This window comes from Streptomyces olindensis (assembly GCF_040645895.1).
Classification (GTDB): Bacteria; Actinomycetota; Actinomycetes; order Streptomycetales; family Streptomycetaceae; genus Streptomyces; species Streptomyces olindensis.
Genome location: NZ_JBEYZD010000026.1, coordinates 56,090 through 109,529, shown reverse-complemented (window position 1 = coordinate 109,529; position 53,440 = coordinate 56,090). Strand labels below are relative to the sequence as shown.

At 72.5% G+C, this 53,440-nt stretch carries 55 protein-coding genes (1 of these 55 only partly in view); 30 read left to right on the top strand and 25 right to left on the bottom strand.

Annotated features, from left to right (window positions below; genetic code table 11):
• Positions 1 to 528 precede the first annotated feature (528 nt).
• Positions 529 to 1,455 carry a cyclase family protein gene (locus ABZ948_RS19100; RefSeq protein WP_359760976.1) on the bottom strand — a complete coding sequence of 309 codons (927 nt, stop codon included), beginning with the start codon at positions 1,453 to 1,455 and terminating at the stop codon, positions 529 to 531.
• Between the two features lie 105 nt (positions 1,456 to 1,560).
• Here ABZ948_RS19100 and ABZ948_RS19095 point away from each other — a divergent pair, with 105 nt between their 5' ends.
• The 3 genes from ABZ948_RS19095 to ABZ948_RS19085 all read left to right on the top strand — a co-directional run bounded on the left by ABZ948_RS19095 (position 1,561) and on the right by ABZ948_RS19085 (position 4,756).
• Entirely contained in the window at positions 1,561 to 2,475 is a 915-nt protein-coding gene (locus tag ABZ948_RS19095) for an SDR family oxidoreductase (RefSeq protein WP_359760974.1), read from the top strand.
• Positions 2,476 to 2,564: 89 nt separating this feature from the next.
• Complete coding sequence (locus ABZ948_RS19090) at positions 2,565 to 3,707, top strand: acyl-CoA dehydrogenase family protein (RefSeq protein WP_359760972.1); 1,143 nt, start codon at positions 2,565 to 2,567, stop codon at positions 3,705 to 3,707.
• Entirely contained in the window at positions 3,707 to 4,756 is a 1,050-nt protein-coding gene (locus ABZ948_RS19085) for a Zn-dependent alcohol dehydrogenase (protein WP_359760970.1), read from the top strand. Before ABZ948_RS19090 ends, ABZ948_RS19085 begins: the two co-directional genes overlap by 1 nt.
• A gap of 69 nt (positions 4,757 to 4,825) precedes the next feature.
• On the opposite strand, the gene ABZ948_RS19080 is transcribed toward ABZ948_RS19085, so the two are convergent.
• Positions 4,826 to 5,863 carry a GlxA family transcriptional regulator gene (locus tag ABZ948_RS19080; protein WP_359760969.1) on the bottom strand — a complete coding sequence of 346 codons (1,038 nt, stop codon included), beginning with the start codon at positions 5,861 to 5,863 and terminating at the stop codon, positions 4,826 to 4,828.
• A 71-nt stretch (positions 5,864 to 5,934) separates the two neighbouring features.
• Between ABZ948_RS19080 and ABZ948_RS19075 the strand changes: the two genes are divergently transcribed.
• Entirely contained in the window at positions 5,935 to 7,239 is a 1,305-nt protein-coding gene (locus ABZ948_RS19075) for an MFS transporter (protein WP_359760967.1), read from the top strand.
• Positions 7,240 to 7,273: 34 nt separating this feature from the next.
• Here ABZ948_RS19075 and ABZ948_RS19070 read toward each other — a convergent pair whose 3' ends face one another.
• The 3 genes from ABZ948_RS19070 to ABZ948_RS19060 all read right to left on the bottom strand — a co-directional run bounded on the left by ABZ948_RS19070 (position 7,274) and on the right by ABZ948_RS19060 (position 9,188).
• Positions 7,274 to 7,822 (bottom strand): hypothetical protein, encoded by a 549-nt coding sequence (locus ABZ948_RS19070; RefSeq protein WP_359760965.1) that lies wholly within the window; start codon positions 7,820 to 7,822, stop codon positions 7,274 to 7,276.
• Positions 7,819 to 8,658 (bottom strand): arginase family protein, encoded by an 840-nt coding sequence (locus ABZ948_RS19065; protein ID WP_359760963.1) that lies wholly within the window; start codon positions 8,656 to 8,658, stop codon positions 7,819 to 7,821. Before ABZ948_RS19065 ends, ABZ948_RS19070 begins: the two co-directional genes overlap by 4 nt.
• 74 nt (positions 8,659 to 8,732) lie before the next feature.
• Positions 8,733 to 9,188 carry a MarR family winged helix-turn-helix transcriptional regulator gene (locus ABZ948_RS19060; protein ID WP_359760961.1) on the bottom strand — a complete coding sequence of 152 codons (456 nt, stop codon included), beginning with the start codon at positions 9,186 to 9,188 and terminating at the stop codon, positions 8,733 to 8,735.
• Positions 9,189 to 9,569: 381 nt separating this feature from the next.
• Here ABZ948_RS19060 and ABZ948_RS19055 point away from each other — a divergent pair, with 381 nt between their 5' ends.
• Positions 9,570 to 11,069 (top strand): MFS transporter, encoded by a 1,500-nt coding sequence (locus tag ABZ948_RS19055; protein ID WP_359760960.1) that lies wholly within the window; start codon positions 9,570 to 9,572, stop codon positions 11,067 to 11,069.
• Positions 11,070 to 11,263: 194 nt separating this feature from the next.
• Here the strand turns inward: ABZ948_RS19055 and ABZ948_RS19050 are convergent, their stop codons facing one another.
• From ABZ948_RS19050 to ABZ948_RS19040, 3 genes are all read right to left on the bottom strand, one after another.
• On the bottom strand, positions 11,264 to 11,512 hold the full coding sequence (locus ABZ948_RS19050; protein WP_359760958.1) for a hypothetical protein: 249 nt from the start codon (positions 11,510 to 11,512) through the stop codon (positions 11,264 to 11,266).
• Positions 11,509 to 11,925, bottom strand: coding sequence for a hypothetical protein (locus tag ABZ948_RS19045; protein ID WP_359760956.1), 417 nt, complete (start codon positions 11,923 to 11,925; stop codon positions 11,509 to 11,511). The genes ABZ948_RS19050 and ABZ948_RS19045 overlap by 4 nt, the downstream gene beginning before the upstream one ends.
• A gap of 274 nt (positions 11,926 to 12,199) precedes the next feature.
• Positions 12,200 to 13,402 carry a helix-turn-helix domain-containing protein gene (locus tag ABZ948_RS19040; RefSeq protein ID WP_359760954.1) on the bottom strand — a complete coding sequence of 401 codons (1,203 nt, stop codon included), beginning with the start codon at positions 13,400 to 13,402 and terminating at the stop codon, positions 12,200 to 12,202.
• An 80-nt stretch (positions 13,403 to 13,482) separates the two neighbouring features.
• Between ABZ948_RS19040 and ABZ948_RS19035 the strand changes: the two genes are divergently transcribed.
• The 3 genes from ABZ948_RS19035 to ABZ948_RS19025 all read left to right on the top strand — a co-directional run bounded on the left by ABZ948_RS19035 (position 13,483) and on the right by ABZ948_RS19025 (position 16,369).
• Positions 13,483 to 14,151, top strand: a complete 669-nt coding sequence (locus ABZ948_RS19035) for an HAD family hydrolase (RefSeq protein WP_359760952.1) — start codon at positions 13,483 to 13,485, stop codon at positions 14,149 to 14,151.
• A 171-nt stretch (positions 14,152 to 14,322) separates the two neighbouring features.
• Positions 14,323 to 14,868: a flavoprotein gene (locus tag ABZ948_RS19030; RefSeq protein WP_359760950.1), complete on the top strand. Its 546-nt coding sequence runs from the start codon at positions 14,323 to 14,325 to the stop codon at positions 14,866 to 14,868.
• Positions 14,869 to 15,127: 259 nt separating this feature from the next.
• Entirely contained in the window at positions 15,128 to 16,369 is a 1,242-nt protein-coding gene (locus ABZ948_RS19025; RefSeq protein ID WP_359760949.1) for a methyltransferase, read from the top strand.
• 21 nt (positions 16,370 to 16,390) lie between these two features.
• Here the strand turns inward: ABZ948_RS19025 and ABZ948_RS19020 are convergent, their stop codons facing one another.
• Genes ABZ948_RS19020 through ABZ948_RS19010 form a run of 3 tightly spaced genes read right to left on the bottom strand, consistent with a single transcriptional unit; the run spans position 16,391 to position 20,193 of the window.
• Entirely contained in the window at positions 16,391 to 17,011 is a 621-nt protein-coding gene (locus ABZ948_RS19020) for a flavin reductase family protein (protein ID WP_359760947.1), read from the bottom strand.
• A 57-nt stretch (positions 17,012 to 17,068) separates the two neighbouring features.
• Positions 17,069 to 17,968 (bottom strand): enoyl-CoA hydratase/isomerase family protein, encoded by a 900-nt coding sequence (locus tag ABZ948_RS19015; protein ID WP_359760945.1) that lies wholly within the window; start codon positions 17,966 to 17,968, stop codon positions 17,069 to 17,071.
• Positions 17,965 to 20,193, bottom strand: coding sequence for an acetate--CoA ligase family protein (locus ABZ948_RS19010; RefSeq protein WP_359760943.1), 2,229 nt, complete (start codon positions 20,191 to 20,193; stop codon positions 17,965 to 17,967). Before ABZ948_RS19010 ends, ABZ948_RS19015 begins: the two co-directional genes overlap by 4 nt.
• 115 nt (positions 20,194 to 20,308) lie before the next feature.
• Between ABZ948_RS19010 and ABZ948_RS19005 the strand changes: the two genes are divergently transcribed.
• The gene (locus ABZ948_RS19005; RefSeq protein ID WP_359760941.1) at positions 20,309 to 21,157 is read left to right on the top strand and encodes an endonuclease/exonuclease/phosphatase family protein; all 849 of its coding nucleotides are present in this window, start codon (positions 20,309 to 20,311) and stop codon (positions 21,155 to 21,157) included.
• Between the two features lie 52 nt (positions 21,158 to 21,209).
• Here the strand turns inward: ABZ948_RS19005 and ABZ948_RS19000 are convergent, their stop codons facing one another.
• Positions 21,210 to 22,415 (bottom strand): flavin-containing monooxygenase, encoded by a 1,206-nt coding sequence (locus ABZ948_RS19000; protein ID WP_359760939.1) that lies wholly within the window; start codon positions 22,413 to 22,415, stop codon positions 21,210 to 21,212.
• Between the two features lie 277 nt (positions 22,416 to 22,692).
• On the opposite strand from ABZ948_RS19000, the gene ABZ948_RS18995 reads away from it, so the two are divergent.
• From ABZ948_RS18995 to ABZ948_RS18975, 5 genes are all read left to right on the top strand, one after another.
• Complete coding sequence (locus tag ABZ948_RS18995) at positions 22,693 to 23,142, top strand: DoxX family protein (protein ID WP_359760937.1); 450 nt, start codon at positions 22,693 to 22,695, stop codon at positions 23,140 to 23,142.
• Positions 23,143 to 23,181: 39 nt separating this feature from the next.
• Positions 23,182 to 23,619, top strand: a complete 438-nt coding sequence (locus tag ABZ948_RS18990) for a Zn-ribbon domain-containing OB-fold protein (protein WP_359760935.1) — start codon at positions 23,182 to 23,184, stop codon at positions 23,617 to 23,619.
• Positions 23,620 to 23,668: 49 nt separating this feature from the next.
• Entirely contained in the window at positions 23,669 to 24,271 is a 603-nt protein-coding gene (locus ABZ948_RS18985) for a GNAT family N-acetyltransferase (RefSeq protein WP_359760933.1), read from the top strand.
• A 109-nt stretch (positions 24,272 to 24,380) separates the two neighbouring features.
• Entirely contained in the window at positions 24,381 to 24,593 is a 213-nt protein-coding gene (locus ABZ948_RS18980) for a DUF4287 domain-containing protein (protein ID WP_359760931.1), read from the top strand.
• Between the two features lie 60 nt (positions 24,594 to 24,653).
• Positions 24,654 to 25,511, top strand: a complete 858-nt coding sequence (locus ABZ948_RS18975) for a GNAT family N-acetyltransferase (RefSeq protein ID WP_359760929.1) — start codon at positions 24,654 to 24,656, stop codon at positions 25,509 to 25,511.
• Between the two features lie 31 nt (positions 25,512 to 25,542).
• Here the strand turns inward: ABZ948_RS18975 and ABZ948_RS18970 are convergent, their stop codons facing one another.
• From ABZ948_RS18970 to ABZ948_RS18950, 5 genes are all read right to left on the bottom strand, one after another.
• The gene (locus tag ABZ948_RS18970; protein WP_359760928.1) at positions 25,543 to 26,169 is read right to left on the bottom strand and encodes an NADPH-dependent F420 reductase; all 627 of its coding nucleotides are present in this window, start codon (positions 26,167 to 26,169) and stop codon (positions 25,543 to 25,545) included.
• 111 nt (positions 26,170 to 26,280) lie between these two features.
• Entirely contained in the window at positions 26,281 to 26,946 is a 666-nt protein-coding gene (locus ABZ948_RS18965) for a pyridoxine/pyridoxamine 5'-phosphate oxidase (protein ID WP_359760926.1), read from the bottom strand.
• A gap of 37 nt (positions 26,947 to 26,983) precedes the next feature.
• Positions 26,984 to 27,409, bottom strand: a complete 426-nt coding sequence (locus ABZ948_RS18960; RefSeq protein WP_359760924.1) for a pyridoxamine 5'-phosphate oxidase family protein — start codon at positions 27,407 to 27,409, stop codon at positions 26,984 to 26,986.
• Positions 27,410 to 27,493: 84 nt separating this feature from the next.
• Positions 27,494 to 28,366 carry an MBL fold metallo-hydrolase gene (locus ABZ948_RS18955; protein WP_359760923.1) on the bottom strand — a complete coding sequence of 291 codons (873 nt, stop codon included), beginning with the start codon at positions 28,364 to 28,366 and terminating at the stop codon, positions 27,494 to 27,496.
• 172 nt (positions 28,367 to 28,538) lie between these two features.
• The gene (locus ABZ948_RS18950; protein WP_359760922.1) at positions 28,539 to 29,708 is read right to left on the bottom strand and encodes a thiolase C-terminal domain-containing protein; all 1,170 of its coding nucleotides are present in this window, start codon (positions 29,706 to 29,708) and stop codon (positions 28,539 to 28,541) included.
• Positions 29,709 to 29,813: 105 nt separating this feature from the next.
• On the opposite strand from ABZ948_RS18950, the gene ABZ948_RS18945 reads away from it, so the two are divergent.
• Complete coding sequence (locus ABZ948_RS18945) at positions 29,814 to 30,995, top strand: acyl-CoA dehydrogenase family protein (RefSeq protein ID WP_359760920.1); 1,182 nt, start codon at positions 29,814 to 29,816, stop codon at positions 30,993 to 30,995.
• On the top strand, positions 30,992 to 31,462 hold the full coding sequence (locus ABZ948_RS18940; protein WP_359760918.1) for a nitroreductase family deazaflavin-dependent oxidoreductase: 471 nt from the start codon (positions 30,992 to 30,994) through the stop codon (positions 31,460 to 31,462). Before ABZ948_RS18945 ends, ABZ948_RS18940 begins: the two co-directional genes overlap by 4 nt.
• Positions 31,463 to 31,546: 84 nt before the next feature.
• Here the strand turns inward: ABZ948_RS18940 and ABZ948_RS18935 are convergent, their stop codons facing one another.
• Positions 31,547 to 32,194, bottom strand: coding sequence for a TetR family transcriptional regulator (locus ABZ948_RS18935; protein ID WP_010035683.1), 648 nt, complete (start codon positions 32,192 to 32,194; stop codon positions 31,547 to 31,549).
• 122 nt (positions 32,195 to 32,316) lie between these two features.
• On the opposite strand from ABZ948_RS18935, the gene kbpA reads away from it, so the two are divergent.
• Together kbpA and afsK are read left to right on the top strand one after the other, a co-directional pair.
• Positions 32,317 to 33,039, top strand: coding sequence for an AfsK-binding protein KbpA (kbpA, locus tag ABZ948_RS18930; protein WP_359760915.1), 723 nt, complete (start codon positions 32,317 to 32,319; stop codon positions 33,037 to 33,039).
• 202 nt (positions 33,040 to 33,241) lie between these two features.
• On the top strand, positions 33,242 to 35,626 hold the full coding sequence (afsK, locus tag ABZ948_RS18925; protein WP_359760913.1) for a protein serine/threonine kinase AfsK: 2,385 nt from the start codon (positions 33,242 to 33,244) through the stop codon (positions 35,624 to 35,626).
• 165 nt (positions 35,627 to 35,791) lie between these two features.
• On the opposite strand, the gene ABZ948_RS18920 is transcribed toward afsK, so the two are convergent.
• The 4 genes from ABZ948_RS18920 to ABZ948_RS18905 are packed head-to-tail and all read right to left on the bottom strand — an operon-like array spanning position 35,792 to position 39,138.
• Entirely contained in the window at positions 35,792 to 36,742 is a 951-nt protein-coding gene (locus ABZ948_RS18920; RefSeq protein WP_359760978.1) for an alpha/beta fold hydrolase, read from the bottom strand.
• Positions 36,743 to 36,792: 50 nt separating this feature from the next.
• A complete protein-coding gene (locus tag ABZ948_RS18915) occupies positions 36,793 to 37,566 on the bottom strand; it encodes an enoyl-CoA hydratase/isomerase family protein (protein ID WP_359760911.1) in 774 nt (257 codons plus the stop codon).
• Positions 37,563 to 37,976 (bottom strand): Zn-ribbon domain-containing OB-fold protein, encoded by a 414-nt coding sequence (locus ABZ948_RS18910; RefSeq protein ID WP_359760910.1) that lies wholly within the window; start codon positions 37,974 to 37,976, stop codon positions 37,563 to 37,565. The genes ABZ948_RS18915 and ABZ948_RS18910 overlap by 4 nt, the downstream gene beginning before the upstream one ends.
• Position 37,977: 1 nt before the next feature.
• Positions 37,978 to 39,138: a lipid-transfer protein gene (locus ABZ948_RS18905; RefSeq protein ID WP_359760908.1), complete on the bottom strand. Its 1,161-nt coding sequence runs from the start codon at positions 39,136 to 39,138 to the stop codon at positions 37,978 to 37,980.
• Between the two features lie 97 nt (positions 39,139 to 39,235).
• On the opposite strand from ABZ948_RS18905, the gene ABZ948_RS18900 reads away from it, so the two are divergent.
• Positions 39,236 to 40,843 carry a FadD3 family acyl-CoA ligase gene (locus ABZ948_RS18900; protein WP_359760906.1) on the top strand — a complete coding sequence of 536 codons (1,608 nt, stop codon included), beginning with the start codon at positions 39,236 to 39,238 and terminating at the stop codon, positions 40,841 to 40,843.
• Here ABZ948_RS18900 and ABZ948_RS18895 read toward each other — a convergent pair.
• Positions 40,833 to 41,756 carry an SMP-30/gluconolactonase/LRE family protein gene (locus tag ABZ948_RS18895; protein ID WP_359760904.1) on the bottom strand — a complete coding sequence of 308 codons (924 nt, stop codon included), beginning with the start codon at positions 41,754 to 41,756 and terminating at the stop codon, positions 40,833 to 40,835. The two genes, ABZ948_RS18900 and ABZ948_RS18895, sit on opposite strands and share 11 nt — an antisense overlap.
• 115 nt (positions 41,757 to 41,871) lie before the next feature.
• On the opposite strand from ABZ948_RS18895, the gene ABZ948_RS18890 reads away from it, so the two are divergent.
• Together ABZ948_RS18890 and ABZ948_RS18885 are read left to right on the top strand one after the other, a co-directional pair.
• On the top strand, positions 41,872 to 42,138 hold the full coding sequence (locus tag ABZ948_RS18890; protein WP_031113474.1) for a hypothetical protein: 267 nt from the start codon (positions 41,872 to 41,874) through the stop codon (positions 42,136 to 42,138).
• Positions 42,138 to 42,533, top strand: a complete 396-nt coding sequence (locus ABZ948_RS18885) for a hypothetical protein (protein ID WP_359760902.1) — start codon at positions 42,138 to 42,140, stop codon at positions 42,531 to 42,533. The genes ABZ948_RS18890 and ABZ948_RS18885 overlap by 1 nt, the downstream gene beginning before the upstream one ends.
• A 101-nt stretch (positions 42,534 to 42,634) precedes the next feature.
• On the opposite strand, the gene ABZ948_RS18880 is transcribed toward ABZ948_RS18885, so the two are convergent.
• Positions 42,635 to 42,820, bottom strand: coding sequence for a hypothetical protein (locus ABZ948_RS18880; RefSeq protein ID WP_351338782.1), 186 nt, complete (start codon positions 42,818 to 42,820; stop codon positions 42,635 to 42,637).
• Positions 42,821 to 43,033: 213 nt separating this feature from the next.
• Positions 43,034 to 46,006 (bottom strand): SARP-family global regulator AfsR, encoded by a 2,973-nt coding sequence (afsR, locus tag ABZ948_RS18875; protein ID WP_359760900.1) that lies wholly within the window; start codon positions 46,004 to 46,006, stop codon positions 43,034 to 43,036.
• A 228-nt stretch (positions 46,007 to 46,234) separates the two neighbouring features.
• On the opposite strand from afsR, the gene ABZ948_RS18870 reads away from it, so the two are divergent.
• The 9 genes from ABZ948_RS18870 to ABZ948_RS18830 all read left to right on the top strand — a co-directional run.
• Positions 46,235 to 47,479 (top strand): amidohydrolase family protein, encoded by a 1,245-nt coding sequence (locus tag ABZ948_RS18870; protein ID WP_359760898.1) that lies wholly within the window; start codon positions 46,235 to 46,237, stop codon positions 47,477 to 47,479.
• A gap of 14 nt (positions 47,480 to 47,493) precedes the next feature.
• The gene (locus tag ABZ948_RS18865; RefSeq protein ID WP_359760896.1) at positions 47,494 to 48,396 is read left to right on the top strand and encodes an LLM class F420-dependent oxidoreductase; all 903 of its coding nucleotides are present in this window, start codon (positions 47,494 to 47,496) and stop codon (positions 48,394 to 48,396) included.
• A gap of 754 nt (positions 48,397 to 49,150) precedes the next feature.
• Positions 49,151 to 49,411 carry a GntR family transcriptional regulator gene (locus tag ABZ948_RS18860; RefSeq protein WP_359760894.1) on the top strand — a complete coding sequence of 87 codons (261 nt, stop codon included), beginning with the start codon at positions 49,151 to 49,153 and terminating at the stop codon, positions 49,409 to 49,411.
• Positions 49,412 to 49,633: 222 nt separating this feature from the next.
• Positions 49,634 to 49,900, top strand: coding sequence for a hypothetical protein (locus ABZ948_RS18855; protein WP_359760893.1), 267 nt, complete (start codon positions 49,634 to 49,636; stop codon positions 49,898 to 49,900).
• A complete protein-coding gene (locus ABZ948_RS18850) occupies positions 49,869 to 50,402 on the top strand; it encodes a DUF6879 family protein (protein ID WP_359760891.1) in 534 nt (177 codons plus the stop codon). Before ABZ948_RS18855 ends, ABZ948_RS18850 begins: the two co-directional genes overlap by 32 nt.
• A gap of 14 nt (positions 50,403 to 50,416) precedes the next feature.
• Positions 50,417 to 51,265 (top strand): helix-turn-helix domain-containing protein, encoded by an 849-nt coding sequence (locus ABZ948_RS18845; RefSeq protein WP_359760890.1) that lies wholly within the window; start codon positions 50,417 to 50,419, stop codon positions 51,263 to 51,265.
• 720 nt (positions 51,266 to 51,985) lie between these two features.
• The gene (locus ABZ948_RS18840) at positions 51,986 to 52,120 is read left to right on the top strand and encodes a hypothetical protein (RefSeq protein ID WP_359760889.1); all 135 of its coding nucleotides are present in this window, start codon (positions 51,986 to 51,988) and stop codon (positions 52,118 to 52,120) included.
• 15 nt (positions 52,121 to 52,135) lie between these two features.
• Positions 52,136 to 53,305 carry a cupin domain-containing protein gene (locus ABZ948_RS18835; RefSeq protein ID WP_359760888.1) on the top strand — a complete coding sequence of 390 codons (1,170 nt, stop codon included), beginning with the start codon at positions 52,136 to 52,138 and terminating at the stop codon, positions 53,303 to 53,305.
• On the top strand, positions 53,302 to 53,440 hold the 5' portion of the coding sequence (locus ABZ948_RS18830) for an aldo/keto reductase (protein ID WP_359760887.1). Its footprint extends 215 nt past the window's final position; 139 of the gene's 354 nt are visible here — the first part of the coding sequence; it begins with the start codon at positions 53,302 to 53,304; the stop codon falls past the right edge of the window. Before ABZ948_RS18835 ends, ABZ948_RS18830 begins: the two co-directional genes overlap by 4 nt.

The following is a 53,440-nucleotide window of genomic DNA, read 5'->3' as shown; positions in this document are numbered from 1 at the left end:
CCCGGTGCGGCGAGTGGGGGTACCCCCTGCTCGAAGAGCTTGGGGGAGCGTGCCGGGCGTCGCGGGGCAGGCGGGACTTTGCGGACACCCCCTAGCGCCCCTGAGTCGCCCGCGCTCGGCGGGCGCGGGGTGGTCGGGCCGCGGTGTACGGCGGCACATGCCGCGCGGTAGTGCGGCGGGGCCGGGGCACGCAGGCGCGGCGGTCGGCCGGTTTCGGCAGGGCATGCGGCGATGCGCCGGGACGTGCTTCCGTGCGCGCCCACGGCAAAAGCCGCATAAGCGATGAATCGCCGAACGGGTGTTGACGCGTGGTGACCGCTTGCTCACGCTTGTGGGCAGCGATTCGCCGTGAGGGGACGGCGAGGGCTTCGACGACGGCGGCCCTCGGCGAGTGTGAGTCGTGATTCGGCGTCGGCTCCTTTCAGGGCCACGGGAGCCGGGGCGGGAGCGCCGGAGTCGGGTGGCGGCGCGCGCTGTCGTGCTCGGGGCGAGCAGCGCGGCGCCGCCATCCAGCTTCAGGGGGGTGGCCTACAGGATGGCGACCGGGGCGACGGGAGCCCCGGTCGCCCCTGTGAAGGGCTCGGGTGTGGCCGCCAGGAGGAACGTGTAGCGGCCCGCTTCTCCACAGGCTGTGGACAACTCCTCGAGGTTCCAGTTCTGGCCCTGCGGCATCCCCATCTCCACCAGGTCGAGGGCGTGCACCGGCAGCCACAGGTCCGCCACCTCGGGCGGGAACACCTCGAAGGTGAGCGTGTCGTTGGCGACGGCGGCCACATCGCGCGCGTGGAACCACTCCGGCGTGCGGATCGAAAGCCCCGGCGACGGATACGCGTAGGCGTGCCGGTCCCCGGCCAGGCAGACCTGGACCTGCCCCGTCCGCACCAGCGCGAGATCGCCGGACCGCACCCGCGCACCGGCCAGTTCCTCGGCGGCCTCCAGGTCCTCGGGCGTGACGGCGTACCCCCCGGCGAGCCGGTCCGTGCCCCGGGCCCGGGCGACGTCGAGCAGCACCCCGCGCGAGACGACGTGCCGGACCTTGTCCATGCCGCCGAACCCGGCGCCGCCGTGCGCGGTGATGGTGTCCGCCGGGCGGCCGTTGTAGAGCCGGCCCGAGTGCGAGACGTGCGGCAGCGCGTCCCAGTGGGTGCCCGCCTGCAGTCCCATGGTCACGGCGTCGTCGCTGCACGCGACCGTGCCCGGGCCGAACAGCTCCTGGTTGATCTGCACCATGACGTGCAGCGGGTTGACGCGGCCCGGGATCATCCCCGTCTGCACACCGTCCTGCCGCAGCGGCAGCGCCAGCGGGATCCGGCGTCCGGTGCGCACGCAGGCGGCGGCTTCCCGCACCACCTCGTCGGTGATCAGGTTCAGTGTCCCGAGTTCGTCGTCGGCTCCCCAACGGCCCCAGTTGTTCACGCGCTTGGCGATGTCGTGGAACGCGTCCGGCAGTGACATGAGTCCTCCCCGGGGCTTGTCTTCCCGTATCTGACGGGTCGTAGAATTCGGGAACCGGAAAATCTAACGGTCCGTCAGAAACCGTGGGACGGGAAGGGGCCGGGCGTGGGGAACTTCTTGGCAGGCAAGGTCGTCGCCGTCACCGGCGCCGGGCGGGGCATCGGCCGGGCGGTCGCGCTCGCGGCGGCGGCCCAGGGCGCGCGGGTCGTGGTCAACGACTACGGCGTCGCGGTCGACGGCGCCTCACCGACCAGCGAGGTCGCCGAGGCCGTGGTCAAGGAGATCGAGGCGGCGGGCGGAGCGGCCGTGGCGGTCGCCGACGACATCTCCACCATGGCGGGCGGGCAGCGCGTGGTCGACGTGGCGCTGTCGTCGTACGGGCGGCTGGACGGTGTCGTCTGCGTCGCCGGGATCCTGCGCGAGCGGATGCTGTTCAACATGAGCGAGGAGGAGTGGGACCCGGTCGTCGCGACGCACCTCAAGGGGACGTTCACGGTGTTCCGGGCGGCCTCGGCGGTCATGCGGAAGCAGCGCGCCGGCACGCTGATCGGCTTCACCAGCGGCAACCACCAGGGGTCGGTGTCGCAGGCGAACTACAGCGCCGCGAAGGGCGGGATCATCTCGCTGGTGCGCAGCGCCGCGCTGGGGCTGCACAAGTACGGGGTGACCGCGAACGCGGTGGCGCCCGTCGCCCGGACCCGGATGTCGGCGGGGGTCCCGATGGAACTGGCGGAGATCGGGGAGCCGGAGGACGTCGCCGCGCTGGTGGTGTACCTGCTCTCCGACGAGGCCGCCCGGCAGGGGATCACCGGGCAGGTGTACACGGTCGCCGGGCCGAAGATCGCGGTCTGGGCACAGCCGAGGGAGTTGCGCGCCGCGTATGCCTCCGGCGGTTGGACCGTGGAGGGGATCGCGGAGTTTCTGCCCGGGTCGGTGGGGGTGGATCCGATGCCGATGCTGGAGCGGGTGGCGGAGATGGAGAGGGCGGCGCGGGGAGGGGAGCGGCCCAACGCCCAGTAGCTCGGGGGCGCGGAGTGTGTGGCGGGTGCGGGTTCGGGTGTGGCTTGTCGCGCAGTTCCCCGCGCCCCTGGGTCGGGAGGAGAACCGTGATGGATTTCGGGTTCGGTCCGGACGATGAGGTGTTTCGCGGGGAAGCCCGGGACTGGCTCTCCTCGCATGTCGACGGCGTGGTGGATCGGCGTGGTTGGGAACGGACCCTCGGGGCGGACGGGTGGATCGGGCTCGGGTGGCAGGTGTCCGGGTTCGGGAACCGCACGGCCACCCTCACCCAGCAGGTCGTCTGGGCGGAGGAGTACGCGCGGTCGGGCGCGCCCCCGCGGTCGGGGCACATCGGGGAGAACCTGCTCGCCCCCACGCTCATCGCCCACGGCACCGAGGAGCAGAAGGCCCGCTTCCTGCCCCCGATCGCCGCCGGTCACGAACTCTGGTGCCAGGGGTACAGCGAACCCGGCGCCGGATCGGACCTCGCCGGGATCCGTACGGCGGCGGTGCGTGAAGGGCGTTCGTACCGCGTCACCGGGCAGAAGATCTGGACCTCGCTCGCGCACGAGGCGGACTGGTGCTTCGTGCTGGCCAGGAGCGAGACGGGCTCGGTGCGGCACCACGGGCTGACCTTCCTGCTCGTCCCCATGGACCAGCCGGGGCGGATCGAGGTCCGCCCCATCCGGCAGCTGACCGGCACCAGCGACTTCAACGAGGTCTTCTTCGACGGCGCCCACGCCGAGCACGTCGTCGGCGCGGAGGGCGACGGCTGGCGCGTGGCCATGAGCCTGCTCGGCTTCGAACGGGGCGTGTCCACGCTGGCCCAGCAGATCGGCTTCGCCGAGGAGCTGGGCGCCGTGGTGCGGGCGGCCGTGGAATCGGGAGCGGCGCGGGATCCCGTCGTACGCGAGCGGCTCGTACGGCAGTGGGCCGAGCTGCGCACCATGCGCTGGCACGCCCTGCGCACGCTGGGGGGCACCGCCGGGCCGGGGGCGCCGAGCGTGGCCAAGCTGCTGTGGGCCGGCTGGCACCAACGGCTCGGGGAGCTGGCCGTTCTCGTGCGGGGCGCGGCGGCGGGGGTGGGGCCCGCCGACTGGTCGGCATCGGCGCCGTACGAACTGGACGCGGCGCAGCACCTGTTCCTCTTCTCCCGGGCCGACACGATCTACGGCGGCTCGGACCAGATCCAGCGCACGATCATCGCCGAGCGTGTGCTCGGTCTGCCCAGGGAGCCCAAGGGGGCCGTGTGATGCGAGGCGTGATCTTCGACGGGAAACAGGTCCGGGTCGTCACCGACCTGGAGGTGCGCGAGCCGGGGCCGGGCGAGGTGCGGGTGGCGATCGCGGCGGCCGGGCTGTGCCACAGCGACCTGTCGGTGGTGGACGGGACCATTCCCTTCCCGGTTCCTGTGGTGCTGGGCCATGAGGGGGCCGGGATCGTGGAGGCGGTGGGTGTGGGCGTCACCCATGTGGTGCCCGGGGATCATGTAGCGCTGTCCACACTCGCCCACTGTGGGACATGTGCCGAGTGCGACCGGGGCCGGCCGACCATGTGCCGGCACGCCATAGGCCGCCCGGGCCGGCCGTTCCGCCACGGCGGCCTGCCGGTCCACCAGTTCGCGTCCAACTCCGCGTTCGCGGAGCGGACGGTCGTCAAGGCCGTCCAGGCGGTCCGCATCCCCGCGGACATCCCGCTGACGTCGGCCGCCCTCATCGGCTGCGGGGTGCTGACGGGCGTGGGTGCCGTGCTGAACCGGGCGCGGGTGGGCCACGGCGACAGCGTCCTGGTGATCGGGACGGGCGGGATCGGGCTGAACGTGCTGCAGGGGGCCCGGCTCGCGGGCGCCTCGCGGATCGTGGCCGTGGACGCCAACCCGGCGAAGGAGGAGGTGGCACGCCGGTTCGGCGCGACCGACTTCCTCACGTCGACGGAGGGGGTACGGGACGTCCTCCCCACGGGCGTGGACCACGCCTTCGAGTGCGTCGGCCGGGTGGAGCTGATCCGCCGGGCGATCGACGCGCTGGACCGGCACGGGCAGGCGGTCCTGCTGGGCGTGCCCCCGGCCGAGGCCGAGGCGTCCTTCCGGGTCTCCTCCCTGTACCTGGACAAGTCCGTCCTCGGCTGCCGCTACGGCTCCTCCCGCCCGCAGCGGGACATCGCCCTCTACACCGACCTGTACCGCCAGGGCCGCCTCCTGCTCGACGAACTCGTCACCAGGACCTATCCGGTCGAGGACTTCGAGAAGGCGGCGGCGGACGCGGAGGCGGGGCGGGTGGCCCGGGGCGTGCTCACGTTCTGAGGGCGTCAGGTCTTGAGGGTGTCAGGTCTTGAGGGCGTCAGGTTTCGAGGGCGTCAGGTTTCGAGGGCGTCAGGTTTCGAGGGTGGCGGCCGTGGCGTTCTCCGCGCGGAAGGTCCGCCGGTAGGCGGTCGGGGTGACGCCGAGGGCCGCCTGGAGGTGCTGGCGCATCGACTGGGCCGTGCCGAAGCCCGCGTCGCGGGCCACCCGGTCCATGGAGCGGTCGGTGGACTCCAGCAGGTGCCGGGCCCGCTCCACCCGCTGCTGGGTGAGCCACTGGCCGGGGCTGACGCCGGTCTCCTCGCGGAAGCGGCGCGTGAAGGTGCGCACCGACATGGACTCCTGGGCGGCCATGTCCCGCAGCTGGATCGGCTCGTGGAGACGGCCCAGGGCCCAGGCGCGGGCGGTGGTGGTGGACGCCTGCTGCGGATCGGGCACCGGCCGCGCGATGTACTGGGCCTGACCGCCGTCGCGGTGGGGCGGTACGACCGTGCGGCGGGCCACGTCGTTGGCGACGGCCGCGCCGTGGTCACGGCGCACCATGTGCAGGCACAGGTCGATGCCGGCCGCGACGCCGGCCGAGGTGAGGACGTCGCCGTCGTCGATGAACAACACGTCCGGGTCGACCTCGACCTGCGGGAAGAGCCGCTGGAGACGCTCCGCCTCCGCCCAGTGGGTGGTCACCGGACGGCCGTCGAGGAGGCCGGCGGCGGCGAGGACGTAGACGCCCGTGCAGATGGAGGCCAGCCGGGTGCCCGGCCTGAGGTGGGTGAGCGCCGCGGCCAGGTCGTCGGTCAGCACGCCCTCCTCGTAGACCGGGCCGAGTTCGTACGAAGCCGGGATGATCACCGTGTCGGCGGTGGCCAGGGCTTCCGGGCCGTGGGAGACGTGGACGGCGAAGTCGGCGTCCGTCTCGACCGCGCCCGGCGGCCGCACCGAGCACGTCACGACCTCGTACAGGGGCCGCCCCCGGTCGTCCTTGGGGCGGCCGAAGATGCGGTGCGGGATGCCCAGTTCGAAGGGGAGCAGGCCGTCGAGGGCCAGGACGACGACGCGGTGCGGGCGGACGCCGGCGTCCCCCTGGGGTCCGGATCCTGTGGCCGAGGTCATGGCCCGATCCTAGCGAATGCTGTCCCTCGGGCCACTCGCTGCGAGGAAGCGCAGGCCGGAAGCTCTATGTCGTGACCCAGACAACCGATGCGGCGGCCGTCGAGCAGCCGCCGAAGCCCCGCCGTCGTCGTCGTGTGCACCGCGCCTGGTTCGTCGCCGCCGTCACCTTCGTGACGATCATCGGCGCCGCCGCCTTCCGTTCCGTGCCGGGTCTGCTCATCGAGCCGCTGCACGACGAGTTCGACTGGTCGCGCGGCACGATCGGCGCCGCGGTCTCCGTCAACCTCGCGCTGTACGGTCTGACGGCCCCGTTCGCGGCGGCCCTGATGGACCGCTTCGGCATCCGCCGGGTGGTCGCGGTCGCCCTGACCGTGATCGCGCTCGGTTCCCTGCTCACCGTGTGGATGACGGCGGCCTGGCAGCTGATGCTGTGCTGGGGGCTGCTGGTCGGCCTCGGCTCGGGCTCGATGGCGCTGGCGTTCGCGGCGACCGTCACCAACCGCTGGTTCACCGAGCGGCGCGGCCTGGTCAGCGGCATCCTCACCGCCGCCTCGGCCTCCGGCCAGCTGATCTTCCTGCCGCTGCTGTCCTGGATCATCGACCGGTACGACTGGCGCCCGGCGGCGGTGACGGTGGCGCTCGCCGCGCTCGCGGTCGTGCCGTTCGTGTGGCTGCTGCTGCACGACCACCCGGCCGACGTGGGCCAGAAGCCGTACGGGGCGACCGAGTTCGTGCCCAAGCCCGCGCCCGTGCCCGGCGCCGCCCGCCGGGCCGTGACCGTCCTGTTCTCGGCCGCCCGCACCGGCCCGTTCTGGCTGCTCGCCGGCACGTTCGCGATCTGCGGCGCCTCCACCAACGGGCTGATCCAGACCCACTTCATCCCCGCGGCCCACGACCACCACATGCCCGTCACGGCCGCCGCCTCCCTGCTCGCGGTCATCGGCGTCTTCGACGTGGTCGGCACGATCGCCTCCGGCTGGTTCACGGACCGCTTCGAGCCGCGCCGCCTGCTGGCGGTGTACTACGCGCTGCGGGGCGTGTCGCTGATGTTCCTCCCGCTGCTGCTGGGCCCCGCGGTCCACCCTCCGATGATCTTCTTCATCGTCTTCTACGGCCTCGACTGGGTCGCCACCGTCCCGCCCACCCTCGCCCTGTGCCGCGAGCAGTACGGCGAGGACAGCGCGATCGTCTTCGGCTGGGTCCTCGCCTCCCACCAGGTGGGCGCGGCCCTCGTCGCCTTCCTCGGCGGCGTCGCGCGGGACGCCTTCGGCTCGTACGACGTGGTCTGGTACGCGTCCGGGGCGCTGTGCGCGGCGGCGGCGTTGATGGCGCTGGTGATCCGGCGGCGGGGGGTCGGGGCGGGGGCGGCGGTCTGAGTTCCGGGTTCAGCGCATGCGCTGTGTTTCGGGCTCAGTGCTCGCGCTGTCGCGGCAGGCTGGTCCGGGCGGTGGTGCGGATTCTCTTCGTCCGGCCGCGCTCGGCGAGAATCGCCGACGCCTCGGGGTTCGGCCCCGCCACCGTCTTGAGCTGGAGCCAGTCGGATGCCGCGAGCAGCTCGTCCTCGTGCCAGGGCAGCCGGAGCGTGACGGCCCGGAAGAGGGACCACTCCCGCAGACGCCGCGTCAGGAAAGGGTGGCGGGCCACGGTCCGGGTCATGGTCCGCGCCCACTCCTCCCACCCGGGCCCGGAACAGAGCTGCGCGGCCCGGCGGTCCAGGTGCCGCAGCACGGCGGCCTGGGCCATCGTGCGGTCCGGGTCGGTGAGCACCGTGCCGATCAGGCCGGGCTCGTCCGGGCCGGCGACCCGCGCCAACGCGTCCAGGTGGGCCGCGTAGCGGAGGTGCTCAGCGGGCTCGTCGGATTCGGCTGGCTCGTAGGGGCCGTAGGGCTCGTGGGGCTCGTAGGGCTCCTCCGGGGGCTCTCCGGCCTTCCTGCGGCCGTGCCGTTCCGCGCCGCTCACCGCCGGGCGGATCCGAACAGTCCGTCGACGATCCGCCGCAGTACGGCCTCCTCCTGGCCGGTGTCGTCCGTCCGCTCGTACTCGGTCAGCGCGATGCCGGCCAGGGTGAACTCCTCCGTCAGCGCTCGCACCGCTCCGAGCAGGTCCTCGACGCCGAGCCCGCCCGGCTCGGGCGTACCGACGGCCGGGAAGACACGCGGGTCGAGGACGTCGAGGTCGATGTGGACGTACACCGCCTCGGCCCCGGTCGCGCGCACCGCGGCGAGCAGCGGATCCGGCCGGGTCAGCTGCTCGGCGCCGAGGTGCCGAATGCCGCGACGAGCGACGAGGTCCCGCTCGCCCGGGTCCAGGGACCGGGCGCCCGCCAGGACCACGCGGTCCGCCGACAGGCTCCGCGCGGGCCGCAGACCCTCGGGCCCGTCGCCGACGAGTGCGCGCAGCACCATGCCGTGAAAGGCGCCGGACGGCGACGACTCCGGGGTGTTGAGGTCCCCGTGCGCGTCGAACCACACCACCGCGAGCCGGTCCCCGAACGCGGAGAGCGCGGCCTCGACCGGGGCGAGATCGACGCCGCAGTCGCCGCCGATGGTGACTGTCGTCGCACCCGGCGGAACCTCGGCCAGAGCCTCGCGCACTGCTCGCAGGTGCCGCTCCAGCACGTCGGCGTTCCGCACGCCGGCCCGCGACTCCCCGACACCGGCGTCGAGCGCGACCGTGCGCCGCCGGCCGTCGGGGATCAACTCGGCGAGCCAAGCGGCGCCACCGCGCAACCGGCCGGCGGTCGGGGCCGCCGACCCCTGCCACTGCGCCACCTCGAGTACGACCCGATCGGACACGCAGATCTCCTCTCCATGGTGGTCAAGGCAGCCTGTGCCGCGTCACCGGCCGGCCCGAAAGCCCGTGTGGATCATCAGCCCGGGGACACGTCTCCACCCGCGTTGCGGATCATGCGCTGCAGCACCTTCAGGGTGATCAGGTACTCCTCGTCCGGGATACCCGCGTGCACCTCTGCCCGGCTGGAGCGCTGGGTCTCCGCGGCGCGCTGGTGCAGCGCCCTGCCTTCGTCGGTGAGCCGGAGCCGGCCGGCGTCATCCAGGACGAGCAGCTTCCGCTCCACCAGCAGGTCGATGTCGGGAACGATGCCGGCGCCCACATCGAGGTTGGCCTGCTGGGCGCTGATCACCTCGTCCCGGGGGACGCCGTTCTCGCTGTGCAGCACCTGGTGCAGCACCCACCACTGGGGCTGGGTGATCCCGATGGCCGCGAGCCGCCCCCTGACGTACGCCATGACCGTCTTGTTCGCGGCCCACGTCCAGTACCCGACGGGCTGCTTCACCAGCTCCGCGTCGTCGTGCGAGTACTCCATCACGCCCCCTTTTTCTCGGCTGTTCACTTCGGTCGCCCGCAACTCTTCAACCTCGACTGCGGTGGAGGTCAAGTGAATTGGCGTCGGCAGCAGACGATTCCGGCCGGGGCGCGCAGCACGATCGCGGCGTAGATCAGGACGGTCGCCACGTCCGCGAGCGCGAGTTGCCAGGGTGCGTCGGCCGCGGTGTCCCTCCGACCGCCGCGGCCCAGGAGGCCGGCACGTGCGCTCGGTCGTCAGCACTCGGGCTCCGGAGTAACGCGCTCGATCCCCGCCAAGGGCTTCAACCGTGGCGTGAAGGTTGTCCGCTCATCTGCCCTGCTCCATCGACTGGAGGCGACAAAAGGTCTCCGGGGTCAGTTCAACGAAACACTTGAATTCATGAATGACCAAGACATCGAACCGCCCGGCGCGGAGCCTGCCGTCGAGATCCGCGACATCGCGGGAGGACCCCCCTTCGCACAGCGGCGATGGTGGACGCTGCTGGTGGTGAGTGCGGCCCAGCTTCTCGTGGTCCTGGACGGGACGATCGTGAACATCGCGCTGCCCTCTGCACAGAGCGAGCTCGGCATGTCCGACACGAGCCGACAATGGGCGGTCACCGCCTATGCGCTGGCCTTCGGCGGACTGTTACTGATCGGCGGCAGAATCAGCAGCGCCCTGGGCCACCGGCGCACGTTCATGATCGGCCTCATCGGCTTCGCCGTCTCCTCTGGGCTGGGCGGGGCCGCCGTGAACCCCGAGCTGCTCTTCGCAGCCAGGGCCCTGCAGGGTGTCTTCGCCGCTGCGCTCGCCCCGGCCGGGCTGTCAATGTTGAGCACCACCTTCACCGAACCACACGAACGCGGCCGGGCGTTCGGCGTGTTCGCCGCGGTCGGTGCCGCCGGATCAGCCCTGGGTCTAGTTGCCGGGGGGCTGCTGACCGAGTACGCCACCTGGCGATGGTGCCTTTACATCAACGTTCCCGTCGCGCTGCTCGCCCTGCTCGGCACGGCACGGGTGCAACCAGACCGCCCAATCCGCGGCGACGGGCCGCTCGACGTTGCCGGCGCACTACTCAGCGCCTCGGGCTTCGCAGCGGTGGTCTATGCCTTCAACGAAGCCGAACCACTCGGGTGGGACTCACCGAAGGTGCTGGCACTGCTGACCGGCGGAATCCTGCTGCTGGCCGTGTTCGCCATCGTCGAAGTCCGAACACCCCGCCCGCTTCTCCCGATGCGCGTGCTCCTGCACCACGCCCGCGCCGGTGCACTCATCGCGATCACCCTGATGTTCGTCGCCATGTTCGGCTTCTACCTGTTCATGAGCTACTACACCCAGACCGTCCTCGGATACTCGCCGGTCCAGGCGGGCCTGACACTGCTCATCAATGCCCTGGCCGCCTTGTTCGGCTCCACACTCATCGCCGGCAAACTGCACGGACGCGTCGCACCCGCGATGCTGATCCTGCCGGGCCTGCTCGCCGCAGCCGCCGGGATGTTCATCCTGACCCGCCTGACGCCGCAGAGCACGGACATCCTGCCGCAGTACCTAGCACCCGCCCTGGTACTCACCGGGCTCGGCCTCGGCTGCGTCATGCCCCCGACGGCCAGCCTGGCCACCGCGAAAATGCACCAGCACGACATCGGAGCCGCGGCGGCCGCCTACAACGCCGCCCAGCAACTCGGAGCCGCACTCGGCACCGCACTGCTCAACACCATTGCAGCCAGCACCACGGCGTCATACCTGGCGGCGCCACACCACGCCACGCCGACCGCAGCATCCGTGCACGGATACACCGCCGCCCTGACAGTCGCCTTCGGTATCCTCCTCGCCACCGCGTGCATCGCCGCACCACTCACCACAACCCGCACCGCACGAGAATCCAGCACGCAACAGTGACTCTTGCCCCTCCCGAAGTGGTGCAGTCGATCTTGAAGCGCTCGGCACACCTTACTGACGACTGTCACGCACAGTGGCGCCACCACACAATTGGAGCCAGAGCCCAATCTCGTGGACAAAGCCATCTGTGGGCTCGAAGGGGCGGATGACGGTGCTCTCCATGCTGGGCTCCTCGGGGGATTCGTAGGGGTGGCTCACTCGACGGGCACGTCGTGGGGCAGGCCGGTGCGGTCGGTGTGGCGTGCTGCGCGGAGTTCCTTCAGGAGTCGGTCGTCGGTCTCGCAGGGGAGGTTCAGGTTCGCGCCCTCGTCGTCCATGGCCCGGCAGGTCGAGCACGCGAGGAAGTGCTCTGCCAGGCGCACGAGCGCGGTCTCCTTCGGGGAGAGTGCTCTCTGCTCCGGGGAGTCGTCGGCGGGAGGGAGCGGCTTCGGATCCGCGTTCATGAGCTCGGCTCCGTGGTCACGCAGTGCCGGGCGGCGGCGATCAGCCGGGCCACCCTCAAGGGCCTGCACAGCGTCGCGGGTGAGTCCATCGGTACCGACCAGTAAGGGGTGTGGGTGCGGATGCATGCCTGGGCGTCCACCTTCGGCACGCCCAGGAAGCTGCCGAGACCCAGGCAGTCCACATCCGCCCCGCGCCAGTCGTCGACGGCCTGACTCCAAGTCCTCGGCATGCCGGCGGGGACCAGAACGTAGTAACGGAAGTACTGCGGATCACAGATGACCGCGCCGCCGTCGAGCGCCTCGTGCATGAACTCGTCCAGCTCGGGAAACTCGGCGCTGCCCGTCAGGGCGGCCACGAGGCGGCCCGGGATCCGTACGGCGGAGAACAGCGTTCCCAGCGGGAGCAGTGCCACGTCGTGCTGCTCCCATTCAAGGCGGGCCCGTTCGCGGATCGGCGTAGGCAGCGTAGCCAGCAGCCAGTGCTCCGCTGCCAACCTCCGGTCTGAGCTGGGGTGTACGAGTACGCCGGGGGTAGGCACGATGGGCCGCAGGGCTCGATGACTGTTGCTGCTCGGCATGCTCGTCACTCCCCGATCACGTCTGGTCGCTCTCACACGACTGACCGTAGGCACGCCCTGCAGGACCGAACCGAGCTGACGGTTCGGGCGGGCCACAGGCTCGGCGGCTCTACACGAGGCCGATCCTCACCGCGAGTTGCTCCGCCTGACGGGCGTGCATCGCCCGGGCTCGACGGATCACCGTCAGCACCAGCTGTCGTGCGAGCGGCGTACGTGCGAGGTCCTGCGGCGCGATCGCTTCGAGGCTGAGGAGGGCCAGCAGCGCGGCGGCGTCGTCTCGGCGCTGACTGTGGCAGGCCGCAACCTCCAGGCCGAATGTGAACTTCCGCTCAAGTGACGGCAGCCCAGTCGTGTCGATGGAGTCCGCCGTGTGCAGGGCCTCACCTGTTTCACCGGCCTCCATTTCGATCGAGACGGCGTGCAACGCCACGTTCGTCGGACCGAAAACAGTCCAGGCGAGGTTGCTGTCGTCGGACACGGCCCGGGCCGCGGGCGCGGCGTGCCGCGTCAGCCGCTCGCGCGCCTCCCACCATCGACGCCGACGGGCGGCAGCCACCACCGCCACGAGCTGGAGAGCACCCGTCATCGCTACCCGGTGGCTCTGCGGCATCCGTGCCGCCGCTGCCTGCTCGGCGGCGCGCAGCGCCAATTCCTCCGCCTCGGTGGGCCGACCGACAGCGAGCAGCACATGCCCGAGGTTCCACTGAGCAGCGGCGATGCGCAGTGAGTCGTCGGCATCCTCTGCAGCGCGCATCGCCCGGTCGGCGGCGAGGAGGGCGAGATCGACGCGGCCACTGCGCCGAAGGTAGGACCGGAGCAGGCAGTAAAGATCTGCGGCGGCGCGCAGTAGGGCACGTCGTTCCACGGGTTCGTTACCGGCGCGGGCGGCGCGCACGGCGTTTTCCGTGTCGGCGACGAGGCCGGGCAGCGTTTCGGCAGCCTTGCTGAACCGGTCGGGGCTGGTCTGCCAGCTCTGCCAGGCGGCTCTCACGCGATCTCTCAATACGCTGGCCTGCAAGGGATCGGCATGGTGGGCCGGGCCGCAGCCGAGTAACGCCCGGCCCACTGCGGCCTCGGCGTTGTCAGCTGCCTGTTCCTCGGCGGGCGGTTGCTCGGAGAGCAGTGCCGCGGTGGGCACGCCCAGTTCCTGGGCGAGCGCGTACAGGATCGGCAACGACGGGACCTTCAATCCGCGTTCGATCTGGGACAGGTAGTCCGGGGTGATGCCGACCAGACCGGCGACCGCGTCCTGGCGGCGGCCGCCGCGGAAGTGCCTGATCCTGTCACCGATAGGGAGGTCTGCTGCAACCATGCGCCCACTCCTCGCTCCTTGCTTCTGAGCGTAGGGTGCCCGCTGCGCGGGGACGCGGCGTTCGTGGAGAGGAGGCGTTGGTGCCGGAGCTGGTGCTGTGGGACATCGACCATACGCTGATGGCGACGGGTGGGCTCGGCCGTGAACTGTGGGGCGAGGCGTTCGAGCAGGTCACGGGTGTGGCGTTGCGGGAGCAGGCGTCGGTGACCGGTTCGACGGAGCGGGTGATCCTCCGTGAGACCGCGCGCCTGCATGACATCCCGTACAGCAGCGATCTGTTCCTACGATTCGCTGACGCGCTCGGGACTCTGCACGTGCGCCGCGCGGCCGAGCTGCGCGAGCGGGGGCACGCGTTGCCCGGAACCGCGGCCGTGCTGGCTGCCCTCGAAGCCCGGGGTGTGCAGCAGTCCGTGGTGACCGGCAACATCCGGCAGGCCGCCGAGGTGAAGCTTGCCGTGTTCGGCCTGGACAGGTTCATGGGTCTTGACGACGGCGCGTACGCCGAGGACGGCGAAGGCCGCCCCGCGTTGCTGCGCGCCGCCCTCAAGCGGTCGGGGGTATTGCCGCAGGACGCAGTGTTTCTCGGAGACACTCCCGCCGATGTCACAGGAGGGCGGGAGGCCGGTGTCCGCGTGGTGGCGGTCGCGACGGGGCGAGCTTCGGCAGGCGACCTGCGCGCCGCCGGCGCCCATGCCGTGCTGGATGGGCTGTCGGATACGGACCGGGTCCTTGCTGTGATCGATGCGTGACCAGCGTCCAAAGGGGCCGACCACCCCCGAGTACGCCGCACACAACTGGACACGGCCGCCCGACTCCGTGGCCTTGAAAGAGCCCGGTCTATCAGCAGCGGACCTCGTCGGTGCGACCCCCAGCCCTGGTGGGCGGTTGCGTGCGCTTGCCGGACGCTGTGGACTCCCTGCATGACGAAACCGGTCCTGTACTTGATCGCCTGCGCCGCAGGTCCTGCCCAGTACATCGACGTCGGCGTGCGTGCCGGTCAGGCGGATGGATGGGACGTGTGTCTGATCCTCACCCCGGCTGCGGCGAGTTGGTGGGAGCCGCGTATGCAGGAGCTGGTCGAGCTGACGGGGCACCCGGTGCGGTCCCGGTACAAGCTGCCCTGGGAGCAAGACGTGCTGCCGAAGGCCGACGCGATGCTGACGGCGCCGATGTCGTGCACCACGCTGAACAAATGGGGCGCGGGGATCGCGGACACCCTCGCGATCGGCATTCCGTCGGAGGCGGTGCACATGGGCGTGCCCGTGGCCGCGATGCCGTACTTCAACCAGGCGCAGGGCGCACAGCCGCCGGTGGCGCGTTCGATCGCCGTGCTCCGCGAGCAGGGCGTGCTCGTTCTGGACGGCCCGGACGGCTACGAGCCGCATCCTCCTAAGCAAGGGAATCCCGAGGCGTACCCCTGGGGGAAGGCGCTCGCGGCCGTTCTTCGGCGTCCGGGTGCCGCTTGATCAGCGGGTACGTCAGGAGGTAGGACGCGTCGCGTGGGGGAGCGGCGAGCGGTTTGTGGGTAGTGGGGGCGCGTAGGCCGGGCGGCGGCCGGTGGTCCGGGCCGGGTTCGGCTTATTCTGGAAAGCCAGGGAGTTCCCCCTGCGTTCAGCTGACTCAGCGCCTCGAAAGGCTCGTTGATGACACTCGGCATGGTCCTCGGTGACGTGGTCGTCGTGACTTCGTGTGTTCGTTCACGTTCGACCTTCCGAGGAGTCTGCCGTGTCCACGATCCATTGGGTCGAGGCTCAACCCCGTTCCGCCCGTTGGCATTCTGAGTCCGGGCTGGCCCTGCCCCGTCGTGTCGTCGTCGCCGACGACCGGATGCCGGCGGCCGTCGCCTTCCGGCTGGCCTGTGAGGGCACCGCGCTGCTGTGGCGCGGGGACTTTCACAACGCCCGGCAGTTGCTGCGGGCGATGGACCGTCGTGTCGGTCGTAGCGCACCCGGTGCCGGGGGCACGCCGGCCGAGGTGTTCCACGCCCAGCGCCGGTTCCGCGGCCACCGTGCGCGCGTGCTCGGCAAGTTGATCGTCCTGTTGGAGGATCACGCCTTGGCGTTGCGCCGGGCTCCTGATGTGCGGCGGGCGTGTGATGAGGCGTACGGGCCGGCCGACGGGCCCGTCGCCGTCGCGCTCACGGAGCTGCTGGGGGTGGTCGGTGCCCGGCAGTGGCGGGAGCGGGGCGTGCACGTCCCGGCGTTGGGGGCGCGGATCCATCCGCATTACGGGGTGTTCGCCCCGACCAGGGGAGAGTATGTCGATCTCGTCGCGCGGGCGCCGTTGCCCTGTGGGGGTGCCGTGCGTACGGCCTTCGACCTGGGGACGGGGACCGGCGTGCTCGCCGCCGTACTGGCCCGGCGCGGTGTGCGGCGGGTTGTGGCGACGGACGTGAGCGCGAGGGCTCGGGCCTGCGCCCGGGACAACGTGCGGCGGTTGGGGTTGGCGGGGGTGGTGCGGGTCGTCGGGCCCGCTTTGTATCCCGGGCCGGAGTGTCCCTCCGGGCCGGAGTGTCCCTCCGGTCCGGAGTGTCCTTCCGGGCCCGACGTTGCGCCTGGGCCCGACGTTGCGCCCGGGCCCGCGCCTGGGCCGGAGCTGCCCCCCGTCCCCGACCTCCGCGCCCAGCTCGTCGTCTGCAACCCGCCCTGGATCCCCGGCCGGCCCGCCTCCGACCTCGACCTCGGTGTCTACGACGCGGGCGGCGGCATGCTCCGCGGTTTCCTCGACGGGCTCGCCGGGCGGCTGGAACCCGGTGGTGAGGGCTGGCTCGTGTTGTCCGACCTGGCGGAGCGGCTCGGGTTGCGCAGCAGGGAGGCGTTGCTCGCCGCCGTGGAGGAGGCGGGGCTGCGCGTGGTCGACCGGATGGACGCGCGTCCCCGGCACCCGCGCGCGAGGGACGCCGACGATCCCCTGCACGCCGTTCGGGCCGCCGAAGTGACGTCCCTCTGGCGGCTGGCCGTCGTCTGACCGGGGACGCGGCGGCCGGGGTCAGTCCGTCAGCCGGGTGAAGCGTCCTCGGTGGAAGAGCAGGGGGCCCTCCGGATCGTCGTCGTCGCCCGTGCCCAGGGCGTTCACCCGGCCGACCACGATCAGGTGGTCGCCGCCGGTGTGGACGGCGTGGACCGCGCAGTCGATCCACGCGACGGCACCCGCCAGGCGCGGTGAGCCCGACACGGGTGCCGCGTCGTACTCCACGCCCGCGAACTTGTCCGCGCCGCTCACCGCGAAGGCGCGGCAGAGCTCGGTCTGGCGGGCGGCCAGGACGTTCACGCAGAAGACGCCGGCCCGTGCGATGCGCGGCCAGGTCGTCGACGTGCGGCCGACCATGAAGGCGACCAGGGGCGGGTCGAGGGAGAGGGAGGTGAAGGACTGGCAGGCGAAACCGGCGGGGGAGTCGGCGGGGGTGGCGGGTGGGGCGGTGATCACCGTCACGCCCGTCGCGAAGGTGCCGAGGACGCGGCGGAACTCACGCGGGTCCAGGGGTGCGCGCTCGTCGGCGCCGACGCATCGCAACTCCGGGCGCGGCAGCGGCTCGACGGGCTGCGGGGCGGCGGTACGGACCTGCCTGAGGTAGCGGACGGCGGCTTCGGCCATCCCTGCTTGTCCCATCACGCCTTCCATTGTTTCTGACGCTTCGTCAGATCGGAAGGGGTGGGGCGGGTCGGTTCAGTGGCCCCGGAACAGCGGGCTCCGCCGTTCCACGAAGCTCCGTACGCCCTCCTGCGCGTCCGCCGTCGCCATGTTGATCTCCTGCGCGGCGGCCTCGGCGGCGAAGGCGGTGCCGCGGTCGGTGTCGAGGGAGGCGTTGACCAGCTGTTTGGTGAGCGCGAGGGCGCGCGTCGGGCCGGTGGCGAGGCGGTCCGCCCACGCACGGGCCGTCTTGTCCAGGTCCTCGTCGGGGACGACCCGGTTGACCAGGCCGAGGCGTTCGGCGTCCGCCGCGGTCAGGGCGTCGCCGAAGAACATCAGCTCCTTGGCGCGCTGCGGGCCGACGAGACGGGGGAGCAGGTAGGCGCCGCCCGCGTCGGGGACCAGGCCGCGCCGTACGAACACCTCGATGAAGCGGGCTGACTCGGCCGCGAGGACCAGGTCGCAGGCGAACGCGAGGTGCGCGCCGAGGCCCGCCGCCGTGCCGTTGACCGCCGCGATCACCGGCTTCTCGCAGTCCAGTACGGCCGCGATCAGACGCTGGGCGCCGGTGCGCAGGATGCGTGCGACGTCCCCGGCGATCCGCTCGCCCGTCGCGGCGCCCGCGCCCCGCAGGTCCGCGTCCGTGCCCCGCAGGTCCGCGTCCGTGCCCCGCAGGCCCGCGCCCGCGCCCCGCAGGTCCGCGCCCGTGCCCCGCAGGTCCGCGCCCGTGCCCCGCAGGTCCGCGCCCGCGCAGAACCCGCGGCCCGTGCCCGTGAGGACCACGGCGCGTACGGCGGGGTCGGCGGAGGCGTCGGACAGCAGGGCGATGACGCGTTCGCGTTGGCCGGGGGTGAGGGCGTTGAGGGCCTCGGGCCGGTTGAGGGTGAGGGTGAGGACGTGGTCGCCGGTGGTGTGCAGCACCTCGGGTTCCGTCATCGGCCGCACACCGCCAGCGCGTCCAGCGCCACCGCGCCCTGCCCGTGCGGCAGCACCATCAGCGGGTTGATGTCCAGCTCCGCGAGCCGGTCGCCGAGTTCCAGCGCCATCCGCTGCACGCGCAGGACGACCTCGACGAGCGCGTCCAGGTCGGCCGGCGGGCGGCCCCGGACCCCGTCGAGCAGGGCCCGCCCGCGCAGCCCGGCGAGCATGTCCCGGGCCTGTTCCTCGCCGAAGGGCGGTATGCCCACCGCGGTGTCGCGCAGCACCTCGACCAGGACGCCGCCGAGCCCGACGGTCACGGTCGGGCCGAACAGGTCGTCGTGCGTGACCCCGACGACCATCTCGACGCCCTGCTCGACCATCTGGCAGACCAGGACGCCGTCCAGCGGGACGTCCTCGTAGCGGGCGATGTCGGTCAGCTCCCGGTAGGCGTCCCGCACCTGGCTGGCCGAGGTCAGCCCGATCCTCACCAGGCCCAGCTCGGTCTTGTGGGCGATCCGGGCACCCGAGGCCTTCATGACGACCGGGTAGCCCACCAGCCCGGCCGCGCGTACGGCCGCCGCCGCGCTGGTCACCAGCTGCTCGCGCGGCACGCGGATGCCGTACGCCCGCAGCAGCTGTTTCGCCGCGTGCTCGCTCAGCTGCTGCCCGGGCCGCATGAGTGCCTGCGCCTTGCGGTAGGACGGCGAGGGGGTGCGCGGGGCCTCGTCGAAGGGGGAGCGGTAGCCGGTCGTGAAGCGGTGGTGGGCGAGGTAGGCGCGGACGGCGGTGAGGCAGTTGCCGACCGTGCGGAAGGTGGCCACGCGCGAGGAGCCGAGCAGCACCTCGCGGTAGGCCGGCTCGGTGCCGACCGGCGACCCCCACACCACGCACACCAGCTTGTCGGTCCGCTCGGCCGCGTCGACCAGGTCCCGGACCAGCCGGTCGCTGAGCGGAGGGAAGGGCCCGGTGACCGGGCAGATCAGCACGCCCACCTCCGGATCGTCGAGGAGCGCGTCGATGATCTTCCGGCCGCGCTCGTCCCCGACCGGATGCCCGCCGTTGTCCACGGGGTTGGCGACGCTGAGGTACCCGGGTATCCACCGGTGCAGCTCGGCCTGCCGGGCCTCGGACAGCACGGGCAGCCGCAGTCCCGCCTCGGTCGCCAGATCGGCCACGTGCGCGCCCGTGCCGCCCGAGATCGAGTAGACGACGACCCCGTCGGCGCGCGGCGGGCGGGCCCGAGCCAGCAGGGCCGCCGTGTCCTGGAGTTCGTCGAGGCCGTCGACGCGGATCACGCCGAACTGCCGGAACGCCGCGTCCACCACCGCGTCCGCGCCCGTCAGCTTGCCGGTGTGGGAGGCGGCCGTGCGGGCGCCGGTCTCCGTGCGGCCGACCTTGACCGCGACGACCGGCACACCGCGCCGGGCGGCCCGGTCGGCGGCGAGCAGGAAGGAGCGGCCGTCCTTCAGCCCCTCCAGGTAGCAGGCGATGGCGCCGACCTCGGGCCGCTCGGCGAAGTAGGAGAGGAAGTCGGCGGTCTCCAGGTCGGCCTCGTTGCCGGTGGGCGCCCAGTGCGAGAGGCGGATGCCGAGCTCCTGGAGGGCGAAGACGGGGCGGCCCTGGTGGCCGGACTGGGTGATCAGCGCGATCGCCGGGCCCTGGAGGTCGTCACGGAACCGCTCGAAGGCGTTGAGGTTGGTGTTCGGCCCCAGCAGCCGCAGCCCGGACCGCTCGACGGCGGCGGCCAGTCGCCGCTGGGCCGCCTCCCCCTCCGGGCCGGTCTCGGCGAACCCGGAGGCGAAGACGACGGCGAACCGCGCCTTGGCCTCGGCCAGTTCCTCGACCACCGGCAGGGGATCACCGACGAGGACGACGGCCAGGTCGACCTGCTCGGGCAGGTCGGCCACGGAAGGCACGCAGGGGATGCCGAAGACGGCCGGCCGGCTCGGGTGCACGGGGTGCAGCCGGGCCCCGACCCGCCGGGCCCAGTCGGCCAGTTGGCGGGTGATGCCGGTGCGGGGTCGCCCCTCGGTGTCCGAGGCGCCGATCACGGCGACGGAGTGGGGACGGAAGAAGCGGTCCAGATCGGGGACGTCGGCGTGCAGCGGGCGCCCGCTGACGTCGAGGTCGCCCACCTGGGCCGGCCTGCCGTGCACGGTGGGCCCGGACCGCTCACCACAGGCGATGGCCCGGGCGCGGCGGGAGTCGGTGGTGAGGGTGCCGTGGGTCGATCCAAGCATCGTTTGGCCCGCTCCTGTGAGACAGCCGATAACTGACGCTCTGTCAGATTATCCGAGCTGACGGAGCATCAGGAATGGTCGTGACCGACCGAAGTTCGCCGTGCCACCCGGGACCATGAGCGAGCCGACCTCCGTCATGCGTGTGATGACCATGAACGTGCTGGCGCCGCGGTACGCCGACGGGCCGCGTCGGCGGGCGCTCCTGGCGCGGGAACTGCGGCGCCGGGACCCGGACGTGCTGGCGCTCCAGGAGGTCACCCGCGCGGACGTGGCGGCCCTCGTCGACGCGGGGTGGCAGGTGGTTCCGCATCCTCGGTGGTCCGCCGACGGCGTCGGAGCCGTGCTGGCGGCACGCCGTCCCTTCGGGCGGACGTGGGCGGACACGCTGGAGGTGACCCGGCGCACGGTGCACACCAGTTGGTGCGGGGTCGTCGCCGCCGAGCTGCCGCTTCCCGAACCCCTCGGCACGGTCCTCGTGGTGCACCACAAGCCGAGCTGGCCCTACGGCTACGAGCGCGAACGGGAGTTGCAGGCCCTGGTCACCGCCCGCCTCGTCGAGAGGGCCGTCGCCGAACGGCACGTGCGGCACGCGATCCTGCTCGGCGACTTCGACGCCGAGCCGCACGCCGCCAGCCTGCGGTTCCTCCAGGGGCTGCAGTCCCTCGACGGGACGAGCGTCTGCTTCCAGGACGCCTGGTCCGCCGTACGGCCCGTGGAGCCGGGCCCCACGTTCAGTCCCGGCAACCCGCTCGTGCGGCGGGGCGACATGCCCGGGACGTCGGACCGCCGTATCGACTACATCCTGGTCCGGTGCGGCCCGCACGGCCCGACCCTGCGCGTCTCCTCCTGCGAGCGGGTCCTCGTCGAGCCGGTGGACGGCGTGTACGCGAGCGACCACTACGGCGTGGCGGCCGCCCTGACGCTCCCCGACCACCCTCCGGGCCGGTGGGCGGAGGGGGAGTGACGGCGCCGGAGGGCGGGCATGTCGGGCACGTCGAACGATCCGACCCGGCGGTCTAACCCGGCAGCCGGGACACCGTCCCCGAGCCGTCCCGGGCGATGGCCTTCGCGATCCGTACCGCGTCGATCGCCATCTCGCGGAGATTGCCGCTGATCGGGTTGGTGAAGCCGGTGAAGTACAGGCCGGGGGCGGTCTGCGGGCTGCGGGCGCCGTGGACGACGGGCCTGCCGCCGGCGTCGAGCACACCGAGGTGGCCGACCAGGCCCTCCAGGGCGCGGACGTACCCGGTGGCGGCGATCACGGCGTCCGGTGAGACGCGGGTGCCGTCGGCGAGGAGGACCTTGCCGCCGTCCTCGAAGCCGTCGACGGCGGCCACGATCTCCACCCGGCCCTTGCGCACGGCGTCGATCAGACCGACGTCCTGCACCGGGATCGCCCCCTGCTTCACCCTGCTGTACAGGCCGGTGTCCGGGCGCGGCAGTCCGTGCGCCGACAGGTCGGGCAGAGCCACCCTCGCCTGCGCCCGGGAGAGCCGGTCGACGAGGCCGACCGGCAGCCGGCGGACGAGGATGCCGCTGTACTGGGCGGCCCAGCCGGCGGTGGAGCGGCGCAGGATGTGGGGGACGGTGCGCACGGCCAGCCGGACCCGGGAGGCGCCGCTCTCCGCGAGGTCCACGGCGATTTCGGCGCCGGTGTTGCCGACACCGACGACGAGGACGTCCCGGCCCGCGTACGGCTTGCCGTTGCGGTACTCGCCGGCGTGCAGGAACTCCCCGGTGAAGGCGGAGCGGCCGGGCCAGTCCGGCAGGCGGGGGGTGTGGTTGTAGCCGGTCGCGACGACCACCGCGGCGCCGGTCAGCTCGCGGCCACCGGTGGCGTGCAGCAGCCAGCCCGTGCCGTCGGGGGCGCGCTCGACGCGGGACACCTCGACGCCGGTGACGATCTCCAGGCGGTGGTGCTCGGCGTACTTCTCCAGGTACCGCACCACGTCGTCGCGGGACACCCACCGCCCGAACCGGCGGGGCATCGGCAGTCCGGGCAGGGCCGACAGGCGGCGGGTGGTGTGCAGGTGCAGCCGGTCGTAGTGGCGGCGCCAGGACGCCCCGACACGGTCGGACTTCTCCAGGACGACGGCCCGTATGCCCCGGGCGCGCAGCGCGTACGCGGCGGAGAGCCCGCCGGGGCCGCCGCCGATGACGTAGACGGGGCGGTCGGGTGGGGGCTGTGCGGAGGAGTGTGTGGGGGGAGTGGAGTCGGCCATGAGCGGGAGCGTAATCACGCACCCGATTGATGGGTCTCGGTCAAGACCGGAATTGGTTTCGGATTGATCACGGCTGTAGCGGGAGGGGGTGGGGATGGTGGCGCGGTGGGCCTGGTTGTGGCGAGCCGGTGATCATTCCTGACGCCGGAGGACCCGCGGCCGGGCGCGGGCCTTGCCGGAAGGCCCCGGGCATTGGCGCACGGCCCCGGGCCTTGTCGCACCGGTCGGACCTGACGTACCGTCAGATCCGATGTCGGGCGGCGGCGCGGGAGCACCCATGGACTCGATCTGGCTCACCGGGGCGGAATGGCTGGCCGTGCTGCGGATCGGGCTCGGGCTGTGGTGGCTGGAGAGCTGGCGGCACAAGGACCGCGCGGCCTGGTTCGAACGCGGCACCGGCATCGCGTGGGCGGCCGGGATCGCGGCCGAGCACCGCTGGAACGCCGTCCGTTCGGGCTTCCAGGCGGCCGTCGCGCCGCACCCGCGCGTGATGGCGTACGTCGTCGTCTACGCGGAACTCGCCCTCGGCCTCGGCCTGATCACCGGGTTCCTGACACCGATCGCCCTGGCCGGCGGATTCCTCCTCAACGCCCTCTACTTCACCCTCATGATCCACGACGTGGCCGAGCAGGGGCAGAACTCGATGATGGCGCTGATGTCGGTGGTCGCGCTGTTCGGCATGTCCTGGCAGACGTGGTCGCTGGACAGCGCGCTGGGGCTGTTCTGATGGCCAGGGGACTGTTCTGATGGCCAAGGAGCTGTTCTGATGACCGGCCGCCACGACCTGCCCGAGGCCGACGCCTTCACGCGGACGTACTGGGACGCGGCCGCCGAGGGCAGACTGCTGATCCGCCGCTGCCGGGCCTGCGGCCAGGCCCACCACTACCCGCGCGAGTTCTGCCCGCACTGCTGGAGCGAGGACGTCACCTGGGAGACGGCGAGCGGCCGGGCCACCCTCTACACCTGGTCCGTCGTCCACCGCAACGACCTGCCGCCCTTCGCGGACCGCACGCCGTACGTCGCCGCCGTGGTGGACCTGGCCGAGGGGCCGCGGATGATGACGGAACTCGTCGGAGCGGAGGGTCCGGCGGCTGAGGGAACGGCAGCGGATCTGTCGGCCGGGACGGACCTCGAGGTGACGTTCCGGGACGGGATCCCGGTGTTCCGGCCCGTGACGGACGGGGCGGGCGGGGCGGGCGGCTGAGCGTGACTGGGCGAGTGAACCGCACAGCCGCACGCGCTTGAATGGCCCCATGGCCCCCATACGTGACCACGCCCCGACCGGCCCGTCCCCGGAACTGCACGGCCACGGCCTGCGGCTGCGCCCCTGGGACGCCGGGTCCGGCTCCGACGTCGACACGTGGCTGCGCGGCATGCGGGACCCGGAGTTCCGCCGCTGGAACACGCCGCTGCGGCTGGTCGACGACCGCAGGAGCGCCCGGGAGTCGCTCCTCGCGCGGGAGCAGAGCGCCGCGGAGGGTACGTCGCTGTCGTTCCGGATCGCCGACGCGCACAGCGACACGCCCCTGGGCCACATCGGCGTCAACGAGATCAAGTACCACCTGAAGGTCGCCCGCGTCGGCTACTGGGTGCTCCCCGAGGCCCGCGGCCAGGGCGTCGCAACCCGGGCGCTCCTGCTCGCCGCCCGCTGGACCTTCACCGAACTGGGCCTGCACCGCCTGGAGCTGGACCACGCGGTCGGCCACGACGTGTCGTGCCGGATCGCGGAGCGCTGCGGTTTCCCCTACGAGGGCACCCTGCGCGGGGCGATCTTCCAGGAAGACCGGCACGACGCGTTCCGGGACGCCCACCTGCACGCCCGGCTGTCGACGGATCCGGAGCCGACGGGGCCCTGAGCGCCTGATAACCGGGCGGGTGGGCGTGACGTAGGTCACCCCGTCCGGTCGATCAGTTCGTCCCGTGCCGCCGGTCATAACCCGCGACCGCAGAGAAGGGACACCCGAGATGACCGCACCCGTGAAGGGCCCCGCGAGCTACTTCCCCTCCATCGAGAAGAAGTACGGCCGGCCGATCGCCGACTGGAAGGCGCTCATCCGCACCTCGCCGCTGACCCGGCACAGGGAGCTCGTCGACTGGCTCAAGTCCGAGCACGGCCTGGGGCACGGCCACGCCAACGCCCTCGTGGCCCACACCCTCGCCGAGGACAGCGGCAAGTGAGCCGCGGGGCCCGCCCGTAAATCCGGGGCGCCGGAGCGAGGGACGGCGGCAGGATGAGGCATGGACACCGGCACCTGGCACTTCACCCGAAGCCTCGACGACTTCCTCACCCGCGCGGGCGCCTTCCTCCGCTCCCGGCCGGCGTTGCACACCGTGCCGTTGACCGTCACGGAGACGCTGCGCAGGCACGGGCCGCGCGTCTACGGCGACGGGCCGCCGGAGTTCGGCGTGCTGGACCGGGACGGCCTCGTCGAGGCGGCCTTCTTCCGCACACCGCCGCACTGGCTGAACCTCACCGCCCTCACCGCCGAGGACGCCGACGCCCTCGCCGCGCGACTGGCCGCCCTCGGCCGGCGCCTGCCGGGTGTGAACGCCGAGCGCGACACCGCCGCCGCCTTCACGGAGGCCTGGCAGCGGCACACCGGCGTCACCGCGACGCCGAGACAGCGGCAACGCCTCTACCGGCTCGGCGCCCTGACCGCGCCCGGGCCCGTACCGCCCGGCGGGCCGCGGGTCGCCGGCGCGGCGGACCGCGAGCAACTCATCCGCTGGCACGACGAGTTCAGCGCGGCCGTCGGCCTGGGCACGGTCCGGGACTCCGCCGAGTGGGCGGACGCCCGGATCGGAAGCGGCGGCATCACCTTCTGGGAGACGCCCGACGGCACACCCGTCGCCATGGCCGGCACCAGCCCCCGGGTCGCCGGCCAGGTGCGCGTCGCCGCGGTCTACACCCCGCCCCGCTTCCGCGGCCGGGGTTACGCCGGTGCCGTGACGGCCGAGGTCAGCCGCGCCGCCCTCGCCGCCGGGGCGAAGGAAGTGGTCCTCTTCACGGACCTGGCGAACCCGACCAGCAACGGCCTGTACCAGCGGATCGGGTACAGGCCGGTCGCGGAGTTCACGGTCTACGACTTCTCGTAGGCGTCAGGCGTCAGGCGTCAGGCGTCAGGCGTCAGGCGGCGGGGCCGGGGACGACCTTGATGTTGAACGTGTGGGACCCCAGGCCGTTCGCGATGCCCATGAAGAGCAGGGCGAAGTGCTCCTGGCCGCGTGCGGTGGTGATGCCGCCGATGTCCAGCTGGGACGACTCGGGCCAGCCGAGGTCGGTGAGCAGGCGGCCGGCGGTGCGTTTGGCCTCGGCGTCGTCGCCGGAGAGGAAGACGGTGCTCGGGCCGTCCAGACTGCCCGGGGCGATCATCGCGGTCGCGTCCATGGTGCACAGCGTCTTGACGACGGGGGTCCCCGGGAAGGCCTCCTGGATCTGTTCGGCCAGGCTGCTGTTGGGGTGGGAGAGCTCGGTGTAGTCGTCGGAGAGGCCGACGCCCACGTCGATGAGCACGGTGCCGGCCAGCGCCGGTGCCCCGAGGGAGCGGAGCAGTTCCAGGGAGACGTTGCCCGGGGTGGCGTTGACCAGCACCTCGGCGTGTGCCGCCGTCTCGCTCAGGCCCGCCACGGGCAGGCCCAGGCCGGTCCGCTCCGCGGGACGGCGGGAGCCGAGGAGTACGTCGTGTCCGGCCGCGCTCCAGCCCTGGGCCAGTGCGCGGGCGACATGTCCGGTGCCGAGTAATCCGATTCGCATGCTGCGACGCTAACCGGCGTCAGGGGCCGGTGGATCGGACCGCGGGCCCAGCCGCGACCGGCACAAAGACGTAGGCCCGAAGTCGGTGGTCCGCTTGCGTCAGGGGCCTGCTCACGGCCACAGCAGCTCCCGCGCCCAGCGCTCACCGTCACGCCGGTAGCGGAGCCGGACGTGCCGGCGCCGTGCGTCGCCCTGGAAGAACTCCACCTCCTCGGCCCGCAGCCGGTACAGCGTCCAGGACGGCACCGGCGTCCGAGGCTCCCGCGCCGCCCGCTCCCACGCCGACTCCGAGGCCCGGGCCAGGTCGTCCAGCGACTCCAGGACCTCGCTCTGCCTCCCGGTCAGCGCCGCCGCCAGCGCACCCGTCGAGCGGGCGTGGAGGTCACCCTGGGACTCCTCGGAGAGGGCGGCCGAGACGGGGCCGCGCACCCGGACCTGGCGGCCCAGCACCGGCCAGTAGAAGCCGAGCGCGGCGTACGGGCGGGCGGCGAGGTGGCGGCCCTTGCGGCTGCCCGCGTGGGACGCGAAGGACCAGCCCGTCTCGTCCGCGCCGTGCAGCATCACGATCCGCACGTCGGGCAGGCCCGACGCGTCCGAGGTCGCCAGGGACATCGTGTGCGGCTCGGTCTGCCCGGCCGCCACCGCCGCCGCGAACCACTCGGTGAAGAGCGGCAGCGGAGCGGCGGGGGCGGTCGCCGGGTCGAGGGGCGGGAGGTTCGTGACCTCCGGGTCCCAGACCCGCAGGGACCTCAGCAGCTCGTGAAGATCGGTTGCCATGCCCCGATTGTCACCGGTGGCGGAGTCACCCGGGGCTTCACACCTGTCCCAGGTCCGACGACACCCACCGCTCCGGCCGCATGCGCAGCACCAGCTGCTCCCCGTGGTTCTTCCCGGCGAAGTCCACATAGCCGTCGACCTTCTCGGCCGGCAGGTAGCGCGCCGAGATCTCCCGGAGCTGTTCGAGGGTCGCGGGGCCCGTGTCGACCACCGGGCCCTCCACGGACACGTACCGGATCGTCGGCTCCACCCGGTCGACCATCAGGGAGAACCGGCCCGCCGCTTTGATCAGCTCGTACTTGCGGGAGTCGAGCCCGGTCATGATCCAGATGTCGCCGCCGGGTTCGTACTGGTACCAGATCGGCACCGTGAGCGGGGCCCGGCCCGGCCCCGCGTCGACCGCGAGGGCCGCGATGTGCGGCTCGGCGAGGAACTGTTCACGCTCTTCGCGGGTCAGGGCCATTCCGGGTCTCCTTCGAACGGGGCGGTCGGGGTGCGGAGCTTCACAACGCCCTTGCCGGGCCCCGGTGTTCCCCGGCGTGCACGGTCACCAGCGGACCGCCGTGAAGTCGACCGGCCGCGGCCGCAGCCGCCGGGTCCGTTCCGCCAGGGACCGCAGCCGTCCGGACATCTCGTCCACGGGCAGGCGGCGCCGGTCGCCGTGGCCCGGCAGCAGCCACTCGAAGCGCAGCCGTGCGGCCACCCGGCCCAGGGAGCGGGCCAGTTCCTCGACGGAGTGCCAGGTAACGCTCTCCGCCACTTCCAGGTCGCCGGTCGTGCGCGACCAGTAGAAGCTGTCGCCGCTGAAGCAGTACCGGTCGTCCGCGAGGTAGAGCACGGAGCCCCGCGTGTGGCCGGGCAGCGGATACGCGGTGACGCCGTCGCCGATGTCCTGCGGCTCCGTCCCGCGCAGCACCCGGTCCGCGTCGGGCGCGGCGTCCAGGTCGCCCTCGTGGATCCACAGCCGGGCGCCGAAGCGGTCCGCGTAACGGCGGCCGTGCGCGGCGTGGTCGCGGTGGGTGAGCAGGACGTCGGTGACGGGGCCGCCGGCCGCCTCGTACCGGGCCGCGAGGTCGCGGCTCCAGCGCGGGGTGTCGATCATCATGGCGGTGCCGGACGGGCGCCGGAGAAGGTAGGAGGTGGCTCCGGCCGTGTGGGCGGAGTTGTGGCCGCACAGCAGCACACCGTCGTCCAGGGGCATCGGGAACGGGTCCAGCGACGCGTCGGGGCGGCCCGACGCCGGGCGGATCGAGCGGGTGGGGCAGGCGAACGCGGCCGCGTGTAACCGTCGTTCCTCCGCCGCGTCCTCGGGCTGCCGCAGGATCCGCGACCGTCCCTCCCGTTCGATGATCAGCTCGGGCGCCAGTTGCCGGGCCGCGTCGCAGTTGAAGCAACGGTCGTCCACGTACCAGCCGTCCATGGCGGGGCTCCTTCACGCAGGGGGAAGCGGCCAGGACCTCGGGGCCGCCGCACCAGGGTCGCCATCCGCCGCCCGAACCGGAAGCCCCTGCCGATCTTGTGCTTTCGTCCCCGAGCCCATCTCCCGACCGGCTATGACCAGTGGAGATATGTGCCGTTTGTCCGCAGGTGCCTCACCCCGCCGCCAGCACCACCGTCCCCGACGAGCAGAACCAGCCCCCCGTGCCGGAGGCGACGGCGAGCCGTGGCAGCGCGCCGCCCCTCCGCCGCACCTGCCGCTCCCCGCACTCCCCGCGCAGCTGACGCACCGCCTCCACCAGCAGGAACAGCCCCCGCATCCCGGGGTGCTGGGCCGAAAGACCGCCCCCGTCGGTGTTCACCGGCAGCGCGCCGCCCTCGACCCGCAGCCGCCCCTTCTCCACGAAGGCCCCGCCCTCGCCCTTGCCGCAGAAGCCGAGGTCCTCCAGCGTCACCAGGGTCATGTAGGTGAAGGCGTCGTAGATCTCCGCGAAGTCGACCTCCGACGGCCGCACTCCCGCCCGGGCGAACGCCAGCCGTCCGCTCACCGCCGCCGGCGAGACCGTGAAGTCCGGCCACTCGGACATCGCCGCGTGCGAGACGGACTCCCCGCTCCCCAGCACCCACACCGGCGAGGTGCGGCAGTCCCGTACGTACTCCTCCGCCGCCAGCAGCACCGCGGCCCCGCCGTCGGAGCGGAGGCAGCAGTGCAGCTTGGTGAAGGGGTCGGCGATCATAGGTCCGGCCAGGACGTCGTCCACCGTGACCGGGGTGCGGAACATCGCCTCCGGATTCAGGGCCGCGTTGGCCCGGGCCTGCACCGCGACCTCCGCGAGCTGTTCGATCGTCGTGCCGTACTCGATCATGTGACGGCGGGCCGCCATGGCGTACTTGGCGATCAGGGTGTGGCCGTAGGGGGCCTCGAACTGCAGCGGGCCGCGGGTTCCGAAGGACAGTGTCCCGGTGCGGCGGCCCGCCCTGACGTCCGCCCGGGCCGTGGAGCCGTAGGCGAGCAGCACCACGCGCGCGTGCCCGGCCGCGATCGCGTCCGCCGCGTGGGCCGCCATGACCTCCCAGGTGGAGCCGCCGACCGAGGTGGAGTCGACCCAGGTGGGGCGCAGCCCCAGGTACTCGGCGACCTCGACGGGGGCGAGGGTGCCCAGGCCCGCCGAGGCGAAGCCGTCGACCAGCGACCGGTCCAGGCCCGCGTCGGCCAGGGCGCGGCGGGCCGCCTGGGCGTGCAGGGCGTACGGGGTCGCGTCGTCCACGCGGCCGCAGTCCGAGAGGGCCACGCCGACGACGGCCACTTTCCTCCGGGCCACCATGAATCTGACGGTACATCAGATAAGCCCGTCGGCGGGAGCGGCAGGACTCTGGGCATCCCCGCCCCGCCGCCCTAATATGACGCACCGTCAGATACGGAGGTGGCCATGGACGCCCGCTTCACCGCCGAACAGGACGAGATCCGCCGCACCCTGCGCGACCTGCTCCACAAGCGGTGCGGCCCCGGAGAGCTGCGGGCCGCCGTCGACACCCCGGCCGGACACGACCCGGCCCTGTGGGCCGCCCTCGCCGAGCAGCTCGGCCTGCCCGGCCTGGCCCTCCCCGAGACCTGTGGCGGTGTCGGCTGCTCGGTGACGGAGCTGGCCCTGGCCTGCGAGGAGACGGGCCGGGCGCTCGCCCCCTCCCCGCTGCTCGCCACGGCCGTCCTCGCCGCCCCGCTGCTGCTGGCCCTCGGCACCGACGCCCAGCGGGCCGTCCTGCTCCCGCGCATCGCCTCCGGCGCGCTGACCGCCGCCCTCGCCGTGCCGGGCCCCGCCCTCGCCACCGCCCTCGCGCTCACCGGCCACGACCCGGGCGGGGACTGGGCGGGCGGCGGTCGGGCCGGGGGCGTGCAGGCCCGGCGGGCGGAGGGCGGCTGGCGGCTGTACGGGCAGGCCGACCAGGTCCTCGACGGGCACAGCGCCGGGCTCCTCGTGGTCGCCGCGCACGCCGGAGGGTTCGCCCGGTCCCGGGTCCTGCTCTTCCTCGTGCGCGGTGACGCGGCCGGCCTCACCCGCGTACGGCAGACCGCGCTGGACGCCACCCGGCCGCAGGCCCGCGTCCAACTCCGCGACGTCGGCGCCGAGTTGCTGGGGCGGGACGGCGACGACGTGCTCGCCGCCCTCGCCCGGCTCGGCGACACCGCCGCCGCCTGTCTCGCCGCCGAGGCCGTCGGGGCCGCCGACCGGGTGCTGGAGCGGACCGTGGAGTACGTGCGCCAGCGCGAGCAGTTCGGGCGGCCGATCGGCTCCTTCCAGGCGGTCAAGCACCGGCTGGCCGACGTCCACGTCCAGGTGCAGGCGGCCCGCTCGGCGGCGTACTACGCGGCCTGGGCCGCCGCCCGGGGGGAGGCGGCCGGCGGGCCCGCCCTGGCCCAGGCGCTCCAGGCCCTGCGCGAGGCCGCCGCCGAGGCGATCCAGTCGCACGGCGGCATCGGTTTCACCTGGGAGCACGAGGCCCACCTGTACTTCAAGCGCGCCGCGGGCGACGAGCTGCTCTTCGGGCCGGTGCACCGGCTGCGGGCACACGCCGCCGACCTGGCGCACGTCTTCGAGGAGGCCGGCCGATGAGGGGCGCGCGGATCGTGCAGAAGGTGTCCTCCACCCGCGGGTTCGCGCGGGTGGCGCCGTACGTCGTCCCGGCCCTCGACCGGGCCGTGCACCGGCTCACTCGCGGGAAGGTGCTGCTCAGCGCCCAGCTCCTGCCCGGAGTGGTGCTGACCGCGACCGGGGCGAGGAGCGGACAGCGGCGGCGGACGCCACTGGCCTGCATGCCGGAGGAGGGCGGGCGCGGCTGGATCCTGGTCGGGTCCAACTTCGGGCGGCCGGGGCACCCCGCCTGGAGCCACAACCTGCTCGCCCATCCCGAGGCCGAGATCAACTTCAAGGGCCGGGACATCCCGGTCACGGCCCGGCTGCTGGAGGGGGAGGAGCGGGCCGCGGCCTGGAAGGCGGTGCTGGCGTTCTGGCCGCCGTACGCGGCGTACCAGGCGCGGGTGGACCGGGAGATCCGGGTGTTCCGGCTCGTGCGGCGGTGAAAGCACGACAGGCGGCAGTCCACCCGGGTGGACCACCGCCTGCCAGACAGGACTTGGGAAGGGTAAGAGGGCCGCTGTGGCCGGCTACTTCGTCGGCTTTCTCCCGGTGACGCCCAGGTGCACCAACAGCGCGAGGTTCGGCTTCAGTTCGGCCTGCTTCACGCCCCAGGAGGAGAAGCCCTTCTGGTGGGAGGCGACGGCCGCGAGCATCGCGACCAGCGAACCGGCGACGGCCGCCGGGTTCACGTCCTTGTCGACCCGGCCCTTGGCCTGGAGCTCGGCGACGGCGTCCGCGAGGGAGTTGTTCACCGAGTTCAGGATCTTCATGCGGAGCTTGTAGAAGCGCTTGTCGCCCTCGGCGGCGCCGAGATCCACGACCCGGAGGATCGCGTCGTTCTTGCGCCAGAACTCCAGGAACCCGTCGACGAGTTCCTGCGCCGTCTGCCAGCCGGCCTTGCCGGCCCACGAACGGCCCTGCAGGAGCTCGGTCAACGCGGCGCCCTCGGTCGCCATTTGCTCGGCGATCTCCAGGACGGCGCCCTCGACGTCCGGGAAGTACTGGTAGAAGGTCGCGGGCGAAGTGCCCGCCTTCCGGGCGACATCGATGACCTTGACATCCCGGTACGGGGAGGAGCTGAGCATCTCGCTGAGGCAGTCGAGCAGCTTCTGCCGGGTCGCCTGCCCACGCCTACCGGCCACGCGGCCGTCGACGGTACGCACTTGTCCTGTCATGCCGTCAGCTTACCGAGGCGTGATCGGGGCGCGATTCGGCCGACTGCAAATGGGGTGTAAGGGAGTGCGGGGGCTGGTGTGCCTGGTCTGCGGGGTGCGGCCTTCGCGGTTACGTTGGCGACATGGCCGAAAACAGGGCATCGGTGTACGCAGAGGGCGTCCCCTGCTGGGTGGACGCGCAGCTTCCCGACGTGGAGGCGGGCAAGCGGTTCTACGGCGAACTCTTCGGGTGGACCTTCGAGGACTGGTTCGGCCCCTTCGCGCAGGCGCTGAAGGACGGCGAACCCGTGGCCGCGCTGGTCCGCAAGATGGACGGCCGGCTGCCCACCGTGTGGACGGTGTACTTCGCCACCCCGGACGCCCCGGCCCTGGCCCGGCGCATCCGGGACGCCGGCGGGCAGATCGTCTCGGCGCCGGTGCCGGCCGGCGAGCTGGGCGTCACCGCGCTCGTCACCGACCCCGAGGGGGCCGTCTTCGCCCTGTGGCAGCCGGCGGAGCACCCCGGCTTCGGCCGGCGGCACGAGCCGGGCACCTTCGCCTGGGCCGAGCTGTACGCCCGGGACACCGAGGCGGCCAACGCCTTCTACGGCGATCTCTTCCAGAAGGCCCTGTTCGGCCCCGAGGCCGAGCCCGACTTCGGCCGCGCCCCGGTCTCCGACGTCTTCCCGGCCGAGATGCCGCCCCACTTCCTCGTCCACTTCGCCGTCGAGGACGTACCGGCCGCGGTGGAGGACGTCACCCGGCTCGGCGGCCGGATCCAGGCCCCGCCCTTCGAGACGTCGTACGGCACGGTCGCCGTCGTCACCGACGATCAGGGGGCGTCCTTCGCGCTGCTGCACCGCTGAGCAGGCACCCGCGGATACCCTATGGTCATCTTTTGTCCCTGTATATGGCGAGACACCCCAATGGTCACCGGGTTCGCCACCACGGCTCCGGCCAGGAAGAATCGGGGTGCGTGCCGCCATGGCGGTGCGGTGGTGAGACGCTGCACGGGGTCGCGTGGAACATGTGGCTTGGCGCGGCTCGTACGGGGAGGTGGCAGGCAGAGTGGTGGATCAGCTGACGCAGCACGATCCGCGGCGGATCGGGCCGTTCGAGGTGCTGGGACGGCTGGGTGCCGGCGGCATGGGGCTGGTCTATCTCGCGCGCTCGGCGTCGGGCCGGCGCGTGGCGATCAAGACCGTCCGGACGGAGCTGGCCGAGGACCAGCTGTTCCGGGTCCGCTTCACGCGTGAGGTGGAGGCGGCCCGGGCCGTCTCCGGCTTCTACACGGCCGCCGTCGTGGACGCCGACCCGCGCGCCGCCGTGCCGTGGCTGGCCACCGCGTACGTCCCCGCGCCCTCCCTGGAAGAGATAGTGAACGACTGCGGGCCGCTGCCGGCCCAGGCGGTGCGCTGGCTCGCGGCGGGCGTGGCCGAGGCGCTGCAGTCCATCCACGGCGCCGGGCTGGTGCACCGGGATCTCAAGCCGTCGAACGTCCTCGTGGTCGAGGACGGGCCCCGGGTGATCGACTTCGGTATCGCGTCCGGCGTGTCGAACACGCGTTTGACGATGACGAACGTCGCCGTCGGCACGCCCGCCTACATGTCCCCCGAGCAGGCCAAGGACTCCCGGAGCGTCACCGGCGCGAGCGACGTCTTCTCGCTCGGCTCCATGCTGGTCTTCGCCGCCACCGGACACCCGCCCTTCCACGGCGCCAACCCGGTCGAGACGGTCTTCATGCTGCTGCGCGAGGGCCCGGACCTCGAAGGGCTCCCGGACGAGCTGCGGCCGCTCATCGAGTCCTGCATGCAGATGGACCCCACGGCCCGCCCCAACCCGGCCGACCTCCAGGCGCAGCTGGCCCCGCACCTCTTCGGCTCCGGCTCCGACGACAGCGGCACGGCCTCCGCGTGGCTGCCCGAGCGGGCGGTGGGCCTGATCGAGTCCCGCCGCAACGGCCGCCCGGCCGGCAAGCCCGCCGCCGGCTCCGGCCGCAGCGGCGGCGGACGCCCCGCCCCCGGCCCCGCGCCCATCCCGCCCCCGCCCTCGCACGACCCCGTCGTCCCGGCCCCGGCTCCGGTCCCCGCCCCCGTCGGCGGCCCCGACACCGGCCCCGTGCGGCTGGCCGGCGCCCAGGTGCCCATCGGCCCGGGCCCGCGCGTCGCCGACGTCCGTGCCGCCGCCGTCAAGGCACTCCCTCCGGAGGCCGCCCTCGCCGCCTCCTGGTCCAAGCCCCGCCCCGGCGTCAACGGCACCGACCCCGCCGTGGGCCCGGCCGTCGCCGCGCCCCCGGCCCCGGCCGCGCCGCCCGAGCAGGCCGGCGGCTGGCGCCCCTGGCGCTTCCGCATGTCGAACGACGTCTGGGGCACCCCGGCCGTGGCCGACGACCTCGTCTACGTCACCTCCTTCGAGGTGCACGCCCTGGACGTGGCCACCGGCCGCCGCCGCTTCAAGACCCGGGACGTCGCCTGGTCCATGGCGGTCGCCGACGGCCGCATCCACGCCTCCGACGGGCCCACCCTGTTCGCCCTCGACGCCCGCGAGGGCGCCGACCTGTGGCGCCTGCAGACGGACGCCTGGGTCTACGCGCTCAAGGCCGGCCGCGGCACCGTCGTCACCGGCACCCGGGGCGGCGGCGTCCAGGGCTGGGAGGCATCCGGCGGCCAGAAGCTCTGGGAGATCACCGGCTGCCAGACCGACTTCGAATCCCCCGAGGCCGGACCCGCCCTGCACGACGGCACGGTCTATGTGTGGCAGGACGCCCGGCTGCGCGCCCTGGACGCCCGCACCGGCGACGAGCGCTGGTCGTACCCCATCGGCGACGCGGCCTCCTGCGGCGGCGTCCCGGTCCGGATCGCCCCGGCGACCGACGGGTACGTGTACGTCTGCGCCGGCACCCGCGTCCTCGCCCTCGACGTGGCGGCCGGGCACGTGAAGTGGCACTTCGAGGCCCCGGCCGTCTTCCTCTCCCCGCCCACCTTCGTGCCGGGCCCTGCCGTCACCGGCGGCGGCATCTACCTGGCCGACTACCTCGGCACGGTCTACGCCCTCGACGCCACCGACGGCCGCGACCGCTGGCGCATCGCCACCGAGTCCCGCGCCTCCGTCGAACCCGTCCTGGTCGCCGCCGGCCACGTCCACGTGGGCAGCGGCAAGGGCCTCTACACCCTGGACGCGGTCACCGGTACGCCCAAGTGGCGCTTCCAGGCGGGCGGCGACATCGTGGGCGCCCCCTCGGTCGCCGAGGGCCGCATCCACTTCGGCTCCACCGACCACCTGCTCTACACCCTGAAGGCCGACGACGGCCGGCTGCGCTGGAAGCTCGCCACCGGCGGCGAGATCACCGGCTCCCCGGTCGTGCGGGACGGGGTGGTGTACGCGTGCAGCAAGGACCGCTGCGTGTACGCGCTGGACGCGGAGAAGGGCACGGGCACGGCGCGCACCGCCTGACGCGCCCGGGGACGGCCGTCGCACGGCGTACGGAAGGGGTTCCGGACGGCGGCCGTCGCATGGGGAGCGGCTGGGGGAGCGACCCGTTCACCGCTCTCACCCAAGACGCTACGCCCGGTGCGCGACGGCCGCCAGGTGGTGGCATGACCGCGACAGCGCTGCCCGTCAGTCCCGCAGCTCCGTGAGGAAGCCGAGCAGCGCCTCGTTCACCTCGTCGGGCCGCTCCTGCTGCGTCCAGTGGCCGCAGCCCGGCAGCACGAGCGGCTTCCGGCGCAGGTTCGGCATCAGCTCGGGCAGCTTGTCGATCAGCTCGGGCGTGCCCGGGAAGGCGGGCACGAGGTCCCGGTCGCCGTACATGTACAGCGCGGGCGGGGACACCACCGCGCCCTGCCAGGGGGCGGTCAGCTCCCAGTTGCGGTCCAGGTTGCGGTACCAGTTGAGCGCGCCGGTGAAGCCCGGCGCGAAGCTCTCGGTGAGCCGGTCGAGGTCCTCCTCGGTGAGCCACGCGGGCAGCACCTCGGGGTTCGCGGCGTCCGCGAGCCAGCCGCGCTCCGGGTCGACGAGGGCCTGCTCGGGGCGCCCGGCGCCCGGGGCGTCACCCGAGGCGGAGTACAGCAGCTTGCGCAGGGTGGTGCGGGTGTCCGCGGTGAACTCGGCCTCCGCGACGCCGGGCTCCTCGAAGTAGTTCCAGTAGAAGCGCCCGCCGAACCGCTCGCGCATGGTCCTGAGCGGCGGCTGCCCGCCACGGAAGGGCGGCGGCACGCTCAGTCCCGCCACCCCGCGCACCACGTCCGGCCGCAGCAGCGCGGTGTGCCAGGCCACCGGCGCGCCCCAGTCGTGCCCGACGACGAACGCCCGCTCCTCGCCCAGCGCGCGGATCAGCCCGACCACGTCCCCCACCAGGTGCAGGATGCTGTAGTCGGCCACGTCCTCGGGGTGATCGCTGCCGCCGTACCCGCGCTGGTCCGGCGCGACCACCCGGAAGCCGGCCTCGGCCAGCGGTCCGAACTGGTGCCGCCAGGAGTGCCAGGACTCCGGGAAGCCGTGCAGCAGCACCACGAGCGGGCCCTCGCCCTGCTCCGCGATGTGCAGCTGAATGCCGTTCACGTCGATCATCCGATGCTCAACCACGCGTCGAGCATACGCGTGTAGACGTAAACCATTTCCTAACGCAACCGGTACTCCCGCCCCCGTGTCGCGAACAGCCGGGCCTGTTCCCGGGCTTGCGCGTTCCCGAGCGCGATGAGGTGCGGTGCCTGCGCGATGCCCCGGGACCGACCCGCCTCGGTCGCGGCCCACAGCGCCCGCACCGTCCCCTGGACGGCCTGAGTCGGATGGCCGGCGATGACAGTGGCGCAGGCGATCGCCGCCGTCAACGCCTCGCCCTCCTCGACGAGTTCCGACACCAGCCCCACCTCGTGCGCCCGCCGCGCCGAGATCCGCTCGGCCGTCCCCAGCAGGGCCATCCGCGCGACCTCCCCGTACGGCATGCGCTGCGCCATGAGGACGGACTCGTAGGCGCTGACCATGCCGTAGGTGGTGTGCGGGTCGAAGAAGGAGGCGGTGGTGTCGGCGACGACGAACTCCGCCTCGCCGAGCAGGTAGAAGGCGCCCCCGCAGGCCATCCCGCGCACCGCGGCCACCACCGGCTTCCACAGGTCGTTCGCCTTGGGCCCGACGCCGAGCAGCGGATCGTCCTGCGCGTAGGGCGAGTTCGGCTGCGGCACGACGGCGTCCCGGTCGATGCCCGTGCAGAAGGCGCGCTCGCCGGCCCCGGTGAGGACGATCGCCCGCACGGCGTCGTCGAACCGCAACCGCCGCCACACCCCGGCGAGTTCGCGGGCCATGGCGAGGTCGACGGCGTTGAGCCGCTCGGGCCGGTTCAGGGTGACGACGGCGACCCCGCTGTCCTCGTCGGACCTGACGAGCACCGCGCTCATGACCGCTCCAGGACCCACCGGGGCATGCCGTCGTCGAAGACGACCCGCACCCGGGCGCCGATCCGCAGGCGCTCCGCGGGCAGGGAGCCGATCGCCGCGCCCGGCTCCGCGACCAGGTTGCCGACGAGCCGGATGCGCGGCGCCTCGGCCAGCTCGACGACGACCACGTCGTAGGGCGCCAGCGCGGCGTAGTCGGGCAGCAGCGGCGGATGGGCGACCACGTACGACCAGACGCGGCCCTGGCCGGACATCCGGCGCCAGTCCGACGCGAACGACTGGCAGTGCGGGCAGCAGGGGCGGGGCGGGAAGCGGAGCTCGCCGCAGTCGGCGCAGGCCTGGACGCGCAGCTCGCCCCGGGCCGCGTATGTCCAGAAGGGGGCGCCGTCGGTGTCGGTGACGGGTCGCAGCATCTCAACTCCTCAGCAGCAGGGCGGAGGTCGGCACCCCTTCACCCGCGGTGACGAGGCAGGTGGAGGCGCCCGGCACCTGCGCGGTGCTGGTCCCGCGCAGCTGCTTCACCCCTTCGGTGATCAGGTTGAAGCCGTGCACATACGCCTCGGACAGCCCGCCCCCGCCGGTGTTCAGGGGCAGCAGCCCGCCGGTCTCCAGGGCCCCGCCCTCGGTGAACGCCCCGCCCTCGCCGCGCCCGCAGAAGCCGTAGCCCTCCAGGGAGAGCAGCACCAACGGCGTGAAGGCGTCGTAGATCTGGGCGACGTCCACGTCCTCGGGGGCCAGGTCGGCGTGCTTCCACAGGTGCCGGGCGGCGGTCCAGGCCGGGCCCGTGAGGGGGTCGTCGTTCCAGTAGTTGACCATGCCGTGGTGCTGGGCGGGCAGCGACTGGGCGGCGGAGTGGACGTAGACGGGTTTCCGGCGGCAGTCGCGGGCGCGCTCGGCGGAGACGACGACACACGCCAGCGCCCCGTCCGTCTCCAGGCAGTTGTCGAAGAGGCAGAGCGGCTCGCTGATCCACCGGGACGTCATGTACATCTCGCGGGTCAGGGGCCGGTCGTACATGATCGCGGCGGGGTTCTGGTTGGCGCGATTGCGGCAGGCCAGGGCGACGTTGAACAGGTGGTCGCGGGTGGCGCCGTACTCGTGGAGGTAGCGGCGGGCGAGCATGGCGATCTCGTCGACCGGCCGGAGCAGCCCGAACGGCCGGGTCCACTGGGCCGGGGTCGGGAGCTGCACGGCGGTGTTCGTCCACGGCCGCGGCCCGCTGCCCCGCTTGCGCGACCGCCAGGCGACCCCGACGCTCGCCTGGCCGCTCGCGACGGCGGCGGCGAGGTGCGCGACCGTCGCGCACGAACCCCCGCCCCCGAAGCCGACCTTGCTGAAGAAGGTGAGGTCGCCGAAGCCGCAGGCCTTCGCCAGCTCCACCTCGTCGGTCTCCTCCATCGTGTAGGAGGCGAGCGCGTCGACCTCGCCGGGCGCGATCCCGGCGTCGTCGAGGGCGGCCAGCACGGCGCGGCAGGCGAGGGTGCGTTCGTCCTCGGGGAGCCGTTTGGCGAAGGGGGTCTGGCCGATGCCGACGATGGCGGTGGCGTCCTTGAGGCCTGCCGATCCTGCTGCCATGCTGCGCGCACCTCCGGCCCGAACGGTCGCTGACAGGGCGTCAGATTACCGCTAATCTGACGGTCAGTCAGCTCCTCGGGTTCTCGGGAGGCTTGCGGTGCGAGCGGACACGGCGTGGGGAAGCGTTCCGGGCCTGGTGAGGGCGGCGGCCGAGCACTACGCGGACGTCGAGGCGGTCGTCGAGGGCCGGACCCGCATCACGTACGCGGAACTGGGCGCGCGCGTGGACCGCGCGGCGGCGGCCTGCCTGGCGAACGGGCTCGGACCGGGCGACCGGGTCGCCGTCTGGGCGCCGAACACGCTCGACTGGATCACCGCGGCCCTGGGAGCGGTGTCGGCGGGCGGGGTCCTGGTCCCGCTCAACACCCGCTTCAAGGGCACGGAGGCGGCGGACGTCCTGCGCCGCAGCGGGGCCCGGCTGCTGTTCGTGACGGGCACGTTCCTCGGCACCTCGTACGTGGCCTCGCTGCGCAGGGCGGTGGGGGAGGGCCCCGGCGACGGCCCGCTGCCCGGCCTGCCCGCCCTGGAGCACGCGGTGGTCTTCGCGGAGGACGCCCCGGCCGCCTTCCTCACCTGGAAGGACTTCCTGGCGAGCGGGGAGGGGGTGGGCCCCGCGGAAGTCCGCCGCAGGGCCGACGCGGTGGACGGCTCCCACCCCTCGGACATCATCTTCACCTCGGGCACGACGGGCCGCCCCAAGGGCGCGGTCATCACCCACGCGCAGACGCTGCGGGCCTACGACATCTGGGGTGGCCTGGCGGGCCTGGCCCGGGGCGACCGCTACCTGATCGTGAACCCCTTCTTCCACACCTTCGGCTACAAGGCCGGGGTGATCGCCTGCCTGATGCGGGGCGCGACGATGATCCCCCAGCCGGTGTTCGACGTGACCACGGTCCTGGCCAACATCGCCGCGGAACGCGTCTCCGTCCTCCCCGGCCCCCCGACCCTCCTGCAGTCCCTCCTCGACCACCCGGCCCGGGACGCCCACGACCTCTCCGCACTGCGCCTGGTGGTGACGGGGGCGGCGGTGGTGCCGCTGCGCCTCGTCGAGCGGCTGCGCGGGGAACTCGGCGTCGACACGGTCCTCACGGCCTACGGCCTCTCCGAAGCCGGCGGCGTCGTCACGATGTGCCGGCGCGGCGACGACCCGACGGTGATCGCGTCGACGTCGGGCCGGGCCATCCCCGGTACGGAGGTACGGGTCGCCGACCCGGCGGGCCGGCCCCTGCCGCCCGGAGCACCGGGCGAGGTCCTGGTCCACGGCTTCAACGTCATGACCGGCTACTACGAGGACGAGGCCGCCACCGCCGAGGTCCTGACACCGGACGGCTGGCTGCGCACCGGTGACGTCGGCGTCCTGGACCCCGCGGGCAACCTGCGGATCACCGACCGCCTCAAGGACATGTTCATCGTCGGCGGCTTCAACGCCTACCCCGCCGAGATAGAGCAGCTCCTGGGACTGCACCCGGACGTGGCGGACGTGGCGGTGATCGGCGTACCGGACGCCCGGCTGGGGGAGGTGGGCCGGGCGTACGTCGTGCGGCGGTCCGGGGCGCTCGTGACCGCCGACGACCTGATCGCCTGGTCACGCCGGGAGATGGCGAACTACAAGGTGCCGCGCACGGTGGAGTTCGTGGCGGAACTGCCGAGGAACGCGAGCGGGAAGGTCGTGAAGGGGGCGCTGCGCGACCGGGTCACCGGCTGACCGGCAGGGCCGGGGTCCCGGTCACCGACATCATCAGCGAGTACAGCGTGGTGTCGGCGGCGATGAACATGCGGTTGCGCCGGGCGCCGCCGAAGCGGATGTTGGCGACGGTGCCGGGGACCAGGACGCGGCCGAGGAGCGTGCCGTCGGGGTCGTAGCAGTGCACACCGCCGTCCATGGCGGCGGCCCAGAGGCGGCCCGCGTCGTCGAAGCGGATGTTGTCGAAGTTCCCGTGCGCGCACGCGGCGAAGACCTCGCCGTCGCCGAGCGTGCCGTCGTCGCGGACGTCGAAGACGCGGATGTGGTTGGCGAGGCTGTCCGACACGTACAGCCGCCGCTCGTCGGGCGAGAAGACCAGCCCGTTGGGCCCCTGGAACCCGTCGGCGACCAGCCGCACGTGCCCGCTGTCCGGATCCACCCGGTACACGTTCCGGGCGCCGATCTCGCTCTCCGCGCGGTGGCCCTCGTAGTCGGTGGCGATCCCGAACTCCGGGTCGGAGAACCAGACCGACCCGTCCGACCTCACCACGGCGTCGTTCGGGCTGTTGAGCCGCTTGCCCTCGAACCGCTCCGCGAGCACCGTGACCGAACCGTCGTGCTCGGTCCGCGTCACGCGCCGGTTCCCCTGCTCACAGGTGATGAGACGCCCCTGACCGTCCAGGGTGTTGCCGTTCGGGAACCCTGCGGGCGAGCGGAAGACCCCGACGGCCCCGGTCGTCTCGTCCCAGCGCAGCAGCCGGTCGTTGGGGATGTCGCTCCACACGAGGTACCGCCCGGCGGGCACGTACACGGGCCCCTCCGCCCACCGGCACCCCTCGAACAGCGTCTCCAGCGCCGAGTCCCCGGCCTGGCACCGGCCCGTGCGGAACCGTTCGTCGAGGGTCTCGTACGTCTGGGGTTGCTCACCGGGCATGCCGCCGCCTTCGGGTCCGGACCGATCGTGATCGTCGCGGACCCACTATCGCGCGCCGGGGGCGGCGGCGCACGCCATCGGGCCGAGACCCCCGGACCCGGGTATGGTGAACGGTATGGCAACGAAGAAGTACACCGTGACCCTCCCGGAGGAGCTCGCCGAGGAGATCCGGCAGGAGGTCGGGTCCGGCGGCTTCAGTGCCTATGTCACGCGGGCCATAGAGCGTCAGCGGGAGCAGGACCGGCTGGGCGAGCTGGTGGCGTGGCTGGAGGAGGAGCACGGCCCCGTCACCGACGACGAGCTCGCGTCGGCCGAAGCCGAGCGCAGGGAGTTCGAGAGCCACTTCACGGAGCAGGGTGAGCATCGCCGGAAGGCGAGCTGATGCTGCCGTCCTGCTATGTGCTGGATTGCGAGGCGCTCTCGCGGGCCGTGCTGGGGGACCGGGTGATGCTGGCGCGGCTCAAGGACGCCCATCGCTCGGGCATGCGCGTCGTGACCAGCTCCATGACGCTGATCGAGGCGTACCACGGTCGGGTACGGCGTGCCGCTTGGGCGTGGGCGATGTCGCGGGTCGTGGTCGAACCCGTGACGCGGGACGTCGCCGACGACGCCGTCACCCTGCTCCAGGACACGGGCCTGCACGGTCACAAGTACGCCATCGACGCGGCTCTGGCCGTCATCGCGGGCCGGCAGCCCGGAGGTGTCGTGCTCTTCACGTCCGACGAGGACGACATGGGAAAGCTCTGCGGGCCGGGCGTCAGGGTCGTTCCGCTGTAGCGGAGCGACCCCGCGTCCGGACACACATCGGCCGCGACGGCTCCCCCTCCGCGCCGCCGCGGCCGATGCTCCCCCGACAGTCCCCCGTCGGACCGGGTCCGTCAGGCCTTCTCGTCCGAGATGTGCGTGTCCAGCGGGGTGGCGGTGCCGCTGGAGATGTGCGTGTCGAGAGGCTTGATGTCGCCCGTGTCCAGCTCCCCGGAGGAGATGTGCGTGTCCTGGGGCTTGATGTCCCCGTCTTCCCCACCGGAGATGTGCGTGTCCTCGGGCTTGACCTTGTCGCTCATGGAATGGATCTCTCTCTGTGACATGGGCCGGTTGCCGCTTCACAGGACGCCCGTCCGGCAACTCCCCCGTGGGTTGCCGAATGAGCGTCCGAAGGCCGGTACACCGTACGTGTACGGCCGTTGACCAAACCGTCTGCCCCCCGACGCGACGGGTTGGTGGCAACAGAGTGCCGGGCGGCGATAAACGAACGATGAACGCCCACTCCGCCGCGTTCAGGGGGCCACGGGGCTGAGCAGCGCCCGCACCTCGGACGCCTCCGCGGAGCCCAGATCGTCGTAGATCGACAGGGCTTCGTTCCAGCAGGCACGGGCGCGGTCGGGCTGGCCGAGTTCGAGCAGCGCCTTGCCCAGCACGGTGAGGACCGTCCCGCGGCGCCACTCCCCGCCGATGCCGCGCAGGGCGATGGCCTGCTCGGCATGGGCGGCCGCGAGCGGGGGACGGCCGGCCGCGAGGTGCACCTCGGCGATGCGGAAGTGCGTCACGCCCTCCCAGAGCGGCTGGCGGTTCTCCCGGAAGACGGCCAGTGCCGCGCTGAGTTGTTCCAGTGCCTCGCCGTACCGGCCCGCGACGGTCAGCGCGAGCCCGAGGGCGTACCGGCCGTTGGCCAGACGCAGGGCCGCTCCGAGGCCGTCGTAGATCTCGATGCCCTGCTCCACGAGCGAGATGGCCGTGCTCGTCTTGCCCAGGGCCAGATGCACACGGGAGAGGTTGCACAGCGCGCTGGCCTCTCCGGGGGCGTTCCTGTCACCGCGGAAGTTGTCCAGGGCGATGCTCAGATAGGTCTCGGCGTCTTCCAGTTCGTTCTTGTAGAAGGCGATGACACCGCGTTCCAGGGGGGCGTTGCACATGGACCACGGGTCCTCGGCCGATTCCAGGGTCATCGCCTTGCTCGCTTCGACAGCCGCTTCGTCGAAGCGCCCGGCGCGCACGTGCACCTGCGCCAGGGTGGTCCGCGCCTGCGCCTCGACATGGGCGTCGCCCAGTTGCTGGGCCGCCTGGCACAGCGCGGTGGCGGCCCGCTCGTAGAAGAGCGAGCTGGCGCCGGACTCCGAAAGGTCCTTCGCCACGAGGAGAAGGCCGGCCGCCCGCCGCAGCGTGGGCGCGAGCAGCGACTGCACGACACAGGCCAGCAGGCACTCGGCTTCGGCGAAGAGCCAGTCGAGGGCCGCCTCCCTGCTGCCGAAGGACAGGCCCTGGTGCGTCGTCGCGGCCAGATGGTCCACCAGCCGGTCCCCCGGCCGTTCGATCGCGTACACGGCCGCGGCCGAGGCCAGGTAGAAGTCCAGCAGGCGGGAGACCGCCGCGCCCCGCTCGCTCGGCGGCAGCTCGTCCCGCTCCGCGCACGCACGCGCGTAGAGCCGTACGAGGTCGTGGAAGCGGTAGCGGCCGGGGGCCGCCGATTCCAGGAGGGACGTGTCGACGAGGGACTCCAGCAGGTCCTCCGTGTCCTCCGCGGGCAGGTCCAGGACCGCGGCCGCCGCCGCGAGGGAGATGTCCGGGCCGTCCGCCAGGCCCAGCAGGCGGAACGCGCGGGCCTGGGCGGGCTCCAGCTGGCCGTAGCCCAGCTCGAAGGTGGCCTTGACCGCCAGGTCGCCGGCCTGGAGTTCGTCCAGGCGGCGGCGTTCGTCGGCGAGCTTCGCCGCGAGGACCGACACCGTCCAGGTGCGGCGGGCCGCCAGGCGGGACGCCGCGATGCGGATGGCCAGCGGCAGGAACCCGCAGGCCGCCACCACGTCCAGGGCGGCCTTCCGCTCGGACGCCACCCGCTCCTCGCCCACGATCTTCGTGAACAGCGCCAGCGCCTCGTCCGGTGACATCACGTCCAGGTCGACCAGGTGGGCGCCCGCCAGGTCCACCATCCGCACCCGGGAGGTGACGAGGGCGGCGCAGCCGTCCGTGCCGGGCAGCAGCGGGCGGATCTGGGCGGCGTCGCGGGCGTTGTCGAGCAGGACCAGGACGCGGCGGCCGGCCAGCACCGAGCGGTACAGGGCCGCGCGCTCCTCCAGGGAGTCGGGGATCGCCGAGTCGGCCGTGCCGAGCGCGCGCAGGAAGGAGCCGAGGACGGTCTCCGGCTCCGCCGCCCGGGCGCCCGCGCCCTGAAGATCGACGTACAGCTGCCCGTCCGGGAACGCCGCGCGCGCCTGGTGGGCCACGTGCACGGCGAGGGTCGTCTTGCCCACGCCGCCGATGCCCGCCAGGGCCGAGACCGCCATGACCCGGCCCTCGGCGGAGGCCAGGAGGTCGCCCAGTTCGCGGACGAAGCCGGAGCGGCCGGTGAAGTCCGGCACCGTCGCCGGCAGCTGCGCCGGGCGGACCGTGACGGAGGCCGGCTCGGGGGCCGGGGAGGAGGGCTCGGCCAGGCCCGGGTCGGCCCGGAGGATCCGCTGCTGCAGCTCGCTCAGGCCGGGGCGCGGGTCGACGCCCAGTTCGTCGGCGAGCAGACGGCGGGTGTCGGCGTACACGGCGAGGGCCTCGGCCTGGCGGCCGCTGCGGTACAGCGCCAGCATCAGCAGCTCGCGCAGCCGCTCGCGGAGCGGATGGGCGGCGGTGAGGGCGGTGAGTTCGGAGACGGCCTCCGCGTGGCAGCCCTGCTCCAGGTCCATGTCCAGCCGGGATTCGAGGAGCTGGAGCCGCCACTCCTCCAGGCGGACGCGCTGGGCCTCCGCGTACGGGCCCGGTATCCCCGCCAGGGTCTCCCCGTCCCACAGGGCGAGGGCGCGCCGCAGCACCTCACGGGCGTGGCACAGGTCGCCGGCCGACCGGGCCTTCTCCGCCTCGGTCGCCAGGTCCTGGGCGACGGCCAGGTCCAGGGCGCCGTCGGCGAGGCCGCGCACCGCGTATCCGCCGGACTCGCTGACCAGGACGCCCGGGTCCAGCACCTTGCGCAGGCGGGAGGCGTACGTCCGCAGCGCCGCCAGGGCCTGCGAGGGCGGTTCCTCGCCCCACAGGGCGTCGATCAGCTCCGCCGCCGTCGCCGTACGGCCTTCGCGCAGCAGCAGGGCGGCGAGCAGGGCGCGTTGCTGGGGGGAACCGGTGCTGATCGGCTCGTCGCCGCGCCAGGCGCGCACCGGCCCGAGCACGCCGAAGCGCAGCGCCGCTGACTCCGCCGACTCCGGCGACCCCGCCGGGAAGCCGGTACGCCGCTGCTCCGGTACGCGCGGCACACCGTCCGGTACACCGTCCATGAAGTCCCCCTAGACATCCTGAGCAACCCCGCCAGTTTGCCTTGTGTGCGGCGGATACGTCAGCCGTGGGAGACACCGATCACAGGGCGGCACACGGGAGTCCACGAGGTCTGCACAGTCTCTCCGCAGGGGCCCGCGGGCGGATGGGGCCGATCAGGCCATCCCGTCCGGAACCGGCCCCCGCCCGCGTAGCTGACGCTCCGTCAGATCGGCGCTACCGTGAACCGCATGGACACCCACGACAGCACGTTTCCGCTGATCATCTCCGTGGACGACCACACCGTGGAGCCCGCGACCGTCTGGCAGGACCGGCTCCCGGCGAAGTACCGGGGCGCCGGCCCCCGGATCGTACGGGCGCCCGTGAAGGAGATGACCTTCCTCGGCGGGCGCTTCAGGCCCGTGATGGGTGAGCCCGGGGACGACGGCCCCGTCGGCGACTGGTGGGTCTACGAGGAACTGCGCCGGCCCCTGACCCGGCTCGACACCGCCGTCGGATACGACCGGGACGAGATCAGGCTGGAGGTCATCACCTACGAGCAGATGCGGCCCGGCTCCTACGACGTCACCGCGCGCCTCGCCGACATGGACGTCAACCACGTCCAGTCCGCCCTCTGCTTCCCGACCTTCCCGCGCTTCTGCGGCCAGACCTTCACCGAGGCGAAGGACCACGAGCTGGGCCTGCTCTGCGTCCGCGCCTACAACGACTGGATGGTGGAGGAGTGGTGCGGGCCGAAGGCCCGGGGCCGGCTCATCCCGCTCACCCTCATCCCCCTGTGGGATGCCGAGCTGGCGGCGGCGGAGGTGCGGCGCAACGCCGCCCGCGGCGTCCGTGCCGTCGCCTTCTCCGAGATCCCGCCCCACCTCGGCCTGCCCTCCGTGCACACCGACGACTGGGACCCCTTCCTCGCCGCGTGCGACGAGACCGGCACGGTCGTCGCCATGCACATCGGCTCCTCCAGCCGCATGCCCTCCACCTCCGCCGACGCCCCGCCCGCCGTCGGCTCCACCATCACCTACGCCAACTGCTGCTTCTCGATGGTCGACTGGCTGATGAGCGGCAAGTTCGAGCGGTTCCCCAACCTCAAGGTCATGTACGCCGAGGGGCAGATCGGCTGGATCCCCTACATCCTGGAGCGGGCCGACGTGGTGTGGGAGGAGAACCGGGGCTGGGGCGGCGTCGCCGACAAGGTGCACCGGCCGCCCTCCGAACTCTTCGCCGAGCACGTGTACGGCTGCTTCTTCGACGACGCCTTCGGGCTGCGCAACCTCGACTCCATAGGCGTCGGCAACGTCCTCTACGAGACCGACTACCCCCACTCCGACTCCACCTGGCCCAAGTCCCGCGAGGTCGGCGAGGCGCAGATGGGGCACCTGGAGCCGGACGTCGTGGAGCGGATCGTGCGCGGCAACGCCATCGACCTGCTGGGGCTCACGGACGACGGGCTGTGGCCCGGCGCCGGCGGTGCGCGGTGACGCTGCCGTACGGGATGCAGCTTCCCGTCCAGTCGCAGAGCACGATCTACGCCGAGCCCTGGGAGGCGGGCGCGGGCCCCGAGGACCTCCTCGGCATCGCCCGCGCCGCCGACCGGGCCGGCTTCGCCTACCTCGCGAGCTGCGACCACATCGGCGTCCCGCGCCGGCTGGCCGCCGCGATGAGCACGGTCTGGTACGACCCCGTCGCCACGCTCTCCTTCCTCGCCGCCGCCACCACCCGCGTCCGGCTGCTCAGCCACGTCGCGGTCGTCGGCCTGCGCCACCCCCTGCTCACCGCCAAGCAGTACGCCACCCTCGACCACCTCAGCGGCGGCCGGCTGGTCCTCGGGGTGGGCGCGGGGCACGTCCAGGAGGAGTTCGAGGCCCTGGGCGTGGACTTCCGGCAGCGCGGCCCCGTGCTCGACGAGTGCCTCGACGCCCTGCGCGCCGCCCTCGGACCCGACGAGTTCCCCGAGCACCACGGCAAGCGGTACGACTTCGAGGGACTCGGGCAGCGGCCCCGCCCCGCGCAGGAACGCGTCCCCCTGTGGGTCGGCGGCTCCTCGCCCGCCGCCGTACGACGGGCCGCGCTCAAGGGCGACGGCTGGCTGCCGCAGGGGGATCCGAGGGACCGGCTGCCGGACCGGATCGCGCGGATACGGCGGCTCAGGGAGGAGGCCGGGATCCAGGGACCATTCACCGTCGGCGCCATCGCCGAGCCGTTGTACGTCGGCACGCCCTCCTGGGATGTCGGGCGCCGGACGATCAAGGGACCGCCGGAGGTGATCGCCGAGTCGCTTCGGGCGTATCGCGCTATGGGAGTGGACCAGATCCAGGTGCGGTTCAGGAGTCGGGGGAGGAGTGAGTTGGCCGATCAGATAGGGGTGTTCGGGGCGGAGGTGGGGCCGCTGTTGTAGGGCCGCCCGTCCTGCGTATCGGGGACGCGCGGCCCTACGCGCGGCCGATGTAGGGGAGTTGGGCCCCGGCCGGTCCGGCAGCGCGGGCAGCGGCACGGGGGCCACTCGTGCGTCGGTGACAGCAGCTCTCTGTCATGCCTGACCGTGACCGTGCGCTGCCGCACTTGCCTGTCGGGCCCGCCGTCGGGGTCGACCTGGTAGGTCCGGATGGTCAGCCGGGATGCGTCGCCCTCCGGGTATCGCCCGGCCCTCACCGTGCTCCGCCGCCCGTTCCCGGCGCGCCGACGGCAAGCCGGTCGAGGTCGATACCGAGGTCGGCGGCGACAGCGAGCACGATCCGCCGTCGCGAACGCAGGGGCGGTTCCGGCTCGACGGCGAGTAGATAGGGGCGGACCAGTAGGGAGTCGGCTCCGTCGAGTGGGGTGGCCAGGCCGTACGGGGAACGCGGGGCCGGGAGTCGCGGTGCGACGGTCGTACGAGATGCGTCGAGCCTGTGCGCGGGGGCAAGCTCGCCCGAGCGGGCTCCAGCTCGCCGCTTGCCGGTGCCTGGGAGGAAAACGCCTAGAACCCGTCGTAAGAACACATGGATAATGCTCACCGTCGTCAGCTCCTTGTCAGCTGGTGGCCATGCCCCGGGAGGTCCCGCAACCTCGCCGGGGTCTTGTGTTGCCGCAGCGTAAGGTAGGTGTACTACCCCCGTCTACCCTCTGGGGTAGCTATGGCCGGTATGCGGCCGCCGCCTAGTGTCTTGGGCATGACCATTGACCGGGAAGGGCCAGTCCCGCCGTACCGTCAGATCGCCGACATCTTGCGCGCCCGCATTGAGGACGGCAGCATCTCGACCGGTCGTCGCATCCCGAGCCTCGTCGAGTTGGAAAGCGAGTTCGGTGTGGCCCGCGACACCTTGCGCAAGGCGGTGAAGGTGCTCAAGGACGAAGGGCTCGTGGAGACGGTGACGGGCATGGGGGTGTTCGTGGTGGGCCAACGGCCCGGCGGCTCGGTCGACAGCGGCTGACGCGTCGCGTCCCCGCACTCCCGACTGGATCTCGCCCACGCCGCTCGACGGCACGAAGGCTGTGGCCTGCGACTCCAACCCCTTGAGGCGGAGGACGATGTCGCGCGGCTGCGAGGTGAAGCCGACATCGTCTCGAACTCACCCTGGGCTCTTGACGGCCCTCCCACCCTTCGGGAGCGTCGTACGCAAGAACGCGCAACCGACTTGATCCGGGAGGGCATCGTGGACCTACAGTTCATCGGGATCGACCCGAACACCGGTGGCGAGGGGTCGCCGACGGTGTGGGTGGAAGAGGAGACGGCCGACCTGGTCCTCCAAGGGGTCAAGGCCGAGGAAGTGCTGGAGGCGCTGATCAGTGGTACGGAGTGGGTCGCCGGTCACGCGGTGGGAATCCCCGCCCACGAGACGGTGATCCGCGTCCCCGCTCGCATGGTGCCGATTCTGAGGGAGGCGTGCGATGTCGCGGAACGGCGTGCCGAGCTTCGCTGAGTTGCTGGCCGGTACGCGCCGCAGCGCCGTGCATCTGGAGATGCGCGACGCGTACGGCGTAGGTGACGAGGCCGAGGAGTTCGAGCAGTTCAAGCGCACCGGCCACGTCGATCTCGACCCGACGGCGCGGTGGTGGCCCGAGTGGCTGGGCACCGTGCGGGAGGCCGTTGGCCGTGGCGTCGTGATGCGTCGGGCCCGCATCGTGTCCGAGCCCGTGACCGACTACATCCGCTGGGAGCACGCCGCCACCGCGCTGAACGTCGAGGCAGGTGAGCTGGTGCGCTGGCTGCCCCGGCGGAAGGCCGTGGACATCGCCCTGCCGGGAGCCGACTTCTGGCTCTTCGACGACCGGCTGGTGCAGTTCAACATCTTCACCGGAGATGGCGATTGGGCCGATCCGCCCAAGGAATTCAGTGAGGACCCCGTCGTGGTCAAGCTTTGCTTCGACGCGTTCGAGGCCGTGTGGGAGCGTGCCGTCGACCACGAGAAGTACGCCGTCTGACCCCGCCCTGATCCATGCCCGCCTCCCCATCGTCCAGCGCTCAGGCAGCCCGTGCAGCGCTCGCCGTGCGCCTGACGCACCTGCGCAAGGACGCCGGCCTCACCGGGAAGGAACTCTCTGCCCGGTGCGGCTGGCACCCTGCGAAAACCACCCGCATCCAAAAGGCCGAGGTACAGCCCACCGACGGGGACATCCGCGCCTGGTGCACTGCCTGCGACGCCGCCGAGCAGGCTGACGACCTGATCGCCACCGCCCGCGCGGTCGACTCGATGTACGTGGAGTGGCGCAGGAGTCACCGGATGGGTATGCGCAAGACCCAGGAAGGCGTCTACGACCGCTACGCGCAGAGTGGCATCACCCGCGCGTATGTCTCCAACGTCGTGCCAGGCTTCTTCCAGACGCCCGCCTACGCAACGGCCCTGATGGAGGCCATCACCGACTTCCAGGGCACCCCGAACGACGTCTCCGAGGCTGTCGCGGCACGCGTTGCCCGGAGCCGCTTTCTGTACGAGGGCGGCCACCGGTTCGTCGTATTGATGGAGGAGTGCGTCCTGCGCTACCGAGTGGGCGACGCCGAGACGATGGCCGGACAGCTGAGGCACCTGCTGACCGTGATGCCGCTGCCCTCCGTCTCCCTGGGCATCATCCCCTTCACCGCACAAAGGACCATGTGGCCGCTGGAGGCGTTCTACCTCCATGACGGCACACGCAGCGTCGTGGAGACCCTCACAGCCGAGGTCAACGTGGTGCAGCCACGTGAACTCGCCGATTACCGCAAAGCGTTCGGAGAGCTGACGAAGATGGCCGTCCACGGCAATGGCGCCCGCGCCTTGATCGAGACGGCGATCAACTCTCTCGGATGACGTTGCGCAATTCCCCGCAATTTCGTTGAGACGAAACTCCGGCTCTTCGTACGGTCGTTGGCGTCGCCGGGCAGGTTCAGGCTTCTTCTCGGCGGCAGTGGAGGACAGTCCCCGCTCGTGACCTCATTGTGAGCGGGACGTCGCAGTCCTGAGGAGACGACCCCGTGAGCGTCATGACCAGACCCACCGCAGTCGGACCGCCCGGCTACACCGAAACCTTCCCTTGCGAGCCCGAGACGGCCCGCCGTGCCAGGCGGCTCGTCTCGGTCGCGCTGAACACCTGGGGCATAGCCGAGTTGGACGACCCGGGCGCGCTGATCGTCTCGCCGGCGGCGATGAGACCGGACACGGTCTGGTACTGGTCGACGCGCTGTCACACCGCTGGGGCTACGACGAGATGCGCTGGGTTAAAACCGTCTGGGCCGAGCTGGTGGTTCCGGCGTGCTGACCTTGCGGCGGCTGCCCGAACCCGGAGGTCCTTGACGCGGGTGGTGTTGATCGCGAGTAGTTGATGCCGGGGGCCGGGACGCCTAGGAGCCTCCGTGTAGCGCCTAAAGACCCCCTGCCCGACAGCCGAGGGGTGCAGCGCCTGCCCGTCTCTTCCCCAAAGCGGGCGGGCGCCGCTCCAGACCCCCCTGCTCGCAGCCTTCACAGCGGCTCTGCTCAAGACCTCCCCGCTCCAGCTGAGCGGGAGGAAGCCGAAAGAACAGGAGTGCACGAGTGCCCGAGAACACCGCCATGCAGTCGGCCGAGGACGGACTGGTCGTCGCCCGGAAGTCCATCGCCGCCGCACGCTCCCGTGCCGAGCAGCCGTCCGACGGTGGCTCGACCGGCGTTTCCGACACCAACGACTGAACGGAGCCGACGCAAGTGACCACCTTCTCGAAGGTGGTCGAACGCCTCGGTGGGGACTTTCCCACCGAGGCCTTCGGCCGCACTCACCGGGTCTGGCGCGGCGTCGCCGACTTCTCATCCGTCCTGACATGGGACGACCTCAACACCGTCATCGGCCGAGGCCGTCTCGACGCGCCCCGCCTCCGTCTGCACCGCGACGGGGACCTCATCCCCTGGCAGCGCTACGCCACGGCCGTCGCCACCCGCAGGAACGTGGTGTGGCAGCGCATCAAACCCTCCAGGCTGCACAGCCAACTCCACGACGGCGCTTCGCTGGTCCTGGACGCTGTGGACGAACTCCACCAGCCCGCCGAACGCTTGGCGCAAGTCCTCGAAGGCATCTTCCGGGGCCGTGTCCAGATCAACGTGTACGCCTCCTGGACTGCGACGGAGGGCTTCGGTACCCACTGGGACGATCACGACGTCATCGTGGTCCAGCTCGAAGGGGCCAAGCGGTGGCGCCTCTACGGGCAGACCCGGGTCAATCCGCTCCACCGCGACATCGAAGCCCCGGAGCCTCCGGCAGACGGGCCCGCCGAAGAAATCGTCCTGCGCGCAGGGGACATGCTGTACCTGCCCCGGGGCTGGTGGCACTCGGTGGCGGCCACCGAGGGCCGCTCCCTGCACCTGACGTGCGGACTCCAGACCACGACCGGCGCGGATCTGCTGGGCTGGCTCTCCGACCGGCTGCGGTCCTCGGAAACCGTACGGGAGCACCTGCCCGTCTTCGCTCCGCTGCAGGAACAGGCCGCCTACCTCGCACTTCTCCGCCAGGGAGTCATGGACGCCCTCCATGACGGCGCGATCGGAGACTTCCTCGCCGCGCGGGACGGCATCGAACCGGGCCGCCCTATGCCGTCACTGCCGTACCTCGACGCCGTGCCGGCGCGCGACGACTTGTACGTCCGGCTCACCACCGCCCGAGCCCAGCTCACCGACAACGATCAGGACCAGGTCGTGCTCCTCCTCGGCGGCGAGGAGTGGACGTTCGCCCCGCCCGTACGCGCTGTGCTGTCCTTGCTCCTCGACGGAGCCTCGTTGTCGCTGGGGTACCTCGCAGAAAAGAGCGGTCTCACCGTCGGACAGGTCGCAGGGCTTGTCACGGAGCTGGTCAAGGCAGACGTCGCGGCGGTGAACGAGCCGTGAGCCCCGACCTCGCACTGGGAACATACCGGTGCCGGGACATCCCGCAGGCGGCCGTCCATGCGTTCGCCTGCGGGGCAGCCTGGGTCGACACCGCCCCCAACTACCATCACGGCCGCGCCCAGACGCAGCTCCAGA

Bases quoted from the DNA above. Each gene is read 5' to 3' on its own strand.
- ABZ948_RS18970 (WP_359760928.1), bottom strand. From the start codon at position 26,169: ATGCGAATCGGATTACTCGGCACCGGACATGTCGCCCGCGCACTGGCC.
- ABZ948_RS19005 (WP_359760941.1), top strand. From the start codon at position 20,309: ATGAGCGAGCCGACCTCCGTCATGCGTGTGATGACCATGAACGTGCTG.
- ABZ948_RS18935 (WP_010035683.1), bottom strand. From the start codon at position 32,194: ATGACAGGACAAGTGCGTACCGTCGACGGCCGCGTGGCCGGTAGGCGT.
- ABZ948_RS18985 (WP_359760933.1), top strand. From the start codon at position 23,669: ATGGCCCCCATACGTGACCACGCCCCGACCGGCCCGTCCCCGGAACTG.
- ABZ948_RS19085 (WP_359760970.1), top strand. From the start codon at position 3,707: ATGCGAGGCGTGATCTTCGACGGGAAACAGGTCCGGGTCGTCACCGAC.
- ABZ948_RS19010 (WP_359760943.1), bottom strand. From the start codon at position 20,193: ATGCTTGGATCGACCCACGGCACCCTCACCACCGACTCCCGCCGCGCC.
- ABZ948_RS18885 (WP_359760902.1), top strand. From the start codon at position 42,138: ATGCTGCCGTCCTGCTATGTGCTGGATTGCGAGGCGCTCTCGCGGGCC.
- ABZ948_RS19050 (WP_359760958.1), bottom strand. From the start codon at position 11,512: ATGAACGCGGATCCGAAGCCGCTCCCTCCCGCCGACGACTCCCCGGAG.
- ABZ948_RS18990 (WP_359760935.1), top strand. From the start codon at position 23,182: ATGACCGGCCGCCACGACCTGCCCGAGGCCGACGCCTTCACGCGGACG.
- ABZ948_RS18965 (WP_359760926.1), bottom strand. From the start codon at position 26,946: ATGGCAACCGATCTTCACGAGCTGCTGAGGTCCCTGCGGGTCTGGGAC.
- ABZ948_RS19090 (WP_359760972.1), top strand. From the start codon at position 2,565: ATGGATTTCGGGTTCGGTCCGGACGATGAGGTGTTTCGCGGGGAAGCC.
- ABZ948_RS18940 (WP_359760918.1), top strand. From the start codon at position 30,992: ATGAGGGGCGCGCGGATCGTGCAGAAGGTGTCCTCCACCCGCGGGTTC.
- ABZ948_RS18950 (WP_359760922.1), bottom strand. From the start codon at position 29,708: ATGGTGGCCCGGAGGAAAGTGGCCGTCGTCGGCGTGGCCCTCTCGGAC.
- ABZ948_RS19055 (WP_359760960.1), top strand. From the start codon at position 9,570: ATGAATGACCAAGACATCGAACCGCCCGGCGCGGAGCCTGCCGTCGAG.
- ABZ948_RS18890 (WP_031113474.1), top strand. From the start codon at position 41,872: ATGGCAACGAAGAAGTACACCGTGACCCTCCCGGAGGAGCTCGCCGAG.
- afsR (WP_359760900.1), bottom strand. From the start codon at position 46,006: ATGGACGGTGTACCGGACGGTGTGCCGCGCGTACCGGAGCAGCGGCGT.
- ABZ948_RS19040 (WP_359760954.1), bottom strand. From the start codon at position 13,402: ATGGTTGCAGCAGACCTCCCTATCGGTGACAGGATCAGGCACTTCCGC.
- ABZ948_RS18945 (WP_359760920.1), top strand. From the start codon at position 29,814: ATGGACGCCCGCTTCACCGCCGAACAGGACGAGATCCGCCGCACCCTG.
- ABZ948_RS18920 (WP_359760978.1), bottom strand. From the start codon at position 36,742: ATGATCGACGTGAACGGCATTCAGCTGCACATCGCGGAGCAGGGCGAG.
- ABZ948_RS18880 (WP_351338782.1), bottom strand. From the start codon at position 42,820: ATGAGCGACAAGGTCAAGCCCGAGGACACGCACATCTCCGGTGGGGAA.
- ABZ948_RS19000 (WP_359760939.1), bottom strand. From the start codon at position 22,415: ATGGCCGACTCCACTCCCCCCACACACTCCTCCGCACAGCCCCCACCC.
- ABZ948_RS18915 (WP_359760911.1), bottom strand. From the start codon at position 37,566: ATGAGCGCGGTGCTCGTCAGGTCCGACGAGGACAGCGGGGTCGCCGTC.
- kbpA (WP_359760915.1), top strand. From the start codon at position 32,317: ATGGCCGAAAACAGGGCATCGGTGTACGCAGAGGGCGTCCCCTGCTGG.
- ABZ948_RS18995 (WP_359760937.1), top strand. From the start codon at position 22,693: ATGGACTCGATCTGGCTCACCGGGGCGGAATGGCTGGCCGTGCTGCGG.
- ABZ948_RS19080 (WP_359760969.1), bottom strand. From the start codon at position 5,863: ATGACCTCGGCCACAGGATCCGGACCCCAGGGGGACGCCGGCGTCCGC.
- ABZ948_RS18955 (WP_359760923.1), bottom strand. From the start codon at position 28,366: ATGGACGGCTGGTACGTGGACGACCGTTGCTTCAACTGCGACGCGGCC.
- ABZ948_RS18845 (WP_359760890.1), top strand. From the start codon at position 50,417: ATGCCCGCCTCCCCATCGTCCAGCGCTCAGGCAGCCCGTGCAGCGCTC.
- ABZ948_RS18860 (WP_359760894.1), top strand. From the start codon at position 49,151: ATGACCATTGACCGGGAAGGGCCAGTCCCGCCGTACCGTCAGATCGCC.
- ABZ948_RS18960 (WP_359760924.1), bottom strand. From the start codon at position 27,409: ATGGCCCTGACCCGCGAAGAGCGTGAACAGTTCCTCGCCGAGCCGCAC.
- ABZ948_RS18905 (WP_359760908.1), bottom strand. From the start codon at position 39,138: ATGGCAGCAGGATCGGCAGGCCTCAAGGACGCCACCGCCATCGTCGGC.
- ABZ948_RS18850 (WP_359760891.1), top strand. From the start codon at position 49,869: ATGTCGCGGAACGGCGTGCCGAGCTTCGCTGAGTTGCTGGCCGGTACG.
- ABZ948_RS19100 (WP_359760976.1), bottom strand. From the start codon at position 1,455: ATGTCACTGCCGGACGCGTTCCACGACATCGCCAAGCGCGTGAACAAC.
- ABZ948_RS18865 (WP_359760896.1), top strand. From the start codon at position 47,494: ATGCAGCTTCCCGTCCAGTCGCAGAGCACGATCTACGCCGAGCCCTGG.
- ABZ948_RS18870 (WP_359760898.1), top strand. From the start codon at position 46,235: ATGGACACCCACGACAGCACGTTTCCGCTGATCATCTCCGTGGACGAC.
- ABZ948_RS18910 (WP_359760910.1), bottom strand. From the start codon at position 37,976: ATGCTGCGACCCGTCACCGACACCGACGGCGCCCCCTTCTGGACATAC.
- ABZ948_RS19015 (WP_359760945.1), bottom strand. From the start codon at position 17,968: ATGACGGAACCCGAGGTGCTGCACACCACCGGCGACCACGTCCTCACC.
- ABZ948_RS19030 (WP_359760950.1), top strand. From the start codon at position 14,323: ATGACGAAACCGGTCCTGTACTTGATCGCCTGCGCCGCAGGTCCTGCC.
- ABZ948_RS19020 (WP_359760947.1), bottom strand. From the start codon at position 17,011: ATGGGACAAGCAGGGATGGCCGAAGCCGCCGTCCGCTACCTCAGGCAG.
- ABZ948_RS18980 (WP_359760931.1), top strand. From the start codon at position 24,381: ATGACCGCACCCGTGAAGGGCCCCGCGAGCTACTTCCCCTCCATCGAG.
- ABZ948_RS18975 (WP_359760929.1), top strand. From the start codon at position 24,654: ATGGACACCGGCACCTGGCACTTCACCCGAAGCCTCGACGACTTCCTC.
- ABZ948_RS18895 (WP_359760904.1), bottom strand. From the start codon at position 41,756: ATGCCCGGTGAGCAACCCCAGACGTACGAGACCCTCGACGAACGGTTC.
- ABZ948_RS19060 (WP_359760961.1), bottom strand. From the start codon at position 9,188: ATGGAGTACTCGCACGACGACGCGGAGCTGGTGAAGCAGCCCGTCGGG.